This is a genomic window from Actinoplanes rectilineatus (genome assembly GCF_000962825.1).
Taxonomy (GTDB): domain Bacteria; phylum Actinomycetota; class Actinomycetes; order Mycobacteriales; family Micromonosporaceae; genus Actinoplanes; species Actinoplanes rectilineatus.
Genome location: NZ_JZKF01000039.1, coordinates 1 through 57,671 on the forward strand (window position 1 = coordinate 1; position 57,671 = coordinate 57,671).

Genomic DNA, 57,671 nt, shown 5'->3' on the forward strand with positions numbered 1-57,671 from the left:
GTCTTGGAGTGACAAACCTTGATACCGGAACTCCGCTTCTTACTCCCCGATCAACACACCCCTTGACCAGCCACACCAACGCCTAACTGAACGGCGTTGTGTCTAGCCACCGCTCTCGTTCGGTGTCCTGTAACACACCCTGATCCGGCTCCGTCTCGTGAAGGCACCAGTGCTGGTGGCGATGGCAGCGTGAGTGCCAGTGGTGGCGAGAGCGCCGAGCCCGGTGCCCGGTGGTCGGCAGCGGCGGTGACGGGGCCAGTGACAATCCGGGGGAGCGCTCTGCCTCCGCCGCCAGTGCGAGTGCCGGGTCCGGTCCGGTGCGGGTGCTGGTGCTGGTGCGTTCGATGGTGACGAGCTGCGGGTGGGGGCGGTGTCTGTTGGATGCGTTCGATCGTGATGGAGTCTCGGGGCGAGGGCGGGGTTTGATGCGTGTCGTGGGACGGAGGCGATGGTGACGGGAGTTCCAGACCGGGGCGGAAGCGCGCATGCCGAGCGGGCCCGCCTGCTCGCCGACGTGGGCCGTTTCGCGGAGGCCGCCGAGGTGACCCGGGCCGGTCTGGCCGAAGCCCCCACAGACCCGGTGCTGCTGGTCCTGCTGGCGGGCCTGTTCCGTCTCCAGGGGATGGCCGAACCGGCCCTGGCCGCGGCGGAACGAGCAATCGCGGTAGCCCCGCACCTGGCCGGCACCCACATCGAACGCGCCGAGTGCCTGCTCCTGTCAGAACGTCTCGATGAGGCCGTGTCCGAAGCCCGCGAGGCCGTCCGTCTCGAACCCTCCCTTCCTGACGCGCACCGTGCACTGGCCCGAGCCCTGGCCTTGCGCCGTGACTTCGACGAGGCCCGGACAGCGGCCGCCCGAGCCCTGTCCCTCGACCCGCATTCGGTCCCCGACCTGCTCACCCTCGCCGAGGTGGAACGCGCCGCCGGCCGTCGCGATGCCGCCGGCGCGGCCGCCCGGGCACTCCTCGCCGAGGATCCCGACAATCCCGGCGGCCGCTGGCTGGTAGCCCTCCTCGACGCCGAACGCCTCCATGTGGGCGCCGCCATGCGAGGCCTCCGCCACCTGGCCGCCGACCATCCCGCCCGCCTGGACGCCGCAGCCTTGACGTTCCCGATCCGCGGCCTACTGGCCGGCTTGCGGAGGGGCCTCCTGGTCGGCATCCCCCTGACGGCCCTGCTTGCACTCGCCGGTTTCTGGTGGTCACCGTCCACGTTGCTGTCCCGAGCCACCGCCGTAGTCGTGGCCGCCGTAATGCTCGGCTTCTCCGCCCGGGTCCTGATCCCGGCCCGCACCACCCCGTGGCGTTGCCTCCCGCTGCTGCCCCCGTCCCAGCGCCGAGCCGTCCTAACCGCGGTGGCGACAGCCCCGATCGCGGTGACTTTCCTCCTCGCCTACGCCCTCACCCCACACCCGTCATCCCTGGCGGCAGCAGCCGTAGCTCTTGCCCTGCTCTTGGCAACAGCTCGAGCCGATCGTCAGTAGCCGTGGTCCCGCCCCTGCTGCCGGCACCCGATTCGACAGCCGGTAGCCGCCCCTCGAGCGGCCGCCCTGCGGTATCCCCAACGTCCGTGTCCGGGAGCCGACGAAGCGTGGGCCCCCTTGAGCGCCAGGTCTTTAAGCGTCGGCCTCTCAAGCATGGGTGATGGGGTGAGCGTGGGCCTTTGAGCGGGACCTTTGAGCATGGGAGGTGGGTGGTTTCGGGGTGGTCAGGGTGTGGAGCGACTCCAGTGCATCGAGAAACCGTTGACGGCCCGCTCGGTGCGGATCTCCATCGCCGAACCCAGGATGGTCGCCCGGTCCACGACCAGGACCGTGTCGTCCAGGCCGTAGGTCACCCGCTCGGACACCAGCACCGCCTCGCCCGCCGGACGACGGAGCAGCGCCGCCTCAGGATCGGCGAGGACGGCGGGGCGGACCACTTCGGATGCCCGGCGCACGGCGGTGCCGGAGTCCTCGAGTGCCCAGTACAGCGACGTGTCGCTCAGGTCCGCCTCGGCGAGTGCGACTCCCTGGATCCAGGACAGCTGGTGAACCGCGGGGCGCCCCGCGACCAGCCGTAACCGTTCCAGGCGTAATGCCGGGCCGCCGCCGATGGCCTCGGCCCAGTCCGGTGGAGTGCCGGTGGTCTGGTCGAGGATCTCGGTGGTGACCGTGTGGCCCTGGGAGCGTAGGTCCTCGGCGAAACCGCGCAGCGTGTCCAGCCGGTATGCCGCCCGCGGAGGGTAGACGAAAGTCCCTCGCCCGGGCTGCTGGGACAGAAGTCCCGCGTCCTGCAACTGCCGCAACGCCTGCCGCAGTGTGGCCAGCGTGACGCCATATCGGGTGCTGAGCTCTTTCTGCGGAGGCAGCGCGGAACCCGGAGGCAGCTCGCCATCCTGGATCTTGCGGCTCAGGTCATCGGCGATCACCTGGTATTTCGGTGTGCGCGTGGGCAGCGTGCACCTCCTGGTCGGCCTGGTCGAGGGCGGCGCGTAGAGCGGCGACCTCGGTGCGGAGCTCGATGGGCGGAGCTCCGTCCAGAACCCTACGCATGAGGGCGGAGGCGACGACCACCCCGTCCCCGGCACGTGCCGCGGCGGCGGCTTGGGCCGGGGTGGAGATGCCGAAGCCGATCAGGACCGGTTTGTCGGTGATCGCCTTGATCCGAGCGGCGAGTGGAGCCGCGGACGAGGCCAGCCCGTCACGTTCGCCGGTGGTGCCGAGCAGGCTCACCGCGTACACAAAGTCCTCGCTGAGGGTGACGATCTCGGTGAGCCTGCCCGGCGGTGTGGTCGGGGCGGCGAGCAGAGTCAGCCGCACCCCCGCCTCGGCAGCGCGCCGGGCGACTTCGGTGGCCTCGTCGACGGGCAGGTCGGGAACGATCAGGCCGGTGACGCCAGCGGCCGCGAGTCGGCGGCAGAAGGCCTCGGCCCCGTCGTGGAACACCAGATTCGCGTAGGTCATCACGATCAGCGGCACCCGGATCCGGTCACGAACCGCGGCCAGGTCGTCGAGGACCGCCGTTACCGTGGCGCCTCGCCGCAGCGCCTGGTCGGAGGCGCGTTGGATGGTGGCCCCGTCGAGCATCGGGTCGGAGAAGGGCAGCCCGATCTCGATCGCGTCGGCGCCGGCCTCCTGATAGGCCAGCAGATAGTCGGTCCAGTCGTCGGTGACGCCACCGGTCATGTAAGGAACAAGCCGCTTCGCCGAGCCGGCCGCCGAAGAGCCGCGGTGTCCCGTCGTGCCGCTCGCAGCGGAGCCGCGGTGTCCCGTCGTGCCGCTCGGAGTGGAGCTGTGCGCTCCCGGCGTGGCGGCTGGAGTGAAGTCGTGCTGTCCTGCCGCGCTGGTCAGGGAGGAACCGGGTTGGCCTGCCCTGTGGGGCGGTGAGGAATTCTGCTGTGCCGTAACACTGCTGGAAGAGGGGCCGGGCTGGGTCGTGGCGTCGGCCGGAGCGGGGAGTTTCGTCGTGTTGGTCGTGTCGCCGGACGAGGAGAAGGGCTGGTCCGTGGGGCTCACCGAGGTCTTGGCAGGCTCAGTCGTCGGGGCGGTCATCGGATCCCTTTCGTGGAGTCTTCGGCGGTGAAGCCGGAGAGGAGACGGAACTCCCTGGTGAGCAGGCCGGAGGCAACCGATTCGTTGCCGAGGCGAGGAGGCGTTCCGCCCAGGAGCGGAGACCTCGAGGCGGCCGGGAATGTCCCGCCCACGGAGGACGGGGAGGCTGTCAACGACACAGCGTTTCCATGTCCTTGTCGCCTCGACCGGAGACCGTGAGCAGCACGGTGGAACCGGTGGGCAGCTCCGGGGTGCCGGCGGCGCGAAGGATCCAGGCCACCGCGTGGGCGGACTCGAGAGCGCAGATGATGCCCTCGGCGCGGGCCAGCCGCCGCAGGGCCGCGAGCGCCTCGTCGTCGGTGGCCGTCACGTATTCGGCGCGTCCGATGGCACCCCAGTGAGCGTGCTCGGGGCCGATGCCGGGGTAGTCGAGGCCGGCCGAGATCGAGGTGGCCTCGACGATCTGGCCCTCGGGGTCCTGCAGGAGCATCGAACGGTAGCCGTGGACGACGCCGGGACGGCCGTGCGTCATCGCCGCGCCGCCGGCCGCCTCCACCCCGACCAGCCGGGCCCGGGTGTCGCGGAATCCGGCGAAGGTGCCCGCCGCGTTGGAGCCGCCGCCCACGCAGGCGACCACCACGTCGGGAACGGCCGGGCTCTGCTCCCGGGCCTCCTCACCGATGCAGCTCTGCAGCTCACGGACCATCCAGGGGTACGGGTGAGGGCCGGTGACCGAGCCGAGGCAGAAGTGGGCCTCACCGACGGCGGCGACCCAGGCGCGCATCGCCTCGTTGGTCGCGTCCTTGAGGGTGCGGCTGCCCGCGGTCACCGGGACGACCTCGGCGCCGAGCAGCTCCATCCGGAAGACGTTGAGTCGCTGCCGGGCGATGTCGCGCTCGCCCATGTAGACGGTCGCCCGCAGGCCGAGCAGCGCGGCCGCGGTGGCCGTGGCGACGCCGTGCTGGCCGGCACCGGTCTCGGCGATCAGCCGGGTGCGGCCCATCCGCTGGGCCAGCAGGGCTTGCCCCAGCACGTTGTTGATTTTGTGCGAGCCGGTGTGGGCCAGATCCTCCCGCTTGAGCAGCAGGGTGATGCCCAGCTCTGCGGAGAGGGTGGTGGCCGGGGTCAACGCCGTGGGCCGGCCGGCATAGGTGGAGCGCAGCTCGTCGAGGCGGCCGCGGAAGGCCGGATCGGCCCAGGCGTCGCGGAACGCCTCCGCCAACTCGGCGCAGGCCGGGACGAGGGACTCGGGGACGAACCGTCCGCCGAAGTCGCCGAACCGGCCGGTGGACGTCGGGGGAAGGACCGCGGTCATGAGCACCTCCGAAAGTTATAGAACTCTGCCGCGCTCAGTGTTGCACACCGGCGCGGCAGAGTTCTATAACTATTCGCGTGAGCACTCAGGCAATCGCGTCACCCTCAGGCGACGGCGTACAACGCCTCCGGCGTGACGGCGCCGGCGAAGACCCGGCCGTCGTCGGTGATCAGCGCGCTGAAGAGCGAGCCGCGCAGCAGGCGGCCGCTGCCCCAGGTGCCGCTGACCTTCTCGAGCGTGTCGACCAGCGGTGCGGCCTCCTCGCTCTTCTCAGCCTCGGCCACCGAGTCCTTCGGCAGCGAGGCGGTGAGGATCGAGGTCCAGCCCTTGCCGATGACCTTCGGCCCGTCGCCCGCGGTCTCCGGCTTGCCCGACGGCTCGCCCTTGTTCTCCGCGTGCTTCTCGGCCGCGCTGCCGGAGGCCTTCTCCTCGGCCACGTCACCGGCGGCCTTCTCGTCGATCGTGGCGCCCGGCGGCGGGTTGAACGTGAACTGTTCGGCGTCCGGGACGCCGAAGCTGATCTGCTCGAACGCGACACGGACGGCCGGCTTCACCGTGTTCTTCGCATACACGTCGACGCGCAGCGGGATGTGCTGTTCGGCGTCGACCGCCAGCCGGACCTGGCCGACCAGCGAGTCGGTGTCCCGCGGGCTGAGCACCAGCTCATAGGCGTCCCGGCCGGCCACCTTCGCCGCGCCGGTCGTCGTGACCGCGGTGGTGGAGTCGATGGCTGCCAGGGCCGCGTCGGCCGCCTCCTGCGGCGTCGACGGCAGGCTGCTCGGCAGAGACTCCGGCCGGGCGTGCTCGCCGGCCTTGGCGGACGAGCCGTCGAGGGTCACGTGCGTGGCCTTGTTGGCGCCGCTGTTCCACACCCAGACGTCCGAACCGTTGCGGATCACATCGGTCTCGCCGTCGGTGCCGAGCAGCGCCAGCCGGACCTTCTCATCTCCGGCGTACCACACGCGGGCGGTGTTGCTGCCCGCGATGAGGCTGGCCGGGTTCCCGCCGGAGACTGTGCCGCCCGCCTTGCCGAGCAGTCCGGCGATGCCCGGCAAGCCGAGGTCGGAGTTCTGCACCACGGTGCCGGAGAGCCCCTTCACGTCGGCGCTCTGCAGATCGACCAGCAGCTGTGCCGCGGTGCGGTCCGGCAGGGCCGGGTCCGCATTGGCGACGATCGTCCCGGCCGCCGCTCCTCCGCCGATGACCGCAATCGCCGCGGCCGATGGTACGAGCCAGCGCAGTGCCGGCCTGGACATGAACACGGACACGTCGTCCACCTCCCCTTGTCTGTCGCCAATCGTGCTCCGCCGTGCCTGTGACCGCGCTGAGAAAGTCCCTTAAGGGAGGCCCTGTCCGGGGCGGTCATATAGCGTGATAGTCGACATAACGGACGTTGATCGGGGGATCACATGTCAGACAGCCCCACCTACGAGGGGCGCCTACTGCCCCGGCCCGACGAGGAGATCGTCGACCAGGGACTCGCGTTCGACCTGGGAACCATCGCCCGCCGGCGGCAGGTGCTGTGCGCATTCGGACTGGGTGCCGTGGCTCTCGGTCTCGGCGCCTGCAGCGACAGCGACAAGACGACGACCACCGAGGCGACGTCCGAGGCCACCAGCGCCGAGATCCCCGACGAGACCGCCGGGCCGTACCCGGGGGACGGCTCCAACGGGCCGAACGTGCTGACCGAGAGCGGCGTGGTGCGCAGCGACATCCGTTCCAGCTTCGGCGATGCGAGTGCCACGGCGGAGGGCGTGCCGATGACGCTCACCCTCACGATCAAGGACTTGACGAAGTCCGGAGCGGCCTTCGCGGGGGTGGCCGTCTACGTCTGGCACTGCAACCGTGCCGGGGAGTACTCGTTGTACTCGACCGGGATCACCGAGGAGAACTACCTGCGTGGCGTGCAGGTCGCCGACGACTCCGGCAAGGTCACCTTCACCAGTGTCTTCCCGGCTTGTTACGCCGGGCGGTGGCCACACATCCACTTCGAGGTCTACCCCGACCAGGCGAGCATCACGGCGTCCTCGAACGCGATCGCCACCTCCCAGGTCGCGCTGCCCAAGGAGACGTGCGACGTCGTCTACGCCACGACCGGCTACGAGGCGTCGGTGACGAACCTGGCCGGCGTCTCTCTGGACACCGACAACGTCTTCGGCGAGGACTCCGCCGCACTGCAGTTGGCCACGGTGACAGGCGACACCACCGCCGGGTACGCGGTGTCGCTCGACGTCAGCGTCGACACGACGACCACCCCCACCGGCGGTCAGCTCAGCGGCGACGGAGCTCCGTCCGGCGCTCCCATGGGCTCCGGCGGTCCGATGGGCTCCGGCGGCCCAGGCGGCGGTGCGCCCCCGAGCGGCCCCCGCCCCAGCGGCGACATGCCAGGCGGCACACCACCGACCAGCTGACGACCGCAGCGGCGGGTGGCGGCACCCGTATCCCGATCCCCGTGGAGCCCGTATCCCGATCCCCGTGGAGAAGGGCGATCACCGCCGGTGGGGCCAGATGCGCCGACTTCCCGGGCAGGGCCGACTCACGAGGCTGCGGACGGGGGCGCTGTGAGGTGGCTGAGAGGCGTTCACGTACGGATGCCTCGGCATGCCAAGGTGTGGGGGTGCGGGTGCTGGTGGTGGAGGATGAAGCGCGGCTGGCTGCTGCTCTGCGGCGGGGACTGCAGGCGGAAGGCTTCGCGGTCGACGTTGCGGGGGACGGCCAGGACGGGCTGGAGATGGCTCGGCACGGTGGCTACGACGCGATGATTCTCGACGTGATGTTGCCGCGGCTGTCCGGGTACCGGGTGGTGCGTCAGCTCCGGGCGGAACGTCACTGGCTGCCGGTGCTGATGCTCTCCGCCAAAGACGGCGAGTATGACCAGGCTGACGGACTCGACTGTGGGGCGGACGACTACCTCACCAAGCCGTTCTCCTACATCGTGCTGCTCGCCCGGCTGCGGGCGCTGCTGCGGCGCGGCGCACGGGAACGTCCGGCCATCCTCACGTACGCGGATATCGAATTGGATCCGGCGGAACGCCGTGTGCTTGTCGCCGGCGACGAGGTGACGTTGACGGCCCGCGAGTTCGCGCTGCTGGAATACCTTATGCGGCGGCCCGGGCAGGTGGTTTCCAAGACCGAATTGCTGGATCACGTCTGGGATGCCGCGCTGGAGACCGCGCCGAACGCCGTCGAGGTCTACGTCGGGTACCTCCGTCGCAAGATCGGCCGGGATCGGCTGGAGACCGTGCGAGGCGCCGGCTACCGGCTGGCCACGCCCGGACCGGCCGAAAGCGCCGGAACCGCCGGAACCGCCGGGGCTGCCGGGCCGGCCGGAACCGCCGGAACCGCCGGGGCTGCCGGGCCGGCCGGAACTGCCGGAACCGCCGGGCCGGCCGCCTAGTGCGGCGGCCCCGGGAGCTGAGCCTCCGCGCCCGGCTGCTGCTGGTGGCGGCGGCCGGCCTGACCATGGGGCTCGCGGCGGGCGGCATCCTGCTCGTCGTGGTGCTCGGGTATGCGCAGACCCGCTCGGTGCACTCCGAGTCGATGGACACCGCTCAGGGCGTCGCCCGGCTGATCGAGCAGGAAGCACTCCCCAATCCGATCCCGGTCACGCCCGGCGTGCAGGTCCAGGTGATCGACTCCCAGGACCGGGTCACCGCCGTCTCCACCACCGCCGACCGGCTCGTCCCCATCCTGTACGCGGAGGAACTCCGCGATCTGCCCGACGGGCGGAGCGTCGTGATCCCCGGGAACCGGATCGGCTTCGACGGGCAGGCCCGGGTCGTCAAGGTGACCGCCGGACCGCCCACCGACCCGCTGCGGATCCTGGTGGCCCGGTCCACCAACGAGATCACGCAGAGTGTGCACCTGCTGCGAATCACGCTGCTCATCCTGTTCCCCCTGCTGGTCGCGTTGCTCGCCGCCGGCCTGTGGCGGGCGCTCGGTGCGGCCCTGCGACCGGTCGACGCGCTCCGGGCCGGCGCCGAGGAGATCACCGGCGGGACACGGGAGGGGCGGCTGCCGGTACCCGACTCGCGGGACGAGATCTTCCGGCTGGCGGTGACGCTGAACGGCATGCTGCACCGGCTGGACGCGGCCAGGGCCCGGCAGCGGGCGTTCGTCGCCGATGCCGCGCACGAACTGCGCAGCCCGCTCACCAACATGCGCACCGAGCTGGAGGTGGCGCAGCGCCTGCCCGACGACACCGACTGGCCGGGGCTGGCCGACGACCTGCTCGCCGACGTGCAGCGGTTGTCCCGGCTGGTAGACGATCTCCTGCTGCTGGCCCGCCAGGACGAAAACGCCCGCCAGGACGAAAACGCCCGCCAGGACGAGAACACCAGACCTGACGGGAACGGCAGGGACGGGAACGGACGGCCGGCCGGCCGCCGCTTCGAGCAGATCGATCTCGGTCAGCTGGTGGGGGAGACCGCACAGCGGTACCCGGACGTCACCTACCGCGACCCGGATGCGCCCATGCCACTGCTCGCCGAACCGGACGCGCTGGCCCGGGTGGTGGCGAACCTGCTCGACAACGCCGTCCGCCACCGCCGCTCCCAGGTCGTCGCGAGCGTCGCCGAGGACGGTCCGCACCTGCTGATCACGGTCACCGACGACGGGCCGGGCATTCCGGAAGCAGACCGCGAACGGGTGTTCCAGCGGTTCACCCGGCTCGACGACGCCCGGGCCCGCGACGCCGGCGGCTCCGGCCTCGGTCTGGCGATCGTGCATGAACTGGTCCGCAAACACGGCGGCACGGTCACCCTCGGCGACGCCCAGCCAGGGTTGAAAGCAGTGGTACGCCTCCCGCGCTAGACACCTATCGCAGTCAGGGTCTGCCTCTGTGGTGATTTCGGGCGCTCAGCACGCCCGTATTCACCACGCCGCCAGGGGTGTGTTGATTTGGGGCGTCCAGTGCGCCTGTATTCACCACGCCGCCAGGGGTGTGGTGATTTGGGGCGTCCAGCGCGCCTGTAATCACCACACCGCCACGGGTGTGGTGACTTCGGGCGTCCAGCGCGGCTGAAGTCACCACGCGGACGGGCTTCGCCCTGACCACGGAACGTGTTTAGCTGCCGTACCGTTTCTCCGCCCGGGCACGCGCCTTGGCCGCCTCGACCTCGCGGTCCCGGGGCGGCGCCGTGGTCACCAGGTTCGCCAGCAGTTCCGTGGTGGCCGCCGCGACCGCCGCGACCGCCGCGTCGAAAGCCGCCTGGTTCGCCTGCGACGGACGCGTGCTCCCCGCGATCTTCCGGACGTACTGCAGGGCCGCGGCCTGAACCTCGTCCTCGGTCGCGGGCGGCTCGAAGTTGTGCAGCTGGTGGATGCTCCGGCACACGGCGTTTCTCCTCGGCGAGGTGCGGGTCGACGCGCAGTAATCTATGCCATACTCGCCGTTCCGGCCGACTGCTCAGCTCGACCGGGCGTCTGCCGTTGGTGACGGGGTGGGCATGGGACTGCGGGCGGCGCTGCTGATCGGCATCGTGATCGCCGCCGTCGTGCAGGTGCTGCACACGATCGTCCCGCCCGCGGCCGGCTACGCCCTCTCCGACGTGCTCATCGCGCTCGCCAGCGCGTACGCCGCCTTCTTCTTCCGCCGCAAGGCGCGGCATCGCTGGATCGTGCGCCGGGTGCGCGTGGCCCTCGGTATCGGCGCGGTGGCTTGCGGCCTCTGGTCGGTCTCCAACGTGCTGCTGCTCGTGTCGGTGGCCGGTGTGCCGCTCGCCGCGGTCCCCGGGCAGCTCCTGTCGACCATGGCGGCCCTGCTCGTCCCGGTTGCGATCGTGCTGGCCGGACCGCGTCCCGAGGGCCTCGCCATGGTCCGCCAGGTGATCGACGTGGCGGCGGTCTCCGGCGCGATCTTCGTGTTGGCCTGGGAACTGGTGCTGGCCGGTGCGGACGGCGCGCTGATCGCCGCGCAGCAGGTCGTGGTGATGGGGGTGCTGGTGGTGGCCGCCGCGGTCGCCCTGGTCACGCTCTCCACCGCGAAGGCCGGGCTGGGCGCCACCGTTCAGCAGGTGCTCGCCGCCGCCGCACTGTTGCAGGCCGCGACCCTGCTCGGCGGTATCCGCAACGACGTCGCCGACGACCCGTGGTGGTCGCACGGGGTCGGCGCCGGTTACGTGCTGTGCGCCTGGATGATGGCCGTCTCCAGCCGGCTGGCGGTGTCCCGGCCGGGCGAGGAGATGGTGGGGCGGCTGGTGTTCGGCGGCTGGGCGCTCCTGCCGTACCTGCCGGTGGTGATCGCCGTGGTCTTCGCCGGCTATCGGGAGGCCCGCGACGGGCGGCTCACCGTGGTGCTGGTCTGGATGCTGCTGGCCAGTTTCTCCCTGGTGCTGATCCGGCAGTTCCTCACCCTGGTCACGGTCGGCCGGCTGGCGTCGGAACTGGCCGAGCAGAAGGCCGCCCTCGCCCACCAGGCGCACCACGACGGGCTGACGGGCCTGCTCAACCGGGCCGCCTTCGACGCCCTGGCGGTCACCGCCCTGTCCGGGAACGACGTGTGCATCCTGCTCCTGGACCTGGACGGCTTCAAACCGGTCAACGACACCTACGGGCATGCCGCCGGCGACGAGGTGCTGATCGCGGTCGCCCGGCGCCTCTCCGCGGAACTGCGCACCGGCGACCTGGTGAGCCGTATCGGCGGCGACGAGTTCGCGATCCTGCTGACCGATGCCGATCAGCGCGGCGATGAGGTGGCGATGCGTCTGCTGCGGCGTATCGCCGAGCCGATCCCGGTGCCGGGCGGTCACGTGACGGTGGGCGGCAGCATCGGCTTGGCGCAGGCCCGGCCGGGCGTCCCGGTCACTCTCACCGCGCTTCTCAAACAGGCAGATGCCGCGATGTACGCCGCGAAAGCCGCCGGAAAGGGCCGGGTCGGCCGCTACGAACCCCACGGCCCTACCGCCTGGCTGGAATCCGCCTGACGATCCGCCGGTGGTCCGCGACCTGCCATGCACGTCACCCGAGATCGTGTCGGTGACGGGGGCCTGTTCGCGGGGGACCGCGGGCGGTGCGCCTGCCGTGGTCGGCCGATGGGCGATCACGCCCGCCCGGGAACGGGGCGGTCAGCTCTCCCGGATGGTGAGGGGGTCGGCGGTCAGTTCGTCGCTGTGGACGTACACCAGGTCGATGGTGGTGTCGGTGAACCAGAGGACCGGCAGGGTGAGCGGGGGCGGCTGGTCCGGGGTGAAGACGACCGGGATCAGGCCGAACAGCTTGCCGGTGAAGCGGGAGGTGTAGAACTCGACGTTGCCGTCGATGGTCAGCTCGCTGCTGGTGATCAGGGTGGTGCCGCCGCCCGGTTCGGCGATCTCCAGGCTGAACGGGGTGTTGACGGCGCGGTCCATGGTGAACTTCAGCGACCGGATGCTGCCGTCCTCGGTGGGGACGTCGACGACGCCGTCGTAGGACGAGTCGTACATGGTCAAGGAATCGGTCTTCATCAGGCCGGGCTCGGCGCCGGCTCGGGGCGGGGTGTCGCCGTCGGCCAGCAGGCCCTCCTGGCGGGCGCCCAGACAGGGGATCTCCTCAGGTGAGGCCGAGGCCGATGTGGAGGCCGGCGCCGATGCCGGAGGGGAGGAGGCCGCGGACCCGGTGACCGAGGTGGCGGGCGTGGCGGCTGAGGTGCCGGGGGAGGACGGCCTCTCCGAGGCGGGGGTGACGTCCGGGGAGGCGGAGGCGGAGGCGGACGCGGACGCGGACGCGGATGTGGAGATGGACGCTTCCGGTGAGGGCGTCTCCTCGTCGCCGATGCCGAGCAGGTCGCCGACGCCGTCGAGGACGTCTCCGATTCCGTCGAGGATCGGATTCTCCCCGTCGGGCGCAGCCGAGACGGTTGGAGAGGTCGATGCGGGGACAGAGGTGGACGCCGAGGCCGGCGGCGGGGAAGCGGAGGCGGTCGGGGACGCCGGGGCGGGCCGGGAGGGGGAGGCCGACGACGACGGGGTGGACGTGCGGGAGGGCAGTCCCTCCGGGCACTCGGCGGCTCCGGCGGGCCGGTCGCCCGCGACCAGCACGGTCGTCGCCACCACGACCGGGGCGATCAGTACCAGCGCGGTCCGTCGCCAGTGTCCCTGCCCCGGGCCGGGGTCGGGGCCGGGAATCACCGGCGGCGCGGCGGCCGGCCGGATCTCGGCGGTCTTCTCGCCGGGGGAGGGATCAGGGCCGGGGGAGAACAGGTTCGGTTCCAGGATCGCCGGGCCGGGGTCGCCGGGTTCGGGGGCGGCCGGTGGCGGCGGTACGGCCGGCGTGATCCGGGCCGGCCCCCACGCGATGGCGAGTGCCCCGCCGACGATCCCGAGCAGCATCCCGGCGATCCAGCCGCCCAGGTTGAGGCCGATGAACGAGTACAGCGCGGTCAGCACCCCCACGATGCCGTAGAAGTGCCGCTGGGCCGGGGACAGCCAGGTCAGCGCCCCGCAGACCAGCATGATCGACGGCAGCAGGTAGGACAGGAAGCCTTGCGGCCCGATGTGGACGTCCATGTTCGCCACCGACATGTTGGCGCTGAGGAACATCTCCAGCCCGGATGTCAGCAGGAGCAGACCGCCCCAGAACGGCCGGCCGCGCCGCCATCGCGCGAACCGGTGCCAGTATTCAGCCACTAGTCCTCCAGCAGCAACGGGGGAACGGACCGGGTCAGTCCGCGAAGCACTCGTGCGAGCCGCCGATGTGGAGCTTGAGGGTCATGCCGTTCAGCGTGAACGTCGAGGCCGAGGTGTAGTACGCCTGCTGCCGCAGGTTCGTGATGGTGACCGTGCCGGCCTGCTGGCCGAACGAGCCGGCCGCCCCGTGCGTCTCGGAGCCGTCTCCGGTGAGGGTGGACGCGTCCAGGCCGATCTGGATGTCCTCGAACACCGCGTCGCCGCCCAGGTCGGACATGCCGATCAGCAGGTCGTCGGCTTCGACCGGGTGGGCCGGGTCGCCGCCGGCCTCGATCCGCAGGGTGAGCGGGCCGGCCGCCACCGACTGGCAGAGGTTGGTCAGGGTGGCGTGCCGGATGCCGGACATGGCGGCCGGGATCTCGCCGTCCTCGTAGTCCGGGTCGTCGGTGTCGAGGGTGCTGCCGTACTGGGTGAAGCCTTCGCCGACGAGGCTGTCGGCGGAGAGTTTGAACTGGGCGCCGGAGACCGTGAAGTTCGCGGCCAGCGCGCCTTCGGCCAGGGCGAGGACGAGGCCGCCGGCGACGACCGCGGGCAGGCCCACCGCCACCGCGAACCGGCGCCAGTCGGTGCGCCCGCCGAGCTGCTGATCCTGCACGCGAAGCCTCCCGGGGAGAGCGGCCGCAGCGACGGGTGTCGATGGCGCGACCGTAATGTGCGGGAAATGTTGCCGCTACCGACCGGCGGGAACAAGGGTCTGGGCTACCTGCCGGTAACCCGGATCACATTGATCAACTTGACTCTCCGTGATGCGGCTCCACGCCTTGATCCGGCAATTCCGGCAAAAGCGCCAGTTATCCGTTACCCGTGGTACGCAAGGCCTGGATTGTTGCGGATAGGTAACAAAAGTCGGCGGCTCTTCCGCGCGTGCCTTAGGTCACCCGGCGCTCCTGCCGAAGTGAGGTGCATGAACGCCCCCGAGGAGCGCCGCTGATGAGCGTGCAGCGCCGGCTCAACGTGGGGTTCGCCGCGCTGTTCCTGCTGTGGGTGACCTTCCTGGTGGTGCAGTTCGCGGTCGGCGGCCGGGTCCGGTCCGGCCACGAGTCACGGATGGAACGGATCGAGGTGGCCCGGCTGGCCAACGACGAGATCCTGCAACGGATGACCGACGCCGAGACCAGCGTGCGCGGCTTCCAGCTGACCGGCGAGAACCTGTTCCTGGAGCCGTACCCACCGGCGCGGGAGGCGGTCTTCGCGGCGCTCAACACGGCGGCCGGCCACACCCGGGACGCGACCGTGCGGCAGAAGCTCGTCGAGGAGAACCTGGCAGCCCGGGCCTGGTTCACCGAGTACGCCGGTCCGATCGTGGCGGCCGGCGTGACGAACACCGACGAGGCCCTGATCTCCGGGGGCAAACAGCTCTTCGACACGCTGCGCCTGGTCAACAGGGAGTCCGCCGCCGCGATCGAGGCCGAGTACCAGGCCGAGGCGAAGTCCGGCCGGGAGGCCACCGAACTGGTGGACCTGATCGCCGCGGTACTGGTCGGGGTGATCCTGGTGGTCGGCTGTCTGGTGGTCCGGACCGCCCGGCGGCAGCTCCTGGTTCCCCTCGCCAACCTGGGTGACACCATCCGCAGCCTGGCGGCCGGCGACCGTTCGGCGCGGGCCACGCCGGCCGGCGGGCGGGAGATGCGGTCGGTGACCGACGCCCTCAACGACCTGGCCGCCCAGACCGAGACCCTGCTCGCCGCCGAGCAGGCCCGCGCCGCCCGCGCCGGGTTGCGGCAGGCGGTCGGCGTGGAGTTGCAGGAGAAGAGTTCCGAGCGCAGCAGCCGCGATCCGGCGGTGACCGGGCGCCGCATCGCCCAGCTGGTCGGCTCGGCGGTCGGCGCCGACGCGGTCTACTGCCGGTTCGCCCACCCGTCCGGCGCCATGGTCGCGGTCCACTGGCCGGGCCGGGCCGGCGGCCTGTCCGCGCCGGTGGAGGACGACCTGCTCGCCGGGCCGCCGGGCCGCGCCGGGGTGCGTGCCGACGGCGGTTTCGGCGTGGCGATGGCCGGGCCCTCGGAGCCCGGCTTCCTGCATGTCTACCGGGTCGGGCCGGTGGACTGGACGGAGTCCGAGCAGCGGCTGCTCACCGCGGTGGCCCAGGAGATCGAGCGGGTGCTCCGGCAGGTGGCCTTCCAGCAGGACCAGGCCCGCCTGATCAGCGAGCTGCGCCTGCTCGACCAGCGCAAGGACGTCTTCATCCAGACCGTCACCCACGAGTTGCGGACACCGCTGACCAGCATCCTCGGGTACACCGAGATGATCAGCGAGGAGGACTTCGCCGGGCTGTCGCCGCTGCAGCGCCGGGCACTGAGCGCGATCATGCGCAACGCCCACCGGCTGCACGACACCATCGGCGACCTGGTGCTGCTGGACCGCCCGGACTCCGGCGCCGTCGGCGAGCCGGAACCGCTGGACCTGGTCGCGATCGCCACCGCCGTCCACCACGAACTGGGCAACGCGGCCCGGTCCAAGGACCTGACGGTGACGTTCTCGGCGGCCGAGGCGGACCAGGCGTGGGTGCTGGGCGACCGGGTCCAGCTGCAGCGGGCACTACGCAAGCTGCTCGACAACGCCATCAAGTTCACCCCGGGCGGCGGCAGCGTGTCCCTGCTGCTGACCGCCGACGACCGGACCGTGACGATCACCGTCACCGACACCGGGATCGGGATCCCGGCCGAGGACGTGCCGGGCCTGTTCACCCCGTTCCACCGGGCCGGCAACGCGATGGACCAGGCGGTGCAGGGCCCGGGGCTGGGCCTGGCGATCGTCCGGGACATCATCCGCGACCACAGCGGCACCATCGCGGTGCAGTCGGTGGTGGGCAGGGGGAGCACCTTCACGCTGACGTTCCCGGTCGCCCCCGGACCGTTGACGAGCGAGGAGCGGGAAGCCGCGGCGTCGGTGCCGGCCTGACGGGACTCAGAGCCGCACGACGTCGAGACCGTCCAGATCGGCCTCGCGGTGGGTGATCAGCAGGACCGACCGGTGCCCGGCCGCGGCCAGCAAATCCCGGGTCAGCTCCCCGGCCGTCTCGTCGTCGAGGTGCTCGGTCGGTTCGTCCAGGATCAGCACCCGCGCGTCGCCGAGCAGGATCCGGGCCAGGGCCAGCCGGCGCCGCTGCCCTCCGGAGAGGGCCATCCCGTGTTCGCCGACCAGGGTGTCCAGCCCGTCCGGCAGGGTCCGCACCCAGTCCAGCAGCCGGGCCGAGGCGAGCGCCTGCTCCAGCGCGGCGCCGGTCGCGTCCGGGCGGGCGATCCGCAGGTTGTCGCCGATCGTGGTGTCGAACAGGTACGCGTCCTCGGGCAGGTAGCCGACGACCTCCCGGACCCGTTCCGGCACGATCGACCGCAGATCCGTGCCGTCGAGGGTGACCCGCCCGGCGCGCGGATCGAGGAACCGGACCAGCAGGGCGGCCACCGTGCTCTTGCCGGACCCGCTCGGCCCGACCAGCGCCACCCGGCCCCCGGGCGGCAGCGTGAGCGAGACGCCACTGACCGCGGTCCGTCCCGGCACCCATCCCGCGGTCACGTTCTCCACCCGGATTTCGGGAATGTCCGAAAAAACAGGAGTCGCCGGCGAAGAGCCGAGGGAGGAGAGCGGCGAGGGCGCGTCCCACAACTCCGCCAACCGGCGCATCGAAGCACGCGCCGAGACGTAGGTCTGCGCCGCCATCGGCAGCGGCCCGGCGATCTCGAAGACCGCCATCGGCGTGAGCACCACCAGCGCCAGCAGTTCCCCGGGCAGGGCGCCGGAGCGGACCGCCACGGCACCCGCGGCCAGCCCGACCAGCACGCACACGCCGGTGCTCAGCACGGTCACCGCGGCGGACAGCCCGGCCACGTTCGCCGACCGGCGGCTCGCCTGCGTCATCCGGGCGTCCACGTCGTCGAGCCGGGACAGACGGGACTGCTGTGCCCCGTACACCGAGAAATCCGCAAGCCCGTGCAGCAGATCGACCACACCGGTGGTGAGCTCACCGCGCAGCGGAGCGAGTCGTCCGTCGGCACGCCGCGCCGCGGCACGTTGCAGCAGCGGCACCCCGATCGCGACCACCAGCAGCGCGACCGCGAGGGTGAGGCCCGCGACCGGGACCAGCGCGCCCACCACCAGCACCGCGGCCAGGCCGACCACGGCGGCCACCGCGTAGGGCAGTGCCACCCGGGTGACCAGGTCGAGGACCGCGTCCACGTCGGCGGCCAGCCGTTGCGCCAGGTCCGCGCGCCGGAAGTCGGCCAGGCCGGCCGGCGCCAGGCGCTCCAGCCGGGTGAACAGCCGGGCCCGCACGTCGCCGAGGATCCGGAACGCGGCGTCGTGCCCGATCAGCCGTTCCAGGTAACGCAGCACGCCGCGGCTCAGACCGAACGCGCGGACCGCGACGATCGCCACCATCAGGTGCAGCACCGGCGGGTGCAGCGCGGCCCGGGAGATCAGCCAGGCGGAGACCGCGGTCAGGGCGACGGCGGCACCGGCCGCTCCCGCTCCGGCCAGCACGGCGAGAGCCAGGCGACCCGCCGCCGGCTTGATCAGGGGGTACGCGCGGAGCACGGTCATCTCAGGCACCTGCGGGAGTCAGCGAGCCGGCGAGACGGAGCTCCCGGTCGGCGAGGGCGATCAGTTCCGGACGGTGGGCCGCGATCAGTACCGTCCGCCCGTGGGCCAGGCGGCGGATCGCGTCCATCACCTCGGCGGCGGTGGTGGTGTCCAGGTTGGCCGTCGGCTCGTCGAGCAGCACGATCGGCGCGTCCTTCAGGAACGCCCGCGCCAGGGCGATGCGCTGTCGTTGTCCCGCGGACAGGCCCGAACCGGCGTCACCGAGCAGGGTGTCGTAGCCGTCGGGGAGTGCGGCGATGAAGGTGTCGGCACCGGCCAGCCGGGCGGCCTCGACGACCGCGTCGTGGTCCGCGCCGGTCAACGCGATGTTCTCGCGCACGGTCCCGGCGATCAGATGCGGTCGTTGCGGCACCCAGGCGATCTTCGACCGCCACGCGGTGGGAGCGATCGTTTCCCGATCGACGCCTCCGACGGTGATCGTGCCGGAGGCCGGTGAGACGAAGCCCAGCAGCGCGGCGAGCGCTGTCGACTTGCCGCACCCGGACGGCCCGGTCAGCGCCACGATCTCCCCGGGCTCGATCGTCGCGGACAACCGGAGCGCGGGTTCGGCCCGGCCGGGGAACCGGACTTCCACCTGGTCGAACACGAGGGCACCGTCGCGGGGAGCCGCACCGCCCTCGGCGGGCAGCGGCGTCTCGAGGATCGCGAAGACCTCCTCCACCGCGGCCAGGCCCTCGGCGCTGGCGTGGTAGTTCGCGCCCACCTCGCGCAGCGGCCGGTACGCCTCCGGCGCCAGGATCAGCACCGTCAGCGCGGTCGCCAGGTCCAGTTCGCCGTGCACCAGCCGCAGGCCGATGCCGACCGCGACCAGCGCCACCGACAGGGTGGCCAGCAGTTCCAGGACCAGCGACGACAGGAACGCGGTACGCAGCGTCCGCATGGTCTGCTGCCGCTGCTCGCCGCTGATCCGCCGGATGATCCCGGCCTGCGCCCCGGCCCGGCCGAACAGTTTGAGGGTGGGCAGCCCGGCGACCACGTCGAGGAAGTGGTGCGACAGCCGGGCCAGCAGCCGGAACTGCCGTTTGGTGGCCGCCTCGGTGTGCATGCCGACCAGTGCCATGAAGACCGGGATCAACGGCAGCGTCACCGCGATGGTGAGGGTGGCGATCAGGTCGGCGGGCAGCAGCCGGGCCAGCAGCAGGCCCGGCACCAGCACGGACAGGACCAGCTGCGGCAGGTAGCGGGCGAAGTACGCGTCCAGCGCGTCCAGCCCGTGGCCGGCCAGGGTGGCGATCTCCCCGGCCGGCGTGCGGTGGTACGGCCCGAGGCCGGCCACGTGCGCCAGCAGACGCCGGCGCAGTTCGCTCTTGACCGCCGCGGCGGAGCGGGTCGCCGCCACCTCCTGCAGCCAGGCCACCACCGAGCGGGCGGCGACCACGGCGATCAGCGGGAGCAGCTGCGGCACCCCGGCGCCGTGCAGGAACACACCGGTGATCGCGTCGGCCAGCAGGAAGGCGAGGGTGATCAGCAGCGCCGCGTGCACGGCGCCGAGGGCGACGGTGGCCACCAGGTACGCCCGCGTCGCACGGGCGTACCTCAACAGCCTCGGGTCGAGGGGTTTCACGCCGGGATGTCGCTCAGCTTCAGGCGCTTGCGGAACACCCAGTACGTCCAGCTCTGGTAGATCAGCACGAGCGGGGTGAAGCAGACCGCCACCCAGGTCATCACCGTCAGCGTGTACGGCGTCGACGAGGCGTTCGTGGTGGTCAGACTGTTGGCCGCGTCCAGCGTGGACGGCATCACGTTCGGGAACAGCGTCACGAACAGCGCGGCGGTGGCGAGCACGATGGTCGCGGCGGTCGCGGTGAAGGCCCAGCCCTCCCGGCGTACCCGGGTCAGCACGACCGCGGCGACCAGGGCGAGCGCCGCCGGCACCGAGACCGCGATGCCCCAGACGTCACCGCTCGCGATGCCGGTCCAGATCAGGAACGCGGCGGCGACCGGGACGGCGGCCACGGCCAGCTTGGCGGCCAGCGCGCCGGCCTGCTCGCGCATCGGTCCGTCGGTCTTGAGCGCCAGGAACACCGCGCCGTGCAGGGTGAACAGCGCGAGGGTGGTCAGGCCGCCGAGCAGCGCGTACGGGTTCAGCAGGTTGAAGAACCCGCCGACGTACTCGTGGTTCGCGTCCAGCGGCACCCCGCGCACGATGTTGCCGAACGCGACACCCCAGAGGATCGCCGGGATCAGGCTGCTCCAGAAGATCGCGGTGTCCCAGCGTTTCCTCCAGACGGCACCGTCACGTTTGCCGCGGTACTCGAACGCGACACCGCGCACGATCAGCGCGACCAGGATGAGCAGCAGCGGCAGGAAGAACCCGGAGAACAGGGTGGCGTACCACTCGGGGAACGCGGCGAACGTGGCGCCACCGGCCACGATCAGCCACACCTCGTTGCCGTCCCAGACCGGTCCGATGGTGTTGATGGCCAGGCGGCGGCTGCGGTCGTCCCTGCCGAGGACGGGCAGCAGGATGCCGACGCCGAAGTCGAAGCCCTCGAGCAGGAAGTACCCGGCCCAGAGGACGCCGATCAGCAGGAACCAGAAAGTGGTGAGATCCATGTCGTCGATTCCTCAGTACGCGAACGCGAGCGGCTTGTCGGCTTCGTCGGACTCCGGCGTGATCTCCGGTGCGCCCGCCTTGGCGTACTTCAGGAACAGCCCGACCTCGATGGCGGCGAGCACCCCGTAGACCAGGGTCAGCACGATCAGGCCGGTCGCGGCCTCACCGGTGGAGACCGACGGGGACACCGAGTCCTCGGTCTTGAGCAGTCCGAACACCGACCAGGGCTGACGGCCCATCTCGGTGAAGATCCAGCCGAACGAGTTGGCCAGCAGCGGCATCGCCACCGTGGTCAGCGCGCCGATCCAGAGCAGACGGCTCTGCGGCAGGCGGCCGCCGCGGGTGAACCAGAGGCAGGCCAGCGCGACCACCATGGCCAGACCGCCGAACCCGATCATCAGGCGGAACGACCAGTAGGTGACCGGCACGACCGGTGTGTAGTCGCCCTCGCCGTACGTCTGCTGGTATTCGCGCTGCACGTCGTTGATGCCCTCGACCTCGCCGTCCGGCGAGCCGGTCGCCATGAACGACAGCAGCGACGGGATCCGCACGCTGTACAGCTCCTCGGAGCCGTCCAGCGAACCGATGGTGAACAGCGAGAACGACGCGCTCTCGGTGCTGTCGTAGAGCGCCTCGGCCGCGGCCATCTTCATCGGCTGCTGCTCGGTCATCACCCGGGCCTGGATGTCACCGGTGATCATCACGAGCACCCCGGAGACCAGGACCACCCAGGCGCCGATCTTCAGGGACGGGCGGAACACCTCGTCCTGGTTGCGGCGCCGGATGTGCCAGGCGCTGACGGTGAGCATCACCGCACCGGCGGTCAGGAAGCAGGCGGTGACGGTGTGCGGGAAGGTGACCAGGGTCGTCGAGTTGGTGAGGACCGCGCCGATGCTGGTCAGCTCCGCGCGGCCGTCGCCCATCGTCCAGCCGACCGGGTGCTGCATCCACGAGTTCGCGGCCAGGATGAAGTACGCCGACAGCAGGGTGCCGGTCGCGGCGGTCCAGATCGTGGCCAGGTGGACCTTCTTCGGGAGCTTGTCCCAGCCGAAGATCCAGAGTCCCAGGAAGGTCGACTCCAGGAAGAAGGCCAGAAGACCCTCGATGGCGAGCGGCGCACCGAAGATGTCGCCGACGAACCGCGAGTAGTCCGACCAGTTCATGCCGAACTGGAACTCCTGCACGATGCCGGTGACCACCCCGATGGCGAAGTTGATCAGGAAGAGTTTGCCCCAGAACTTCGTCGCCCGCAGGTACTTCTCCCGGCCGGTGCGCACCCAGGCGGTCTGGATGCCGGCCACCAGGAAGGAGAGCCCGATCGTGATGGGGACGAAGATGTAGTGGTACACGGTGATGATGCCGAATTGCCACCGTGACAGATCGAGCGCGTCCACGGACGTCCTTTCGATGTGAGTCTCCCCTGACCCTGCTCGCCGCGTCGCACGCCGATCAGGGGCGAAGGTCCCGAAAAACGTCCGCGGGCGGGGCCGAAGGTCCCGAGGGGGACCCGGACCCCCGGTGACCGCGGCCCCTGGACACATCGGGGAAACGGTTTGCCAAGATCCGAAACACGGGTCACGTAGCGTACGAACGTGGATCTGCACACCGTCACCGAAGTGATCAGTCCCGCCGCGCCCGGCTCGTGGCGCCCCGGCGACGCCTGGCTGGGTGGCGGGACCGCGCTGTTCAGCGAGCCACGACCGGACGTGCGGCGCCTGCTCGACCTGCCGTCGGCCGGGTGGCCGTCGCTGCGGGTCCACGACGACGGCGCCGTCGAGATCGCCGCCACCTGCACCATCGCCGACCTCGCCGAACGCCTCGCCCGGCACGGGATCGTCCGGCAGTGCTGCCACGCGTTCCTGGCCTCCTTCAAGATCTGGAACGTGGCGACCGTCGGCGGGAACCTCTGCGCCGCCCTGCCGGCCGGGCCGATGATCTCGCTGACCGTGGCGCTCGACGCGACACTGCTGCTGCTCGGGCCGGACGGCACCCAGCGGGTGGTGCCGGCGGCGGACTTCGTGACGGGGCAGGGCACGACCCTGCTGCGCGACGGGGAACTCCTGCGGTCGATCCGTCTGCCGGGGGAGGCGCTGGGCTCACGGACGGCGTACCGCAGAGGATCCCTGCACCGGCACGGACGCAGCGCGGTGCTGGTGATCGGCCGGGCGGAGCCCGCCGGGGGCCTGAGCCTGACGATCACCGCGGCCACGCACCGGCCGCACGTGCTGCGATTCCCGTCATCCCCCTCGGCAACCGATCTCGCGGAGGCGCTGGCGGTGCTGTCGCTGGCGGACTACGTCGACGACGTGCACGGGCGGCCACTGTGGCGACAACATTTGACCAGGCACTATGCGGAACAGATCAGAGCGGAGCTGGTCGAGTGAGCATGGAGATCAACGGCGAGACGCATTCCGGGGAACCCCGGCCGGGGCAATGCCTGCGCACCTACCTGCGGGAACAGGGCTGCTTCGGGGTCAAGAAGGGCTGCGACAGCGGGGACTGCGGGGCGTGCACCGTGCACGTCGACGGGAGACCCGTGCACAGCTGCGTCTATCCGGCCTTCCGCGCCCAGGGGCGCAGCGTGACGACGATCGAGGGGCTCGCCGGGGACGACGGACTGCACCCGGTGCAGCAGAGTTTCCTGGACGCGCAGGGATTCCAGTGCGGCTTCTGCACCGCCGGAATGATCATGACAACCGCGGCGCTGACCCCGGAGCAGCGCGAGGACCTGCCGCGGTCCCTCAAGGGAAATCTCTGCCGTTGTACGGGATACCGTGCTGTCACCGACGCCGTCAGAGGCGGTCCGGAGTCCTGTGCCCCCGCCTGCCCTGCTCCCGGCACCGGCCGTGCGGTCGGGTCTAGCCTGGGCGCGCCGGCCGGCCCTGCGGTGGTGACCGGGACGGCGCGGTACACCTTCGACATCGACGTGCCGGGCGTGCTGCATCTGAAAGTGCTGCGGTCGCCGCACGCGCACGCGCGGATCGTGGCGATCGATGCGTCGGCGGCGCTGGCGGTGCCGGGGGTGGAGGCGGTGTTCACGCACGCCGACGTGCCGGATGTGCTGTTCTCGACGGCGCAGCACGAGACCGAGTCGGAGGATCCCTACGACACCCGGATCCTGGACGATGTCGTGCGGTTCATCGGGCAGCGGGTCGCGGCGGTGGTCGCCTCGTCGGAGGCGGCCGCGGAGGAGGGCTGTCGGCGTCTCGTCGTGACATATTCGCTGTTGGCGGCTGTCGTCGACCCGTCGTCGGCGGTCACCTCGCCGCCGATCCACGGCGACAAGTCCGAATCCGACGGTATTTCCCGGGCTTCTTCCAATGTCGTCGGGGAATTGCATGCTTCCATCGGCGATGTCTCCGCTGGGTTCTCCGCGGCGGACTTCGTTTACGGGGCGACATTCCGGACGCCGCGGGTGCAGCATGCCAGCCTCGAGACGCACGGCTCGGTCGGATGGCTCGACGACGACGGCCGGCTCGTCATCCGCTCCAGCACCCAGACACCGTTCCTGACCCGGCGGCTGCTCGCCCGCCTCTACGACCTGCCCACCGACCGGGTCCGGGTGATGGCCGGCCGGGTCGGCGGCGGATTCGGCGGCAAACAGGAGATGCTCACCGAGGACCTGGTCGCGCTCGCCGTGCTGCGCCTGGGCCGCCCGGTCCGCTGGGAGTACACCCGCACCGAACAGTTCACCGGCGCCACCACCCGCCACCCGTTCGTCGTGACCGCCACCGCCGGCGCCCGCCGCGACGGCACCCTGACCGCTCTGCAACTGGACGTGCTGGTGGACACCGGCGCGTACGGCAACCACGGCAGGTCGGTGATGTTCCACGGCTGCCACGAGACACTCGCCGTCTACCGGTGCGCGAACATGCGCACCGACGCGATGACGGTCTACACCAACACGGTGCCGGCCGGCGCGTTCCGCGGGTACGGCCTCGGCCAGGTCACCTTCGCCGTCGAACAGGTCCTCGACGAGGTGGCCCGCGGCATCGGCATGGACCCGGTCACGTTCCGCGAACGCAACGTGGTCCGCCCCGGCGACGACCTGACCGCCCCCGGCGAGCACGTCGACGACCTGGGCATCGCCAGTTACGGCCTGGACCAGTGCCTGGACCGGATCCGCGCGGCCGGCCTCACACAGGACGACGCCCCGGACGGGTGGCTGGTCGGCGAGGGCATGGCGATCGCGATGATCGCGGCCGGCCCGCCCGGCGGCCACTTCGCCGACGCGACGATCCGCACCCTGCCGGACGGCCGGTACGAACTGTCGGTCGGCACCGCCGAATTCGGCAACGGCAGCACCACCGTGCACGCCCAGATCGCCGCCGACGAACTGGGCACCACCCCCGACCGGATCGTGATCCGCCAGTCCGACACCGACGTGGTCGCCCACGACACCGGCGCGTTCGCCTCGACCGGTGTCGTCGTCGCCGGCCGTGCCGTGCTGCGGGCCGCCCGCTCGCTGAAACAGTCGCCGGAGACCGGCGTCGGCCGGGGGCACTTCGACGGGACACCCCGGTCGGTGGCGTTCAACGCCCAGTGGTTCCGGGTGGCGATCGACCCGGACACCGGCGAACTGCGGATCCTGCGCAGCGTGCACAGCGCCGACGCGGGCACGGTGATGAACCCGGGACAACTGCGCGGTCAGATCGAGGGTGGCGTGGCGCAGGCACTCGGCGCGACCCTGTCCGAACACGTGGACATCGACGCGGACGGCCGGGTGACGACCACGACGTTCCGCCAGTACCACCTGCCCACCGTGGCGGACACCCCGTTCACCGAGGTCCACTTCGCCGACACGACCGACGCGATCGGCCCGCTCGGCGCCAAGTCGATGAGCGAGAGCCCGTTCAACCCGGTCTCCCCGGCGCTGGGCAACGCGATCAGAGACGCCACGGGGGTACGCATGACCGAACTCCCCTACACCGCCGACCGCATCTGGCAGGCCCTGCAGGACTGATCAGCCGGCTACGGCACTACCCGCACGTCGATCCGGACGTCGTCGTCCTTCTCGATCACGAAGACGCTGTCGACACCCCGGCGCCAGCCCGCCGGCAGCAGCAGGTACCGGTCGTTCGCGGCGATCAGCACCCGGAGCCCGGCGTAGCGGAACCCGTACTTGTTCTCCGTGCCGCCCGGTGTCGTCACGGTGACCCCGGTACCGGCCACGGCCAGGCGGTCAGCGCTGTAGAGGACGACTTCCGGCTGCCGCGCGAGCCGGTCCGCCATGGCGGCGGCCATCCGGCGGCCGACGTCGGCGGCGTAGAGCGCGTCGGCCCAAAGCAGACCCACGAAGCCCAGCATGAGCACCACGAACGTCCACACCCGGGCCTCCCCGGTACCCGGTCCGCGACGGGCGTCGCTGCCGGGATGCGGCGACATCTTGCGCGCCACGACGAGCAGAGCGGCGGCAGCCGGCAGGGTGAGGGGCAGGAGGATGCCGAGCGGGCGCCCGATGCTGTCCTGCGCGACGATCCCGGCCGCCGCGACCGCTAGCAGCAGCGCGGCAACGCCGCGGAGGGCGACGACGGCGATCCGGCGTCCACGACGGCCGCGCGGGGTGTCCGGGATCCGGCCCGGCAGCCAGATCTGCAGAGTGGCGAGTCCCAGGATCAGCAGGCCGGCCCCGATCGCCGGCGGGATGGCGGCGTTGACACTGCGGAGCAGGTAGTCCGGTGCGGCGAAACCGAGAAGCCCGGTGTCCACCCCGAAATAGGCCAGGGTCGCCCGGGTCCGGACCCAGCCGAAATAGTAGAGCAGGGTGCCGAGGACGGCGGCCGTCGAAGCGACGAACTGCAGCGCCTCCCAGGAGAGCGAGAACGGTCCCTCCCCCTCCGGTCCGGCGGTGTCACGCGAAGGAGGCCGGGACCCGCGGCCGCGGCTCATTCCGTCACGACTGGCTCGGGCAGTTCCTCCGCCTCCTCGGGGATCTCCTCCGGGACCTCTTCGGGGATCTCGTCGGGGCCTTCCGCCGGGTTCTCATCCGGCGGAGCCGTCTCCGGCAGGGGTTCATCCGACGGGTCGATGTCCACGGGCTGTTCGGGCAACAGGGTGCTGTCCGGTTCCGGGACCATCTCGGTGCCCACGGCATCCTCGGCATACCTCGTCCGGGACTCGTCCCGCCGGGTCCGGTCGTCGGCTTCGGGCTGGATGCCGGTGCCGATCGGCCCCACCGGCAGCACCAGGTCACCGCCCCAGGCCGGGGCCGTGGAGGCGGCCGTCGAGGCGGGCGGAACCGCCTCCGGTGCGGCGGCTGTCCGGCCGCAGCCGGCCGGCATCAGGGAGAACGGGATCATGGCGGCCGCGACGGCCAGCCGGCGTCTGCGCTTCATCATCGATCTCGCCTGTCCCCTCGGACCGAGCCGGATGCCGGCCGGCGGCGACAAAGCTGCCGGGGCACTGACCAGAACGCCCGGGATCGTCGCGGAGATACGCCCGGAACGGTGTCAATTCCCCGGAGGGGCCGGAAAGGGACTACGTTGCGAAGATCATCTCCGGGGCGTGACCGGCCTCGTCGGGATGTCGGCGATCTTCGCGGTGTTGCCGCGGGTGGCGCTCGTTTTCGAGCCGTGTTGGACGGCCTGTCCCTCCCAGCCGTCGTCTGCGGTTGTTGTGGATCGCTGGGTGTGTCGTGTTGGACGGCTGGGGTGGGTGGGCCGTCGTTCGGGGTTGTTGTGGATCGCTGGGTGAGCCGTGGGGGACGGCTGGAGCGGGTCGGCCGTCGTCCAGGGTCGTTCTGTGGAGATCGGCAGGCGGGTGGGCGTAGTCGATCAATCGCCCGCCGGCATGGTGCTGTCTTCGGGTGTCCGGGGCCTCGGCAACGCGGCGGGTGATTGATCAACAGCGTGCCATGGGTGACGAGCCGGCCCGGGAACTATCGGTCAGCCGGCGTTCGTGGCCGGCGTGCGGAGTCGGACTGTGGCTGCCCGCGCGGAGCCGGACTGTGGCCGGCGCGTATCGGAAGGGTTGCAGGCGACACCGGTCCTGGGCTGGATGGCGCCGTGATCCCGATCGACTATTGTGGACGGCCATGGACGACGTGAAGCCCCGAAGCGCTTCGATCGACACGACCGTGCCGCATCCCGCCCGGCGATACAACTACTGGCTCGGTGGCAAGGACAACTTCGCGGTGGACCGGGAGTCCGGCGCCGAGTTCGAGAAGCTGCTGCCCGGTCTGCGTGACGGCGTGCAGGCCAACCGGGCGGTGCTGCGCCGGGCCGTGCGGTTCCTCGCCGAGGAGCGGGGCATCCGCCAGTTCCTGGACATCGGCACCGGACTGCCCACCGTGGACAACACGCACGAGGTCGCGCAGCGGGTCGCCCCGGAGAGCCGGATCGTCTACGTCGACAACGACCCGCTGGTGCTCACCCACGCGCGGGCGTTGCTGACCAGCACGGAGCAGGGCCGGACCGCCTACATCGAGGCGGATCTGCGCGACCCCGCGGCGATCCTGAACAGTGACGCGGTCAAGGAGACGCTCGACCTGACCCAGCCGGTCGGCCTGATCCTGGTGGCGGTGCTGCACTTCATCCCGTACCCGGGGGCCGCCAAGAAGCTGGTGCGCCAGCTGCTGGACGCGCTGCCCAGCGGCAGCTACCTGGTGGTGACGCACGGGACCGCGGACTTCCTGCCGCCGGAGATCGCCGCCGCGCACGAGAAGATGTACGAGGAGGGCCGCTCGGACATCTGGCCGCGCCGCAAGGCCGAGGTCGAGGACCTGTTCGAGGGTCTGGAACTGGTCGAGCCGGGCGTCGTGCCGAACACCCTGTGGCGTCCCGAGGAGGGCGACCCGGAGCTGGACCTGCAGGTCGTGGCCGGCTGGACGGGCACCGCCCGCAAACCCTGACTCACCGCGCGTCACGGAACCGTCCGGGGCTCACGCCGAGGATCCGTTTGAAGTGCCGCACCAGGTGCGGCTGGTCGTAGAAGCCGCTGCCGGCCGCCACCGCCCGCAGCGGCTCGCCGGCCAGGATGCGCCGGCGGGCCAGGTCGACGCGGCGGGAGATCAGGTACTGGTGCGGGGACATGCCGAACTCGCGCCGGAACGAGCGGACCAGATGCGCCGGGTCGAAGTGCAGGGTGGCGGCGGCGACACGGAGCGGCAGGCCGTCGACGATGTGTTCCTCGAGCAGGTCACGCAGGCCGTGTGCGGCCGCGCGGAGGGCCGGCACGGGTGCGGCCGGATCACCCAGGCGTGCGCGCAGCCGTTCCAGGGCGAGGGCGAGAGGTGCGTCCGCCGCCGGCGCCTCCTCCGGGGTACGCGCCAGCTGATGCACCGTGGAGATGAGGCGGTGCAGGCGCTGGTCGGCCAGTGCCGGGGTGTCGACGGCCGCCCCGATCAGCCGTTCCGGCAGCAGAGCGGGTTCCAGGTAGAGCACGCGTTTGCGGAAACCGCCCGGCTTGGCGGCGGTGCCGTTGTGCGGGATCCGCGGCGGCAGCACCGTGATCAGGTCGCCGTACGCCCCGCGTTCGTGCCGGTCCAGGTCGTAGCGGACGGCGCCGTCGTCGACGAGCAGAACCGTCCAGGTGTCGTGGGCGTGCATCGGGTAGGCGTGGTCGCCGAACCGGGCGTGCAGCACCTCGGCGACCCCGTCGAGCGGTGGTCGCCATGCGCGGAGCAGGGGTCCGTCCGGCACGTCAACATCGTACAAGACCTGGCGGGGCGTCCCGGCCTTTGATGGGGGCATGACCGAACCACTGGGTTTTCCGGCACCACTGCGTTTCGCGACCAAGATCGCTGTTCTGCTCCGCGACGACCTGCCGGTGTGGCAGCGCCTCAACGTCACCGCTTTCCTGGTCAGCGGCATCGCGACGGCGGTGCCCGAGGTGCTGGGCGAGCCGTACCTCGACGCCGGCGAGGTGTCCTACCTGCCGATGTTCCGCCAGCCGGTGCTGGTCTTCGCCGGTGGCAAGGAGACGTTGACCGGGGCGCACGGGCGGGCGCTGAGCCGGGGAGTGTCGCTGTCGGTCTTCACCTCGGACCTGTTCGGCACCGGTCACGACGCGGCGAACCGGGCCGCCGTCCGGGCCGTCCCGACCGCTGACCTGGACCTGGTGGGTCTCGCCGTCTACGGCCCGCGGGTGGCGGTCGACAAGATCATGAAGGGTGCCGCCATGCATCCGTGAGCGCTCGGGGACGGTGCTTCGACGCGTACCCGAAAAGAGCGGAAGAGGCGTTCGGAGCGCAACCACTCTGCTTTGCCGCACATGTGCCGATAGGAAGGGTGTGGCGTGGATCTCGGATAGGACGGTGTCCCGGCCCCAGGTGGGGTCAGGGCGGCGATCCGTGCCTGATTCGTGGTCAGCGGGTGAGCCAGCGCAGCGGGTCGGCGACGATGGTGCGGACCACCGAGAGCGCGGCGCCCAGAGCCGGTGCCTCGGCGCCGTAGGTGGAGACGGTGACCTCGGGGCTGGCCCAGCCGGCACCGAGGAAATGCGCCGCCACCTCGCGTTCCACCTCGGGGGCCAGCCACGGTGCGAGCTGGCGGTAGATGCCGCCGAGGACCAGGCGGCCGACGTCGAGCAGGTTGAGACAGCCGGCCAGGACACCGCCGAGGACCGCGCCGGCCTCGGCGAGCGCGGCGAGGGTGGCCGGATCCCCGGCCTGGGCACGCTCGGTGATCAGGTCGGCGGTCGGCCGGACGCCGAACGTGGTGCCGGCCCCGTCGGTGATGCCGGCGGCGCGCAGGATCGCCTCGTGACCGGCGTAGCGCTCCAGGCAGCCGCGCCGGCCGCAGGGGCAGGGCGGGCCGTTGCGGTCGACGGTCAGGTGGCCGATCTCGCCGCTCCAGCCGTGCGACCCGCGGTAGAGCTCGCCGTCGAGCACGATGCCCGCGCCCACGCCGATCTGCCCGCTCACGTAGAGATAGCTGCCGCCGGCCCGCAGCAGGCCCGCCTCGGAGAGTGCGGCGAAGTTCGCCTCGTTGTCGAGTGCGGCCCGTTCGCCGTGCGCGCCGGCCGGCAGCAGGTCGGAGACGTCCAGGTCACGCCAGCCCAGGTTGGGGGCGAGGGTGACGGTGGCGCCGGCCCGGTCGACGATGCCCGGCACCGCGACGGCGCTGCCGACCAGGTCGAGACCGTCGGCCTCGGCGGCCTGCCGGGCGCCCCGGGCCAGCCGGTCGACCCGGTCCAGGATCTCGCGCGTGCCGTGTCCGCGCTGGTCCTCGGCGACCACGTGTTTGTAGCGGACCTTGCCGGTGAGATCCACCACGCAGACGGCGGTGTAGTCCACGTTGACGTCGATGCCCAGACCGGCCGGGCCGTCCGGGCGCAGGGCCAGCGCGGTGCCCGGCCGGCCGGCGCGGGTGCGGGCGGTGGAGCCGACCTCGCGGACCAGTCCGCCGCCGATCAGTTCATCGATGAGGCTGCTCGCCGTCGACCTGTTGAGGCCGGTCCCGGCCGCGATGCCGGCCCGGGAGATCTCGCCGGACTGCTCGGCGACGCAGCGCAGAGCGAGCGCCAGATGGGTGGCCCGGGGATTGACGGCCGGTGTCGTGCGGCGCTTCGCCCGGACCGTGGCGGCGCTGGGCATCCGGACTCCTCTCGCGCGTCGTGTCGTCACGATAGCGGTCCGTACATGATCACCCCTCGGCGCATTAGTCCGAGTGGGCAACAAATAGTATGGCGCGGACCTCATTACGGGCTGTTGAGGGATGGGCCGAAGGCCCCTCCTTTTCATGCCCAATTTCTGCAGGTGCACGGGCTGTGACGGGGCCTACAGTGAGAGACGCTGCTCACGAAGAGTGTTACACAGCCGTTACGGCGCAGCGCGTGCATCGGGCAGGCAAGAGCGTATGTTGTGACCGGCAACAAATAGACCCCGGTTGGCGTCCTGCCGCCGGAATTTTCAGTACTCAGAAAGGAGACGTCTAGGTGTCCAAGAACTTCCGGGTTCTCGCGGCTGTCACCCTGGCCGCCACTCTGGCCGCGGCGTCGGGCTGCAGCAGCAGCCGTTCCAGCGACGAGTCCTCGGACTCGGGCAGCAACCTGATCGGCATCGCGATGCCGACCAAGAGCCTCGAGCGGTGGAACAACGACGGTACGTACCTCGATGGTCTGCTGAAGAAGGCGGGCTACGAGACGTCTCTGCAGTACGCCGACAACAAGGTCGACCAGCAGATCACCCAGCTGCAGAACATGATCAACCAGAACCCCAAGGTTCTGGTCGTGGCGTCGATCGACGGCACCGCGCTGAGCACCGTCCTCGAGACGGCCGCCAAGGCGAACGTCAAGGTCATCGCGTACGACCGTCTCATCAACGAGACGCCGAACGTCGACTACTACGCGACCTTCGACAACTACCAGGTCGGCAAGCTCCAGGGTGAGTTCATCAAGGAGAAGCTGGCCCTCGACACCGCGGCGGGCCCGTTCAACATCGAGCCCTTCGCCGGCTCGTCGGACGACAACAACGCCAAGTTCTTCTTCTCCGGCGCGTGGGACGTGCTCAAGCCGTACGTGGACAGCAAGAAGCTGGTCATCCCGTCCGGCAAGAAGCTCGCCAGCAACGACGACTGGAAGAACGTCTCCGTCGACGGCTGGAGCTCCCAGAAGGCTCAGGCCGAGATGGACAACCGCCTGAACTCGTACTACACCGGCGGCAAGAAGCTCGACGCCGTCCTCTCCCCGAACGACTCGCTCGCGCTGGGCATCGAGCAGTCGCTCGAGTCGAAGGGCTACAAGCCGGGCACCAACTGGCCGATCATCACCGGCCAGGACGCTGACCAGGCGAACGTCAAGAACATCCTCGCCGACAAGCAGTCGATGACGGTCTGGAAGGACACCCGCACCCTGGGTGACCAGGTCGCCAAGATGGTCGACCAGATCGTCAAGGGCGAGACCGTCGAGACCAACGACACCACCACCTACAACAACGGCAACAAGGTCGTTCCGGCCTACCTGCTGCCGCCGGTGGTCGTGACCAAGGACGACGTGAAGACCAAGCTCGTCGACTCCGGCTTCTACACGGCTGACAAGCTCGGCCTGTAAGCAGTCGCCGGCTCAACGCTGGGCAACACCGGGTTCCCACCGACTTCCGGTGGTGGGAACCCGGTCAGTCCCGGTTCTCGACCCCCCTACAGCAAGCGAGTTGTGATGGCCAACGACACCACCCCGATCCTGGAAATGCGGGGCATCACCAAGACCTTCCCGGGCGTCAAGGCGCTGCAGGACGTCACGCTGAGCGTGGCCCGCGGGGAGGTCCACGCCATTTGCGGCGAGAACGGCGCGGGCAAGTCGACGCTGATGAAGGTGCTCAGCGGCGTGTACCCGTACGGCACCTACGACGGCGACATCGTCTTCGAGGGCGAGACCAGCCGATTCAAGACGACGCGCGACTCCGAGGACGTCGGCATCGTGATCATCCACCAGGAACTGGCGCTCAGCCCGTACCTGTCGATCGCGGAGAACATCTTCCTCGGCAACGAGCGCGCCAAGGGCGGCGTGATCAACTGGGCGCAGACCAACAAGCAGGCTGCCGAGTTGCTGGCCCGCGTCGGTCTCTCCGAGGCGCCCGATACCAAGATCATGGACATCGGTGTCGGCAAGCAGCAGCTCGTCGAGATCGCCAAGGCCCTGTCCAAGAAGGTGAAGCTGCTCATCCTCGACGAGCCCACCGCGGCTCTCAACGACGAGGACAGTGCGCACCTGCTGGAGCTGATCCGTCAGCTCAAGGCCGAAGGCATCACCTCCATCATCATCTCGCACAAGCTCAACGAGATCGCCGCGATCGCCGACAGCACGACGATCATCCGCGACGGCCAGAGCATCGAGACCATGGAGATGCACGGGGCCGAACCCGTCAGCGAGGACCGCATCATCCGCGCGATGGTCGGCCGCGACCTGGCCACCCGGTACCCGGACCACACCCCCACCATCGGTGAGGAGGTGCTGCGCATCGAGAACTGGACCGTGCACCACCCCAACGACCCCAGCCGGGTCGTCGTCGACCAGGCCAACGTGACCGTCCGGGCGGGCGAGATCGTCGGCATCGCCGGACTGATGGGCGCCGGGCGTACCGAACTCGCGATGAGCGTGTTCGGGCGCAGCTGGGGCACGAACATCTCCGGCAAGGTGTTCCTCCACGGCAAAGAGGTCAACCTCAAGACCGTGGACGCGGCGATCGACGCCGGCATCGCGTACGCGACCGAGGACCGCAAGCACTACGGCCTCAACCTGATCGACGACATCAAGCGCAACACCTCCGCCGCGAAGCTGAAGCGGATCGCGAAGCTCGGCGTCGTCGACGCCAACCGCGAGATCACGATGGCGGAGCAGTTCCGCAAGGACATGAAGACCAAGGCCTCCAGCGTCGACATGGTGGTCGGGAAACTGTCCGGCGGCAACCAGCAGAAGGTCGTCCTCAGCAAGTGGCTCTTCGCCGAGCCCGAGGTGCTGATCCTCGACGAGCCGTCCCGCGGCATCGACGTCGGCGCCAAGTACGAGATCTACGAGATCATCAACAAGCTCGCCGACTCCGGCAAGGCCGTTCTGGTGATCTCGTCCGAGCTGCCCGAGCTGCTCGGCATCTGCGACCGGATCTACGCGATGAGCCAGGGGCGCATCACCGGACAGATCGACAAGGCCGAGGCCACGCAGGAGGGCCTCATGCGGTACATGACCCAGGAGAAGAGCGGAGCAACGCGGTGAGCGCGTCCAAGTCGGAACCCAGCAAGAACAAGAGTGAATCGCTGGGCGCGTACCTCGGCGGAAACCTGAAGCAGTACGCCATGATCGCGGCGCTCGTGGTCATCGTGCTCTTCTTCCAGTTCCAGACCGACGGCCTGATGCTGCTGCCGAACAACGTCGCGTCGCTGATCCAGCAGAACGCGTACGTGTTCATCCTGACCATCGGCATGGTCATGATCATCGTGGCCGGCCACATCGACCTGTCGGTCGGTTCGGTCGTCGCCTTCATCGGCGGCATCAGCGCCCTGATGATCATGCAGTGGGACGTACCGTGGCCCGCCGCGGTACTGCTGTCGATCGTGCTCGGCGGCATCGTCGGTGCCTGGCAGGGCTTCTGGGTCGCGTACGTCGGCATCCCCGCCTTCATCGTCACCCTCGGCGGCATGCTGCTCTTCCGCGGCCTCGCCATCTACTTCGTCGGCACCACCGTCGGCGGCCTGCCGTCCGGCTTCAACTCGCTGGCCATCGGCGCCGTGCCCAACTGGCTCGGCTTCATCGGCAACCTCGACGCCGTCACCGTGGTCATCGGCGTCGTCGCGGCCCTCGGCCTGCTGATCGGCCAGTTCCGCACCCGCCGCGAACTGGTCAAGAACGAACTGCGGATGGAGCCCTTCGCGGCCTTCATCGGCCGCATCGTGGTGGGCATCGCCGCCATCGCGTACGTGACCTACCTGCTCGCGAGCAGCGCGGACGGCATGCCGATCGTCCTGATCATCGTGGGTGTGCTGGTCCTGCTCTACTCGTTCATCATGGGCAACACGATCTTCGGCCGGCACGTCTACGCGATGGGCGGCAACCTGTCCGCCGCGATGCTGAGCGGCGTGAAGACCAAGCGGGTCAACTTCATGCTCTTCGTGAACATGGGCCTGCTCGCCGGTGTGGCGGCCGTGGTGACGACGGCCCGCGCGGGTTCCGCCGTCGCGGCCGCCGGCCAGAACTACGAGCTGGACGCCATCGCGGCCGCCTTCATCGGCGGCACGGCCGTCAACGGCGGCGTCGGCAAGGTCACCGGCGCCATCGTGGGTGCGCTCATCATGGGCGTGCTCAACATGGGCCTGTCGATCATGAACGTGAGCCCGGAGTGGCAGCAGGTCATCAAGGGCCTGGTGCTGATCATCGCGGTCGCGTTCGACATCCTGAACAAGCGCCGCGGAAAGTAAGCGGGTCTCGTTCCGGAGCTTCACGCTTTCGAGCGTGCGGGTTTGGTGAGCAGCGCCGATCGGCTTGGCCGGTCGGCGCTGCTTCGTATCCGCGGTCGTATCCGCGGTCGTTCCCGTTCCCGTTGCCGTCGCGGGTCACAGCGTGCCATCGTCGCTGTCGCTGTCGCTGTCGCTGTCGCTGTCGCTGTCGCTGTCGGTTTGCGGGTTGCCTTGGACCCGTCAAATGCACCGTCCCGCCCGCTGAGCGCGTCCTCTTCGCCCGTTGAGGTGGGACAGCTCAGGCGGGCCCGGCTCTCAGCTGAAGGTCCAGCGCTGGTTGGGAGTACTCAAGCAGAGGGTGACGATGACACCCTTGCCGGTGCGAGTGCCGGCATAAGGGTCGGTGAGGCAGAGACCGCTGGCGACGTTGGTCAGGACGCCGTCGGTGTTCATCTGCCACTGGGCGTTCGTGCCGGCGCCGTCGCAGGAGGTCAGGCGGACGGTGGTGTCGACGGACACGGCAGCGCACCAGTCCTGCACCTCGAGCGTGCGGTCGGCGTTCAGCCGCCACTGCTGCGGGCTGGAGTCGTTGCAGGTGTCGACGTGGACCTCGCGCCGGTCAGCGGCCCGCCCGCCGCGCAGGTCGAGGCAGACCTTGTTGCCGCTGACCAGTGAGCCCTCGCCGGAGGGCACCACGGTGGGAGCCACCCCGGCCGGTGCCGTCGTGGCCGACGAGGTCGCGGCGGCAGGCCCGGAACTCGGTGTGCTGCCCGACGACGGGGCACCGGTGGTTGGCGCGGCCGTGCCGGTGGTGCGGGAACCGGAACCGGACGTGGAACCGCCGTTCTGTGTGGAGGTGCCACCGTTTCCGAGTACCTCGCTCTCTTCCTGGCCGAGAGCATCCTCTGTTGCGGCGGCAGCGGCCGCTGATGCTGCGGCGGGGCCGGTGACCACGGGCAGCGAAGACCCGGGCATCGCCGACGAGGTCGTCGGCTGCAGAACCGGCCGCAGCATCGCATAGCCACCGACGGCCACCGCGACGGCCACCCCGGCACCGATCAACAGCAGGGGCCGATGCCTCCGCGCGCTCGCCACCGGTTCCTCGGCCGTTCCACGAGCCGCCACGGCGGGCAGCACCTGCGTAGGGATCTCCCGGTTCGGATCGTCCTGCCAGGTGGCGGGTACGCCGTCGCGCGCTCCGTCGGAACCGGCGCCCTCCTTCAGGACGAACGGCCTGACCAGCAACGGATCCCGGTCGCGAGCGACGTCGTCGCCCGGCGCGCCGTCCACTGAACCCACGGACTAGCCACCCCTCGGTCAGCCGATACGGTGCCCCAACTTACCGGTCCGTCTCCACGCGCGTGGGGCGGCTCCTCCCTTACATGATCATTGCTCCAGCCCGTTCCTCTCCGCGTTCACACCTTCTCTTCTGCGTCATCATTTCTTCCCCTAGGCGGCCTTCCCCTGGGCGGCGAGTCCCGTGGGGAAGGCCGAGTGCCTTCTTCTCGCTTGTCGCTTCGATTACGGCTGTTACGCCTTGTCGGCGACATCCTGGTCCTGGGCGGCCATCACCGCTTCCAGAAAGGCTTCCGTCCCGGCGTCTCCGAGGTGTCGGTCTTCTCGGCCCCACCCGCGAACTCGTCCAGAACGCGGATCGCCGTCGCCCAGCGTTCCTCCAACGACGTATCGCCGCGCAGCAGGACGGCCAACTCCCGCAGGGATTTGACCTCTTCCTCGGGTGCCTGCGCGATCAGAACGTCCAACCGGCTGGCCAGGTCCTCCAGAAGATCCTTGCGATCGAGCACTGGCTCACCAGCCGCGTTGCGCAGCCGGTCCGCCTCCACCGTGGCCAGACTCCGGAGCTCCGGGATCGACGTTGCGGAACCTGCCGACGCGACCTTGCCGAGGCGGGCACGTCCGATCGGCCCGGCGAAGCCGCGGGACACTCCGGCCGGCGGTCCGGTCATCGGGCCTGGTCGCGGCATCCCCGACCGAGATGCCCCAGATCCAGGCGATCCGGCACGGGGAGGGGCGAAGCTCGGCCGCCCGGGCGCCGGTGCACCTGCAGGCGGCGCAGCACTGGGAGCAGTCGGAGAAGACGGCGGCGCGGTGGGCGGTGTGCCCGGACCGGGCGACGGGGTGGCTGGAGCAGGCGGCGGTGCACCCGGCGCGGGCGGCGCAGGCGGGAACGGCGAGGGCGGCGGCGGACCCGCGAAGGCCGCCGTATCAGCTGCCACGAACGGCGAGGCGGTCCCCGCGAAATACACCGGCGGCGCGGCCGGCACGGGCTGTTCCCAACCGGACGGCGACTCGACAGGCTGGGTGACCCGGCGGTTCTTGCCACCCTCGTTCACCACCCGCTGGTCGACGGCGACGTAGGCGGTGAACCGGCACAACACCCCGAACCGCAGCGAGGTGCCGACGATCTCCTCCTCCCGGAACAGTTCCCCGGAGGCATACGCGTCCTCGAGATGACGCAGCCATGCTCGCGCCCAGAGAGCGGTCACCGCGGACTCGTCGCGTCGCTGGAGCGTCACTGTGGTCCGGAACTCCTGGTCGTCCCGGGTCCGGCCGGTCACCGTGAGCGTTCCCTCCGGGGTCCCGGCGTAGCGACCCGTCACCACCAGGGGAACTCCGGGGTAGAGACCGGGAAGTCGGGCCGGACTGATGTCGGAGAGGGAGAGATCGTCCCCGTCGGCGGTGATGGCGAGCCCGGTGACGACCGGGGCGCCGATCCGCCGGTGGATGTGTTCCATCGCCTCGTCCAGCCGGTCCTCGCTTTCCACCAGCTCGGCCCGTCCCGCGCCGAGCGTGGCGAGCCGGCCGAGGAACCCGGCGTTGACCGCGCGGTCGATGCCGATGGTGTGCACCCTGGTGGAGCCGATCAGCGACGAGACCTCGTGGACGATCTGGTCCTCGTTGCCGACCTGGCCGTCGGTGACCAGGACGAGCACCCGGTCCCGGCCGGTGCTGTCGGCGAGCAGGCCGAGACCGGTGGTCAGCGGGGCGAGAATCTCGGTGCCGCCGCGCGCGTCGGCCCTGGCCAGGTGCTCGACGGCGCGGAACCGGTTGCGGTCGGTCGCGGCATGCAGCCCGGCGCCCAGGTCGGCCGGGTGGTCGACCTGGTGGTCGAAGGTGAGCACGGCGAACCGGTCTCCGGCGGTCAGCGTGTCGATCACCCGGGCGGCTGCGCGGCGAGCGGCGACCATCTTCCAGCCGCCCATGCTGCCGGACCGGTCCAGCAGGAGCACCACGTCTTTCTGCCGGGGCGCAACCGTGGGGTCGGGCGGCAGGACGGTCAGCTGGAAGGTGCCGGCCTGCTCGCCGCCGGCCTGCTCGCCGACCGGCGGGGTGCTGTCGCTGGAGGCAGTGCCGGCAGCGGTCGGGTCGGCGGCGGGGCCGCTGTCGGGGACTGCGATCGCGGACTCGCCGCCCGGGGCGTAGGCCAGGCGCAGGACGAAGTCGCGGTCGGCCCGGTCGCCGGACGCGATCCGCAGGACACCGCCCTCGTCGGTGACGGTGTGCAGGCTCGACCGCACGTCGCCGAGCTCGAGGCCGGCCGGGTCGATGGTCACCCCGACGGAGAGCCGCAGCGGATGGGGGAACCCGGGCAGCAGCACCGGCGGCGAGATGCGGGAGGCGTCCGGGACCGCGTCGGTGTCAGGGTGCTGGCCGTCGCCGGCCGAGGGCCCGGACAGCGGAACCCCGGGAAGATAGCGGGGGGCGACGACCAACGGGAACCGGAAGGTCGCCGCGCCGTCCTCGTAGGGAAGAGGTCCCACCAGCTGCAGCCGGACGGTCACCCGCTCACCGGGCATGATGTTGCCGACCCGCATGGTGAAGACGTCGGGCCGTTCCTCCTCGGCGATCGACGCGCGCTGGCCGGAGGCTATCGCCTGGGCGTACTCCTCCCGGGCGGCACCGCGTTCCTGCAGTGCGGCGGTGATGGTCCGGTCGTCGGCGGTCATGCTCATGCCGGTGACCGCGGCCCGGTCCGGCAGGGGGAAGACGTAGGTGGCCTCGAGTGCGGTGTCGTGCGCGTTGACGAACTCGGTGGTCAGCGCGGTGCGCACGAGCAGGCCGCTGATTGCGGCGCGGACGTCGAGCCGGTCGAGCGGCAGGTTGCCGCGTTCGGTGCGCAGCGTGCCGATCCCGGCGTCGGGCAGATCGGGCAGACGTTCCAGCTCGGCCGGACCCATCGGGTTGACGGAAATGATCATTCATTTCTCCCATCGGTGAGCCCGCGGGACGCGAGCAGGTCGAGCAGAGGACGGGCGGCCACGGCGAGAGCGTCGCGGTCCAGGCCGTCCACGGGGTGGGGGACCAAAAGGATCACGCCCTCGCCCAGCGGGATGCCGGTGAGCAGGGGCGCGTCACTGTTGCCGTGGTGGAGACCGGCCGGGTCGAGCGCCATCGGGGCCGAGGGACGCGCGAACGTGACGGGCGGCACGGGCACCCGTGGGGGGTTCTTCCAGAAATCGGGCCGGGCCGGTGGGGAGGCCGGGGGGACGTCAGCGTCCAGAAGATCGTCCGGAACCCGGGCGGCGTCCGCCAGGGCCGTGTCGGTGGCGCCCGCCAGCTCCGCCTGGATCTCGGCGAGCGTGCGCCCCGCGGCCTGGCGCCGCTTGATGGCGACGAGCTGCAGGAGATGACGGGTGCCGTAGAGCGCGGTGCGCCCCCGCATGCCGAGCGGCCGGTCGACCAGGCCCGTCGTCGTGTACCACCGGATCGCACGGCGGTCGGGCAGGTCCCGGACGCGTCCGTTGGGCGCACCGGGGTATTCCGCGGTGAGGGCCGCGTGAACCCGCTCGACCAACTGCTCCATCGTCCACATGCCGTCGATATTGACACTGTAACCGTGACACTGTCAATATCGGCGGAGGCGGCGAGGAGGGGTGGCGTGAGCGGCAGGCGTGATCTACGGCAGAGCGGTGCCGTCGACCTTCAGGGTGTATGGCGCGTATTGCTGGACCGTGCCCGTCGGTTCGTCGAAGGCGACCACCGCCACCACCTTGGTGAATGCGCGGAGCTTGTCGGCCTCCGCCAGCGGCACGATCGTCGCCTCGCCGCGGGCGAGCCCGACCAGGGTCACGTGCCAGGCGTGCACCGGGGCCGGGCGGATCTGCGTCATCGACCGCCAGCCGTCCAGCGTGCCGGCCGGCACCGCGGTGCCACCGATGGTGATGTTCTTGATGTGCCAGCCGCCGAGGTTGACCGCCGCGTCACTGACATACCGGAAACCCACAAAGACCTGCTTCCCGGCGTACGCGGAAAGGTCGTAGGTCAGATCGGCGTCCACGGCGGTGCCGGTGATCGCCGCACCCAGCGGCCCTTTGACGGTCCGGTTCCCGGTCGCCGGGCGGTAGGTGCGCCCACCGTCCGACGACACCGTCAGATAGCCGTAATCGAACTTCTCCTCCATGGCGAACGACGCGGTGACCCGCAGCACCGGGTCGCCGGCCGGCACGTCGACCGCCCGGACCGCCGTCGCGTCTGTTTTCGGGGCGTTCCCGGAGAAGAGCGTCCCGCCGTCGAGGGTCCAGCTCAGCGGGCTCGCCGGCAGTGTCGCGGCGCCCTGGAACTCCACGGTGCCGAACCCTTTCGGCAGGCGGACGTAATCCGCGCCGTTGGGCGGCGCCCCCGGTTTTCCGGTGGACTCCGGGTTGCCGAGGTTCACCGCCGACCGCAGGCTCGGCACGACGACCCGCCCGGCCGGGACACCCGTGATCGACCCGTCCGGGTCGCCGGCCGGCTTGTCCACCAGGGTCATGAGCTGGAAATCGTGCAGGACGTCATACCACGAGGTGCCCTCGGGCAGCACCGCCGCGACCGCGTCCATGCCCCGATGTTCCCTGTCGTTGTGCAGCGCGGAGAGGACCTTCGTGCCGAACCGGTCCCGCAGATAGGCCATGAGCTGATAGGTGATGCCGTAATCGGCCAGGATCGCGTCCGGGCCGCCTTCGGACCACAGGTTCAGCGAGTTCGACGGGCCACCGCAGTCGCGCGGATTCGGGTTGGCGCCGGTCTTGACGCTGCCGAAGCCCTGATAGCAGGTGATGTGGTTGTCGAATCCCCGGTGATAGACGCCGAGACTCGCGTCGACGTACCCCGTGAGGGTCTGGGCGTAATCGGAGAGTCCCTCGTCGACCCAGGTCTCCTCTTGCGGGTCGGTGTAATAGCTGAGCAGGTGGTGCCATTCGTGGGCGAACGTCGACTCGTACATCCGGGGGCGGGCCGGCCGGCTGACGCAGAGATCGTCGTCCGGCTCGTTGCGGGGATCCGCGCCCATCCGGTGCGGCCAGTCGAACGCGTCGATGGTCATGACGTTGCGGTCGAAGAGTTCGTTGAGCTGCTCCGAGAAGAACCCCGACACGTAGGTGGGGCGCTCCGGGAAGCTGAAGTAGTTGTCGTCGCGGATGTTGTCGACGAGCGTCACGGTCCGGCCGCCGTCGCCGCTGAAGTCGCCGTCCACGCCCGGGTTCGTCCCCGACCGATCGGGCGGCGTGCTGAAGACCGTCGTCTCCTTGGGATAGATCGTCTGGTCGAACTCTCTGACCAGCGTCGCCAGCTGCGCGTCGGTGACGGTGACCGTGGTGTCCGGGCGGCAGTCACCCTTGGGGAAGGCCACATCGGCGGCCACCCACACCTCGATGTGCTCGCCCACCGCCCGCAGGGTGTAGTCCTTGCGGTAGATGTCGTTCTTGACCGCGTTGAGTCCGGCCCAGCTGCGCACCGTTCCCAGCGGCGGGGTCTTGGCGGCCGCCCGGCGCCCGGCGGGCTGCGGGCCGCGGTAGGCGGGCGCCGGCAGGGGGATCCCGTCCAGCGTGAGCCGGGCCGGTGTCAGCTCCCGGGTATCGGCCGTGGGTGGTGCAGGCGGGGGAGCGGCGGCGATGCCAGTCGTATCGGCCGTTGCGGGTGCCGCGGCCGGGGGCTGTGGTGGTGGCGCGGCAGGAGCCGGTGCGGCGAGGAAGGGAACGGTTACGGCAACAGCCGCGAAGCTCGCAAAAAGGATGCGCGTCACGTCTCGCGAGGCTACCCAAAGTCGCGAGCCCGTGACGCCAACACCCGTTGTTGTGGATCAGGAAACCTCCTGGCGGAGCACCCTCACGACACCGGCGACCAGCGGAATCACCACCCAGACGGTGGCCGAGACCGCCAGCCGGGACCACTCGCCACCGGTCATGTCCGGGTTCGTCAGGGCCTGCGAGGTGAAGTTCAGATCCAGCCACTCGGAAGCGGTGCTCAGGCTCTTCACCACGCTGCCCAGGACGGACCACACCGTCGGCAGCGCGAAGAACACGACGATCGCCAGCGGCGTGCTCAGCAGCAGCGTGCCGAACCCGATTCCCATCAGCACGAAAACGGCCTGGAGCAGCAGGCTCTGCCCGATCAGCGACGGCTCCAGCCGCCACGACGCGGCACCACCGAGCGGACCGGCGATCACGGTCGCCACCGCGGCCAAGATCGCGGCCAGAGCCGTCGCCGCGACCGAGATCAGCACGCCGGCGACCACCTTGGCGCCCAGGACCCGGCCGCGGGCCGGCACCAGGGTGAAGGTGCCCAGCACGGTGCGCTGCGACCACTCGCTCGTCACCGACAGGATGCCGAGCACCGGCAGGAGCACCGCCGACGGCACCTGGCCGAACAGGAAGAACGCCGGGAAACTCTGTTCGGACTCGTCGGCCCACCCCAACTGCAGCACCGACGTGCCCGCGGTAGCCAGGACGATCACGATCAGCAGCCACAGCCCGGCCCGGGTGTCCGCCAGCTTGCGCAGCTCGACCACGGTGAGCCGGCCCAGCGGCACCGGGCGGGAGACAGCGGGGGACAGGGCGCTCATCGGGAGACCTCCTCGAGCTCGGACTTCGCGGTCAGCCGCAGGAACATCTCCTCCAGGCCGCCCGACCCCGCCGCTCGCAGCTCGAGCAGCACCACACCGGACTCGGCGGCCGCCTGCCCGATGCTCTGCGGGCCGGCCGGCACCAGCACGCCGCCGTCGGCGCAGCGGGAACCGGTCACGCCCATCCGGTCGAGCAGCGCGTCGAGAGCGACCGGATCGGCGGCACGGACCAAAGTGCCGGCGGCGCCGAGCAACTGCGCCTTGTCGCCCTGCATCAGAACCCTGCCGCCACCGATCATGACGAGCCGGTCCGCCACCACCTCCACCTCCCGCAACAGATGCGAGGAGAGCAGCACCGTCCCACCCCGGTCGGCGAACCCCCGCAGCAGCCCGCGCATCCAGTGGATGCCCTCCGGGTCCAGGCCGTTGGCCGGTTCATCCAGGATCAGCACGGCAGGATCGCCGATCATCGCGTACGCAAGACCGAGGCGTTGCCGCATGCCCAGTGAGTACGCGCGAACCCGCCGCCGCGCGGCGGCTCCCTCCAGACCGACCTGCCGGAGCCGCTCGGGCACCCGGGCGGTGTCGAGCCCCATGGTGACCGCCGCGAGTGCCAGAGTCTCCCGTCCGGTCCGCCCGGCGTGCTGGGCGGACGCGTCGAGCAGCACGCCGATCTGCCGGCCGGGGTTGCCGAGCCGGCGATACTCCACGCCGCTGACCGTCGCGGTGCCGGAGGTCGGCGTGGCCAGACCACAGATCATCCGCATGGTGGTCGACTTCCCGGCGCCGTTGGGCCCGAGGAACCCGGTCACCGTGCCGGGTTCGCAGGTGAAGCTCACGTCGTCGACGGCGAGATGCCGCCCGTACCTCTTGGTGAGATGTTCGACCTCAATCATGCGATCAGCGTGCTGCTGCCGGACCGGTCCGCGCGTCGGCCGGTGGTCGATGCCGGATAACCAAGGTCGGGGTCAGGACCCCTACTTTGGTCGGTATCGGGGCGCGAGCGCGGGCTCGTACAGTCGCGATGTGGAAATGGCGGAGCACCGGTGGCTGATACCGTCCTCGCTGGTCGCGGACCCGGACGGTCCCGCACCGGTGCGGCGGTCCACCCGTGACTGGGTGGTCGACGGCCTCTGCGTCGCTGTCGCCGTCGGTTTCGCGGTGATCCTCACCCTGAACCTGATCAACGATCCGTCGAACGGCGTCCCGCGATGGTGGGACACACCCCGCTGGCTGAGCATCGCGGACGGCGCCGCCGGTGTCGTCGCCGGGCTCTCACTCTGGTGGCGCCGCCGGTTCCTCGCCGCGGTGGCCGGATACCACCTGGTCCTCTCCCTGTTCACGTTGGCCGGCGCGGTCTCCATCCTCGTCGTGATCCTGACCGTCGGCGTGCACCGGCGGTTCGCCGTACTCGCGGGCTACCTGGCAGCCATCGTGGCCAGCAACTTCGTCTTCGCGGGTCTCCGCCACGAGAACGGGCAGACCTACTGGGAGACCGTCGGCTGGGGCACCGCCTTCGTGATCATCGTGGCGCTCTGGGGCATGGTGCTGCGGACCCGGCGTCAGCTCATCGTCTCCTGGCGGGAACGCGCCGAGCGGGCCGAGTCCGAGCAGCGTCTGCGGGTCGCGCAGGCCCAGGTGCTGGAACGCACGCGGATCGCCCGGGAGATGCACGACGTGCTCGCCCACCGGATCTCGCTGATCAGCCTGCACGCCGGGGCGATCGAGTTCCGGCCGGACGCGCCACCCGACGAGATCGCCGGAGCGGCCGCCGTCGTCCGGGCGAGTGCGCACCAGGCGCTGCAGGACCTGCGGGCGGTGATCGGCGTGCTGCGAACCGGGGCGCAGAGTGACGACGTACCGGAACGCCCGCAGCCCACGCTCAGCGCGCTGCCGGCGCTGGTGGACGAGACCCGGTCCTCCGGCAGCCGGGTGCGACTTGCCGTCTCGGCGGCCCTCGACGAGGTGCCGGCGACGACCGGGCTCACGGCGTATCGGATCGTGCAGGAAGGTCTCACCAACGCGCGCAAGCACGCGCCCGGCACCGCGGTGGGTGTCGCCGTCGACGGCGATCCCGGCGACGGTCTGACGATCGAGATCCGTAACCCGATGCCGGCGACCGCTCCCGCACGGCCCATCCCGGGCACCGGCGTGGGCCTGGTCGGGCTGGCCGAGCGGGCCGGGTTGGCGGGCGGCCGGATCACCCACGGCCCGGCGGACGGCGACTTCGTCCTCACCGCCTGGCTGCCGTGGACGGTGCCATGACGTGGACCGGTGCCCATGTTCACGGCCGTGTCCTCAGCATCGGAATCACGTCCATGGTCGCGTCATCAGCGGTGGTGGCGGCGTCATGAGTAGTAGCAGTGCGGGCGTTGATGGCAGGGCGAGTATCGGCGGATTGAGCGACAGCGAGGGCGATGGCGAGGGTGATGGCGGCGTGGGCGACAGTGGGGGCGGTGGTGACGGCGTGGACGGCGAGGGCGGCGCGGACGACCGGGATCCGAGCGTGGTCCGGGTGCTGATCGTGGACGACGATCCGCTGGTCCGGGCCGGGCTGGCGATGATCCTGGCCGGTGACCGGACGATCCGGGTGGTGGGGCAGGCGGCCGACGGGGCAGAGGTGCCCGCCGCCGTGGCCGTGCAGCGGCCGGACGTCGTGCTGATGGACATCCGGATGCCTGGGGTCGACGGGCTCGCCGCCACCGAGGCGCTGCGACGGCGGCCCGGTGCGCCCGAGGTGCTGGTGCTGACCACGTTCGACGCCGACGAGTTCGTGTTGCGGGCGTTGCGGGCCGGGGCGAGCGGATTCCTGCTCAAGGACACGCCGCCGGGGCAGATCGTGGAAGCGGTGCTGCGGGTCGCCCGGGGTGAGGCGATGCTGTCGCCGAGCGTGACCCGTCAGTTGATCGCGCACGTCGCGGTCGTGGCGCCGCCGCCGCGGGACCGGGCCGCGGAACTGCTCGGGCGGCTCAGCGCGAGAGAACGGGAGGTGGCGCTGGCGATTGCCCGGGGCCGGACCAACGCCGAGATCTCGGCGGAGCTCTTCATGTCGGTGGCGACCGTCAAGGCGCACGTGTCGCGGGTGCTGGCCAAGATCGATCTGAACAACCGGGTCCAGGTGGCGCTTCTGGTACACGACGCGGGGCTGGTATGAACCGCCGAGGGCCGAGATCATCGGAGCGGATCCCGGCGGCGAACGGCCCGAATCCGGCAGGAGCGGCTATTCGAAGAGCGAGTGGTCGCGACCGCCCTCGGCCCGTGCACGGGCCCGGCGGCGGAGCTGGATCACCACGATGTCGACGGCCGCCACCACGGCCCAGCCGACCAGCAGCCACCCCGGGAGGGTCCAGCCCGCGCGGAGCAGCAGCACGGCCAGGACCGCGCAGACCACCAGACCGAACGAGGCCAGGGCGAGCCTGAGGTTCAGCGGGCTGTAGGGCTCTTCGACCGTGCCCCGGCGGCCTTGTGGTTGCGGACCGATCGGCATGTGCCGAAGCCTACCCACCGTCGGCGTGGCGATACCGGTCCGCGTACCCGCGTGTACCCGCGTACCCGGATCGGGCGTGTGCCGGATACCGGCGCGGCCTCGTCCGACCGGTTGATCGGGATCGGCGGAGTGGATCAGATTCGTCATGATCGAAAAGTTTCTATATCAATAGTTCGTTGTGGACGCGATGATGGGGGACGGTCATCCCATCGAAGGAGGCGACATGTCCCAGCCGGGCGCCACCTCGCAGCAGGACGCGGTCACCGAGCGGCGGCTCGGCACATGGCCGATCTTCATCATCGCGGTGTCCGCCATGACGCCGCTCACCGTGGTCGCCGGGGCTCTGCCGCTCGGCTACGGCCAGGTGGGCGAGAAGGGGCTGCCGGTCGCGTACATGCTGGTGGCCGCGGTTCTCGGCGTCTTCGCCGTCGGGCTCGCGGCGATGGCCCGGCACGTTCCCAACCGGGGTGCCTTCTATGCGTATGCGGCTGCGGGACTCACCCGGCCCGCGGGTGTGGGCACCGCCTTCGTGGCGCTGCTCGCGTACAACGCCATGCAGATCGGGCTCTACGGTGCCTTCGGCGTCGCCGCCCACAACGCGGCGGCCATTTTCGGACTCGACGTCTCCTGGGTGGTGTGGGCGTTCCTCGGCTGGGCGGTCATCGCCGGGCTGGGCCGGCTGCAGATCGACCTCAACGCCCGGATCCTGACCGTCCTGGTCTGCGCCGAGGTGCTGATCGTCCTGATCTTCGACTCGGTCATGCTCGGCAACCCGGCCGGTGACACCGTCTCGTTCGACACGCTCAACCCGGCGTTGATCGCCAGCGCCGGTGGCATCTCGCTGCTGGTCGCCGCGGTCGCCGGCATGGTCGGCTTCGAAGCGCCGCTGGTCTACGCGGCGGAGGCCCGCGACCCGCGCCGCACCGTGGCCCGCGCGATGGGGCTCACCCTGCTCGTCGCGGCCTTCCTGTACGGCGGCACGGCCTGGGCGATGTCGGTCGTCGCCGGGCCGGACCAGATCGTCGCGGTCGCCGCCGACCACCTCGACGACCTGTTCTTCTTCCTGCCCGAGCCGTACCTGTCCACGGTGGTCGTCGACCTCGGCCGGATCTTCTTCGCAACCAGTCTCTTCGCCGCGATGCTTGCCTTCCACCACACCGTCGCCCGGTACGCGCTGACCGTCGCCCGCGAGGGAGTCCTGCCCGAGGCGCTGGCCCGCACCCGCGACGATGTCCCGGTCAACGCGTCCCTCGCCCAGTCCGGCCTCACCGTCGCCGTGCTGGCGATCTTCGCTCTGGCGGGGTGGAACCCGACGACCGACCTGTTCTTCTTCGGCACGGTCTCCGGCGGCCTGGGCGTCCTGGCCCTGATGACGATCGCCTCGATCGCCGTGCTCCGCTTCTTCCGGCGCGGCGACCACGGCGAGACCCGCTGGCGCCGATCGGTCGCCCCGTGGATCGCCACGGTCTTCCTGACGCTCATCCTGTTGCTGACGGTCGCGTTCTTCGGTGACCTGCTGGGCAACGACAACACCTTCCAGGTCGTGTCGGCGCCGTTGTCGTTCCTGCTGGCCTACCTGGGTGGCGTCTACTGGGGTCGCAAACTGCGCAAGACCAGCCCCGAGGTGTACGCCGCCATCGGCACCGGCCTACCGCCGGGCGCGCCCACTCCGGCCGCCGCACCGGTGACCGCCGCCGACGGCAGCAGCGACTCCAACACCGGCGTCGTCACCGGCACCAGCACCGGCACCAGCACCGACGCTGACGCTGACGCCGACTCCAGCGTGGATGCCGCCACTGATTCCAGCGCCGTCGCCGAGCCCGGTGCTGTCGCGGAGCCCGGCACTGTCGCTGAACCCGCCACTGGTGACGGGCCGAGCGTCGGTGCTGCCACCCGTTCCGGTGTCGGTACCGACGCAGACACGAGGCCGAGCGTCAGCAGCGGTTCGGGATCGGACGGCCAGATCTCCGGCGCGGCTACCGGGATCAACGGCGGCAACGGCAGCGTCGGCGGACCCAACCCTCCCGGACCGTCGATCGCGGATACGGGTACCGAGACGACGAACAGCGGATCGGGGTCCGGCCCTGCGGAGACCGGCGTCGGCCCGGCGGCAGCCCGGAACGGTTCGACGCCACCGGCCGCGACCACCAGCTTCCCGACACCGGCGGCAACGGAGTCGACACCGCTTCCTCCCGCGGATGCGACACCGGCGGCAACGGAGTCGACACCGGGAGCCGACCCGCACACGGAAGCCATTGCCGAAGACCGCGGAGCCTCCGCCGGGCAAGGCTCTTCCGCCGGAGAGGCGGACGCGGGTGCCGGCCCGGCCGCTGGAACAGTGTCGCCTTCGGGCGTCAGCGAAGGCGCAGGGGCGGAGGCCCCATCGGGCGCTGTCGTCGGTGCGGGGAAGGACGACACGGCGTCGGGTGCTGACGAGGGTGCCGGGGGAGGAACTGTCGCAGGGGATACGGAAAATGCCGGCGAGGATGTCGCCGACACGCCTCAGCATCCGAGCCCCCGCAAGCGCGCCCCGTCTCCCCGTCCCCGTAGCCCCCGTCCTCGAGTGCCGCGTTCTCGTCCCGCCCTCGAGGACACTGACAGCACCACGAATACCGGCAGCACCACGAATACCGGCAGCACCACCGATGCCGGGGACCAGGGTGTCGTGTCCTCCACCGAGGCTGACGCAGCGGCGGCAGTCGACAAGCCCCGGCCCCGGACACCCCGTCAACGGTCGCCCCGGCGGCCGCGGCCGGTCGCCCCGGACAACGCTGATTCGTCGGAATCCCCGGAGGACACCGTCTGAGTGCCACCGCATCGGCCCTGCCGCTCGCAGCAAACCAGCCGAGGCTGCGAGCGGCATCGCACCCCTTCGCGTCCGACGAGGTCCGTGCATGATGTGGGCTCGGGTGGGCTCGACGACAGCCGACTGGAGCGCTCATTCCGCGATCACGGAATCGGTCGCTCGGTATGACACGCGGTGGAGTGGCGTGGCCCGTGCCGAGGGCAGGCTGAACACCGTGCCGTCCCAGCGACGTGCCCAGCCGTCCGACTCCAGCCACACGCCGGGCCGGGCGGATTCGTTCGCCCGGCTTCCCCGTGAACGCCGGCGGGCGGGGCAGAAGTGGACGCCGAAAACTGTCGTACCCCTGTTCTAATCTCTCGCCCATGGTTACCGCGGCATACAGCTACCTCGGTTCGTCGACTCTGGACGACGGGCTCACCTTGCAGACCTCCGGCGGCCCGGCGGCGCATCCCCGGTTCTTCACCGGATTCCTGACCGACCCCGGTGCCGCGGCCACCGGCCTGCTGAGCGTGGCCGAGGTCGCCCGCACGCGATACTTCCGGCCGGTCAGCCCGGCCAGCCTCGACCCCGTGGTGACCGCCGGCTCCGACCGGCTGCGATTCGAGTCGTTCTCCGGCTGCTGCGGCGTCTATGCCCGGATGGACGTGCTGCCCGCCGGACTCGACGGTGACATCGTTGCGCACGGCACCACCAATGTGGACGTCAACGCGCCCCTGCAGCGGGCCCTGTCGCGGGTCGGGCGCACCGATCCGCTGCAGGTCGCCGTCGGCCCCGACGATCTGACCGTGACGACGTTCGACGGCGAGGTGGTCGAGCGCAAGGTGCCGTTGCCGTCCCGGTGGCTGCGCGGTTTCGCCGAGGCGCAGGTGCTCACCTCCCGCTTCGACCCGCGGGCGAGGATCGGTGTCACCGAGGCCCGGGCGCTGCTCAACCGTCTTGCGGCGGCGGACCGGTCGGTGCTGTGGGCGGTTCCCGCCGGCCGCACACTGCGCTTCACCTCCCGCCCTGCGCCGGGCGCGGTCTGCCTGCCGGGCGCCGGGCGTCTCGTCGCTTTGAGGCCCTTCTTGCGGTACGCGGTGAGCCTCACCGTCTACGGCCCGCCCGTCGCGGCCGGCAGCGGACCGGTGGCCAGCACCTGGGAGTTGAGCACGCCGTCGCTGCGCCTGTCGCTGATCCTGTCTCCGGAGCCGTACCGCGGCTTCTCCGGCGAGGGGGCGGTGCTGGAGTCGCTGTCCAGCGACGAGGCGGCCGACGACGCCGACCTGATCAGCGCACTGCTCTCCTGGGATCCGACGATCGACGTCGACGCGCTGGCCGCCTCGTCCGGTCTCGGCGCGCAGCGGGTCCGTGACGCGCTGACCCAGCTGGGCACGGCCGGCCGGGTCGGCTTCGACGTCGCCGAGGGGGGCTACTTCCACCGCACCCTGCCCTACGCGGCCGACGCGGTGGAAAAGATGAACCCTCGACTGGCCGGGGCCCGGTCACTGGCCGCCGCCGGTGCGGTCACGGCCGGCGCGGGGGTGTCGGTGGTGGTCAGCGGCGACGAGACCTACCACGTGCGGCACGCCGACAGTGTCTTCTCCTGCACCTGCCCGTGGTGGGCGAGACACCGTGGCGGCCGTGGCCCGTGCAAGCATGCGCTCGCAGTCCGGATCGTCTTGGCCGAAGCCGAAGCCGAAGCCGAAGCCGAAGCCGAAGCCGAAGCCGAAGCCGACAACGATGCCGGCGCCGACGTTGCTGCTGGTGGTGCGGGCGCCGGTACTGGTCTTGCCCATGGTGCGGGTGCGGCTGGTGGCGCTCATGCCGGTACGGTCACCGGCACCGCTTTCACGGAGACCACGGAGGCCTGCGCATGAGCATCACCTGGGAGGAGATCGACCGGCTCTCCCGGGCCGGCAAGTTCGGGGTTCTCCAGCGCCGGCTGCTCGCCGCGACCGCGGAGGAGCGCCGGGCGCAGGCGGCCGCGATCGAGGCGGGGATCACCGCGCTGGCGCCCGATGACGGGTGGCGCTCCGACCACCATCCCGCTCCCGGCTACGCGATGGCGATCATCGGGTGCCTGCCGTCGGCTGCTCGTGCGGCGGCATTGCTCCGGCGGCGTCAGTTGGATTCGTGGACCTGGTCGCGTACCCCGGAAAGATATTTGGAAATCGCCCGGACCCGTGACCAGGCCTGGATCGGCGATCTCGGTGCGCGGCTCGCCCAGCGGATCCCGGCCCGCAGTCCGCACGCCTCCGAATGGTCCGTGGCGAGTGCGTTCCTGCACGCCGGTGGGGCCACCCCGACCATCACCGAGGGTGCGGTGCGGAGTTGGCTGTTCGACCTGACCCGGCCGCATTGGCGGAACCGGCCGGTTCCGCCGCTGAGCATGCGGATGCGCGACGAGCCGTTCCTCGATCTGCTGATTCCGGCCCTGTTCACGGTCGACGGGCTGGGGATGAACCTGGCCGCCGTCCAGTGGAACGAGGAGACGAAGGAGTGGGACGGCGCGCCCCGCATCGTCACGGTGATCGCGCACCTGGTCGGTGAAGGCCGGCTGGAACGCAAGACCGTGCTGGCCGCCACCGTGGACCGTCTCGTCCGCAGTGACCGGGCCACCGCGCTGCGCCCGTTCGCGGTGTTGCACGACGTGCTCGCCCCTACCGAGGACGAGCTGTCCACGCACGCGCTCGACTATGCCCGGATGATGGCCGACGGCAACGGCGCGGTCGCCGCCCTCGGTCAGCGGTCCCTGCGCGCGGTCGACGACAGCGGGCGCCTCGACCTGGAAACCCTGCTCGACGCCAGTGCCCCGGTGCTGCTCCGTCCCGAGAAGACCCTGGTCAGAACCCAGCTGACCTGGCTGGACAAGGTTTGCCGGCGGATGCCGGAGCGGGCCGGCGAGATCCTCGAGACGATCGCTGTCGCCTTCGGTCACTCGTCACTCGCCCTGCAGGAACGCGCCCTGACAGTGATCGCCAAAAGGATCGGCGACCTGGACCCGGCAACCGTGGCCCGTCTCGCCGACGCCGCCGGGGCCCTCACCGGCGACATGCCGGCCCGGGCTGCCGCGGTGTTCGGCGCTGCTACAGAGTTTGGTGCTGCCACGCCGCTTGGTGCTGCCGTGTCGCTTGGTGGTGCCACGGCGTCTGGCGGTGTCACGGCGCTCGGTGCTGCGACGAGGCTTGGCAGTGCCACGGTGCCCGGAGCCGTTGCACCCGAGGTCGCAGACCGGGTCGAGGTGCGCACCGGCGGTACCGATCGCACCGGCGGTACCGATCGCAGCGACGTCGACTGGCTCACCATGCCCTCTGTCGACTCGGGTGCGCCACCTGTGGTGCCGGGACTTGTGCCTGGCGATGCGGGCGGGCCGTCGGTGGTCTCGGGCCTGGGATCGGGCGTTGCGGAGCTGCTGTCCGTGCCGCCTGTCGCCGCCATGCCTGCGCCGATCGATGACGCGGCCGAGCTTGCTGAGGCGGTCGCGAGTCTTGTTCACGACTCCACGGCCGTCGGGTGGGAGCGCGTGCTCGCCGGGCTCGTCGCGCTGCACGCCGCCGGGGAGCGGGAGGCGATCGCGGTCGCGCTGCCGCCGGTTCTCGACCGGTATCCGCGCATGTTCATCAAGAACAACTGGAACATTGGTTCGGCGGGCGTCTACCTGGCCGCGGCGATCCGCACCGCGGCGGGCGAACCCCGCGACGAGGCGAACCATCAGTGGACGGTCGCCACGGTCCGGACGGCCTGGCAGGAGGGCCGGCGTGGCGGGGCCGACTCGCCGATCGGGATTCGTCCGTCGGACGTGCTGGCGCTGCGGGTCGCGGAGATCGCCGTGCACCTCGGTGGGCCGGTCACGCCGACGCTCGTCGCTACCCCCACTCACGTGAACGGCAGCCTCGACGCCGCCGTTCTGCTCGACCGTCTGCGGCGGGCTGAGGCCGAGGGATGGCAGCCGTGGGCGTTCGACCTGGAACAGGCTTTGCTCCGGGTGCCGCATACCGCAGCTCCTGAGGTCGTCGCGCGGGCAGAGCGTCTCACCACGCCGGCTGGGCGGCAGTTCGCCCAGTGGCTCGTGTCCGGAGGGCTGCCCGACCCGGTCAGTGAACGGTTCGTCCAGGAGGGTGAGAGGAACCTGCGGGGCGAGTACACCTGGAGTGCGCCGGTCCGTCGCCGGGTCGTGGCGTCGTTGCGGCCGGCTCGGGACGGCGGTCTGCGGCTGGAACGACAGTTGCTCACCCGAGAGCCGGGGCGGCATCCGTCGTATACGCCGGGTGACTTCGACGGGGTCGCGGACGTGCTGGCCATGGTGCTGCCGCACCACCGTGAGGCGGCCGTCGCCTGGGCACTGGGGGACCTGGCCGCCCTCGCCGACCAGGACCAGCGGGGCAGCGGGCAGCTGTTGCCGATCCTCGCCGAGTGTTCCGGGCCGTTCGGGCCTGCTATGTCGGTGGCGCTGGCCTACGTGTTCGCCGCTAAGCAGGAGGCGGACCGGGCCGCGGGCGTCGACATGTTCCTGGCGCTGGCGGCCGGGGAGCCGACGTTCTCCGCTTCCTCGGTCGGTGTCGACCTCGCTGATCTGGCCGCGGACAGCACGATCAAGCTGAGCCGGGCTATTCCGGTGCTCACCGACCTGCACCGCGCGGGAGCTTCTGCGGCGTTGTGGGAGCTGTTGGTCGCGGCCCTGCCACCGTTGATGCGGACGAAACTGCGGGCCGTGCCGGATCTGCTCGAACTGGCTACCCAGGTGGCGGCGGAATCGGGGATCACGGGCGGGATCGAGGGACTCGAGGAGGTCGCGCGGCGACCAGGCAGCTCTCGGCTGGTCACCGAGGCAAAGCGGCTGCTGGCGATCCTCACCGGGCGTGGACGAGAGAGTCAGGTGCGGTGAGGGCGTGGCTCGCTGGCCGGACGAGACGCCCAGCCCGCCTCACCGGCCCAGCCTGCCTCGCCGGCCGCCTCCGGGCCTGCCCGCCGACCCGGACTGCCCCACTGGCAGGGCTGGCCTCCACCGGCCCAGCCTGCCCCTCCGGCCCGGGACGAGCGGTTCGGGCCGGCAGGGCGGGGGCGACTTCGGCGGTACGGGAGGACGTGCAGACACGGCCGGTCCGCGTGGCTCGTAGGAGGAACACCGGGGTGGTGTTCGGCGAGGCGCTGGACGAGAGGGCGGCGACAGGGCGGGTCAGCCGGCCTGGGTGAGGATGTCGTTGACGATTTTCTGGACCACGGCCTTGGTGGCGGGCTGGCTGTAGACGCCTACTGCGATCTGGTACTTCGGGGTTCCGGTGGAGGGGAAGAAGTGGCTCATGTCCAGGATGTAGCGGCCCTTGGCGTCCTTGGCCTTCTCCACGTACGAGGTGGTGGCGTCGAGCGACTTCGACGTGGCGCCGTCGTCGAACCAGAGCGCGCTCATCTCCTTGCGGGTGGCCGCCGTGCACGGCGAAGTGCACGGGCGCAGCATGATCTGGAGGCGCTTACCGCGGTCCGGTTCCGGGGCGCTCGCGTCGAACGGGTTGCCCTCGTCGACACAGACCCACGCCTTGGCGTCCTCGATGTCGATTTTGCCGGCCAGGCATCCCCAGCCGGACGGGGTACGGAACGCGAACGGGTAGCCGCTGAGCGCCATCGTGTAGGTCTTGTCGCTGGAGCTGTACGACGGACCGCTCAGGGTGCGGGCGGTCGCCGAACGCAGCGTCGGCTTCGCCTCCGAACCGGAGGTGGCTGATCCGCTCGAACCGGACGAGGTGGACCCGTTCGGGCCGGACGTGGCGGTCGGGTCGCCGGACGGTGCGGAGTACGTGGGGACGGTCGGCAGGGCCGGCGCCGAATAGGCGGGGAACGTGGGCAGCGTGGACGTCGTCTGTGAACTGCTGGACAGGCCGATGGCGCCGAGGCCGCACATGCACAGGATGAGAAGGAGCGGGATCACCATGAGGGCGATGTAGGCGGCCAATCCCCGGTATTTCTGCGGGGCGGGGCCGATCGAGCCGTCGAGCCAGACGATCAGCGGTACGCGGTACTCGACTTCGACGATCTGGCCCGGGTACACCGGGACGAACAGTTCGGCGGTGCCGATCCGGGACGGCAGCAGGTACGGCACGTGCACGTGCAGGTGGTGCTGACCGGGCGGGACCGGGATGACGGTGCGGCCCCACGCGCCGGGCACCCGGTGGCCGTTGACCGCCAGGAACGGACGGAACAAGGCCAGGAGGAACGCGGGCCACGGGTACTTGGTGGTCACGGCGATGGCTGTGACGTCAGAACCACCGGATACGGGACCCGCGGGCGGCGGGAAACCGGGCGCCGGCGCGCCGAAGGACGGTTGCCCGTCGAACGGCGGTTGCTGCGGCGTGGGTGCGACGAACGGCTGTTGCCCGTCGAACGGTGGTTGCTGCGGTGCGGGTGCGTCGAACGGCGGCGGTCCGTCGAACATTGGTTGCTGCGGTGCGCCCCACGAGGGCTGCTGTGGGGTTGGCGCCCCGAACGACGGCTGTTGCGGAGTGGATGCCGCGTATGGCTGCTGCGGTGCCCCGGACGGCGGCTGCGGAAGCGCGGGTGTTCCGAACGACGGTTGCGGTGCCCCGGACGGCGGCTGCGGAAGCGCGGGTGTTCCGAACGGCGGCTGCTGCGGGGTGGGTGCGCTGAACGTCGGCGGCCGCGGTGTGCCGGCCGGCCCGGAGGTGGGGTCCGGCGGTACCGGGTGGGACGGCCCGGCCGGGGCGCCCCAGGCCGGTGGCCGGGGTGTGGCGGTGGGGACGCCGAACGTCGGTGGGGCGGGCAGCGGCGGCAGCGGGCCGGGGGTGCCGAACACCGGAGGTTCGGGGAGGGGGAATTCGGACGAGGGAACCCCGGAGGACGGTTTCTCCGGCGCGGGCTCGGACTGGCCCGGGGTGCCGGGCGTCGAGCCCCACGGTGGCTGGTTCTGGTCGGGCATGGAGTTCCTTCCCCGTCGGCGAATCCGGGGAAGTGTACGTATCAGCAGCTCACGGGGGTTCCTCAGGTTCGCCGGGAGGGCTGTTTCCTCCCGGGTCACCGTCGCTCGTCCGCTAAGTCAGGAAAAGATCCATAAAACATTAAAACAAGGAAATATCCGAGCGCACAGCAACGACTCAAGCTGACCAAAACACCGAACAACACAAAACACGAAATATCCGGATAAATATGTGAAGCGCCGCCCGTCTGGGGAGCCAAGCGGCGCTCACAGTGTGCGTTGTCTAACAACGCGACGATCAGACGGCTACACCCCTCACTTGCCGATCTTCACGTTGAACACCGGGTTCGCGGCCAGCTTCTTGAACGCCGCCAGACTTCCCGGCGTGCTGTCGATGCTGATGTCGCGGTCGCCCTGGTCGTCCTTCTTCGTCTCGAAGTGCACGATCGCCTTGATCGCCGGCCGCTTCGCCAGCTCCGGCAGCACGCTGTTGTACATCGCCGACTTGTCGGTGTCCTGCCCGACCCGGTGGTATCCGCCCCACTCCGCCACCATGAACGGCTTGCCCGGTGCCTTCTTCACCGCCCAGTTGTAGAACCCGTCCGGCGCGTTCTTGCCCTTGCGGTCCAGCAGGTCCCCGAAGTCGCCGTAGTGGTACTGACCTTTCTGCACCGAGACGTACGAGTCCAGGCCGATCCAGTCGACGATGTCGTTGCCCGGGTACAGGTCGTTCCACCAGGACTGGTTGATCCAGCGCTCGTTGCCCATGTACGCCATCACGTTCACCGCGTTCGTCACGCCCTGCTTACGGAGCCGTTCGATGGTGTGCCGGTACATGCCGCGGAAGTCCTTGGCGTCCATGCCCTTGCCGGGCGTCTTGGAGACGTCGTTCTCCGGCTCGTGGTTCAGGACGATGAAGAACTTCTTCCCGTACGCCTTGAAGCGCGCCGCCGCCGCGTCGATCCGCTTGTCCAGCTTGCCGGAGGCCACGTCCGCCCAGGTCTCGTCGCCGACCGCCACCTTCCAGTTCAGCATCAGGACGCGCGGGTTCGACAGGTCGTCGGTCATCGCCATCTCGGCTTTGGTGGGGAACTTCTCGTCACCCTTGTGGTACTGGTGGAAGATCGCCGCGGTCTTGCCGCT

Annotated in this window: 42 protein-coding genes (1 of these 42 running past the window's edge); 18 read left to right on the forward strand and 24 right to left on the reverse strand. The window is 70.7% G+C overall.

Features of this window, described 5'->3' with window-relative positions:
• Positions 1–451 precede the first annotated feature (451 nt).
• The gene (locus WH85_RS50720; RefSeq protein ID WP_169792488.1) at positions 452–1,483 is read left to right on the forward strand and encodes a tetratricopeptide repeat protein; all 1,032 of its coding nucleotides are present in this window, start codon (positions 452–454) and stop codon (positions 1,481–1,483) included.
• 224 nt (positions 1,484–1,707) lie between these two features.
• Here WH85_RS50720 and WH85_RS26420 read toward each other — a convergent pair whose 3' ends face one another.
• From WH85_RS26420 to WH85_RS26435, 4 genes are all read right to left on the reverse strand, one after another.
• The gene (locus WH85_RS26420; protein WP_245674103.1) at positions 1,708–2,409 is read right to left on the reverse strand and encodes a GntR family transcriptional regulator; all 702 of its coding nucleotides are present in this window, start codon (positions 2,407–2,409) and stop codon (positions 1,708–1,710) included.
• Positions 2,396–3,532: a tryptophan synthase subunit alpha gene (gene trpA, locus WH85_RS26425; protein ID WP_083449275.1), complete on the reverse strand. Its 1,137-nt coding sequence runs from the start codon at positions 3,530–3,532 to the stop codon at positions 2,396–2,398. Before trpA ends, WH85_RS26420 begins: the two co-directional genes overlap by 14 nt.
• Positions 3,533–3,701: 169 nt before the next feature.
• A complete protein-coding gene (trpB, locus tag WH85_RS26430; RefSeq protein WP_045744715.1) occupies positions 3,702–4,847 on the reverse strand; it encodes a tryptophan synthase subunit beta in 1,146 nt (381 codons plus the stop codon).
• A 104-nt stretch (positions 4,848–4,951) separates the two neighbouring features.
• Positions 4,952–6,115: a LolA family protein gene (locus tag WH85_RS26435; protein WP_211275445.1), complete on the reverse strand. Its 1,164-nt coding sequence runs from the start codon at positions 6,113–6,115 to the stop codon at positions 4,952–4,954.
• Positions 6,116–6,256: 141 nt separating this feature from the next.
• Between WH85_RS26435 and WH85_RS26440 the strand changes: the two genes are divergently transcribed.
• From WH85_RS26440 to WH85_RS26450, 3 genes are all read left to right on the forward strand, one after another.
• Entirely contained in the window at positions 6,257–7,258 is a 1,002-nt protein-coding gene (locus WH85_RS26440) for a dioxygenase family protein (protein WP_045744716.1), read from the forward strand.
• A gap of 206 nt (positions 7,259–7,464) precedes the next feature.
• Positions 7,465–8,244: a response regulator transcription factor gene (locus tag WH85_RS26445; protein WP_245674104.1), complete on the forward strand. Its 780-nt coding sequence runs from the start codon at positions 7,465–7,467 to the stop codon at positions 8,242–8,244.
• 38 nt (positions 8,245–8,282) lie between these two features.
• Positions 8,283–9,659 (forward strand): sensor histidine kinase, encoded by a 1,377-nt coding sequence (locus WH85_RS26450; RefSeq protein WP_425394666.1) that lies wholly within the window; start codon positions 8,283–8,285, stop codon positions 9,657–9,659.
• A 253-nt stretch (positions 9,660–9,912) separates the two neighbouring features.
• On the opposite strand, the gene WH85_RS26455 is transcribed toward WH85_RS26450, so the two are convergent.
• On the reverse strand, positions 9,913–10,182 hold the full coding sequence (locus WH85_RS26455) for a DUF2277 domain-containing protein (RefSeq protein ID WP_045744718.1): 270 nt from the start codon (positions 10,180–10,182) through the stop codon (positions 9,913–9,915).
• A gap of 112 nt (positions 10,183–10,294) precedes the next feature.
• Between WH85_RS26455 and WH85_RS47415 the strand changes: the two genes are divergently transcribed.
• Positions 10,295–11,770: a GGDEF domain-containing protein gene (locus tag WH85_RS47415; RefSeq protein WP_052720802.1), complete on the forward strand. Its 1,476-nt coding sequence runs from the start codon at positions 10,295–10,297 to the stop codon at positions 11,768–11,770.
• Between the two features lie 141 nt (positions 11,771–11,911).
• On the opposite strand, the gene WH85_RS26465 is transcribed toward WH85_RS47415, so the two are convergent.
• Positions 11,912–13,450 (reverse strand): DUF6114 domain-containing protein, encoded by a 1,539-nt coding sequence (locus WH85_RS26465; RefSeq protein WP_045744719.1) that lies wholly within the window; start codon positions 13,448–13,450, stop codon positions 11,912–11,914.
• 34 nt (positions 13,451–13,484) lie between these two features.
• Positions 13,485–14,105 carry a DUF6230 family protein gene (locus WH85_RS26470; protein WP_045744720.1) on the reverse strand — a complete coding sequence of 207 codons (621 nt, stop codon included), beginning with the start codon at positions 14,103–14,105 and terminating at the stop codon, positions 13,485–13,487.
• Between the two features lie 335 nt (positions 14,106–14,440).
• On the opposite strand from WH85_RS26470, the gene WH85_RS26475 reads away from it, so the two are divergent.
• Complete coding sequence (locus WH85_RS26475; RefSeq protein WP_045744721.1) at positions 14,441–16,411, forward strand: ATP-binding protein; 1,971 nt, start codon at positions 14,441–14,443, stop codon at positions 16,409–16,411.
• A gap of 6 nt (positions 16,412–16,417) precedes the next feature.
• On the opposite strand, the gene cydC is transcribed toward WH85_RS26475, so the two are convergent.
• Genes cydC through WH85_RS26495 form a run of 4 tightly spaced genes read right to left on the reverse strand, consistent with a single transcriptional unit; the run spans position 16,418 to position 22,060 of the window.
• Positions 16,418–18,049: a thiol reductant ABC exporter subunit CydC gene (cydC, locus tag WH85_RS26480; RefSeq protein WP_045744722.1), complete on the reverse strand. Its 1,632-nt coding sequence runs from the start codon at positions 18,047–18,049 to the stop codon at positions 16,418–16,420.
• Position 18,050: 1 nt separating this feature from the next.
• Positions 18,051–19,673, reverse strand: a complete 1,623-nt coding sequence (gene cydD, locus WH85_RS26485) for a thiol reductant ABC exporter subunit CydD (protein WP_045744723.1) — start codon at positions 19,671–19,673, stop codon at positions 18,051–18,053.
• Positions 19,670–20,665, reverse strand: coding sequence for a cytochrome d ubiquinol oxidase subunit II (gene cydB / locus WH85_RS26490; protein WP_045744724.1), 996 nt, complete (start codon positions 20,663–20,665; stop codon positions 19,670–19,672). Before cydB ends, cydD begins: the two co-directional genes overlap by 4 nt.
• Positions 20,666–20,677: 12 nt before the next feature.
• Positions 20,678–22,060 carry a cytochrome ubiquinol oxidase subunit I gene (locus tag WH85_RS26495; RefSeq protein WP_045744725.1) on the reverse strand — a complete coding sequence of 461 codons (1,383 nt, stop codon included), beginning with the start codon at positions 22,058–22,060 and terminating at the stop codon, positions 20,678–20,680.
• Positions 22,061–22,258: 198 nt separating this feature from the next.
• Between WH85_RS26495 and WH85_RS26500 the strand changes: the two genes are divergently transcribed.
• Both WH85_RS26500 and WH85_RS26505 read left to right on the forward strand, forming a co-directional pair.
• Positions 22,259–23,050 (forward strand): FAD binding domain-containing protein, encoded by a 792-nt coding sequence (locus tag WH85_RS26500; RefSeq protein ID WP_045744726.1) that lies wholly within the window; start codon positions 22,259–22,261, stop codon positions 23,048–23,050.
• Positions 23,051–23,052: 2 nt separating this feature from the next.
• The gene (locus WH85_RS26505; protein WP_045744727.1) at positions 23,053–25,629 is read left to right on the forward strand and encodes a molybdopterin-dependent oxidoreductase; all 2,577 of its coding nucleotides are present in this window, start codon (positions 23,053–23,055) and stop codon (positions 25,627–25,629) included.
• 8 nt (positions 25,630–25,637) lie between these two features.
• Here the strand turns inward: WH85_RS26505 and WH85_RS26510 are convergent, their stop codons facing one another.
• Complete coding sequence (locus tag WH85_RS26510) at positions 25,638–26,555, reverse strand: hypothetical protein (protein ID WP_045744728.1); 918 nt, start codon at positions 26,553–26,555, stop codon at positions 25,638–25,640.
• Positions 26,552–27,004, reverse strand: a complete 453-nt coding sequence (locus tag WH85_RS26515; RefSeq protein WP_045744729.1) for a hypothetical protein — start codon at positions 27,002–27,004, stop codon at positions 26,552–26,554. Before WH85_RS26515 ends, WH85_RS26510 begins: the two co-directional genes overlap by 4 nt.
• A gap of 695 nt (positions 27,005–27,699) precedes the next feature.
• Between WH85_RS26515 and WH85_RS26520 the strand changes: the two genes are divergently transcribed.
• On the forward strand, positions 27,700–28,515 hold the full coding sequence (locus tag WH85_RS26520) for an SAM-dependent methyltransferase (protein WP_045744730.1): 816 nt from the start codon (positions 27,700–27,702) through the stop codon (positions 28,513–28,515).
• Between the two features lies 1 nt (position 28,516).
• Here the strand turns inward: WH85_RS26520 and WH85_RS26525 are convergent, their stop codons facing one another.
• Complete coding sequence (locus WH85_RS26525) at positions 28,517–29,356, reverse strand: AraC family transcriptional regulator (RefSeq protein WP_083449278.1); 840 nt, start codon at positions 29,354–29,356, stop codon at positions 28,517–28,519.
• On the opposite strand from WH85_RS26525, the gene WH85_RS26530 reads away from it, so the two are divergent.
• Positions 29,355–29,795 carry a DUF2000 domain-containing protein gene (locus WH85_RS26530; RefSeq protein ID WP_045744732.1) on the forward strand — a complete coding sequence of 147 codons (441 nt, stop codon included), beginning with the start codon at positions 29,355–29,357 and terminating at the stop codon, positions 29,793–29,795. The two genes, WH85_RS26525 and WH85_RS26530, sit on opposite strands and share 2 nt — an antisense overlap.
• Before the next feature lie 175 nt (positions 29,796–29,970).
• Here WH85_RS26530 and WH85_RS26535 read toward each other — a convergent pair whose 3' ends face one another.
• Entirely contained in the window at positions 29,971–31,200 is a 1,230-nt protein-coding gene (locus tag WH85_RS26535; protein ID WP_045744733.1) for an ROK family transcriptional regulator, read from the reverse strand.
• 341 nt (positions 31,201–31,541) lie between these two features.
• Between WH85_RS26535 and chvE the strand changes: the two genes are divergently transcribed.
• From chvE to mmsB, 3 genes are all read left to right on the forward strand, one after another.
• Positions 31,542–32,654, forward strand: coding sequence for a multiple monosaccharide ABC transporter substrate-binding protein (chvE, locus tag WH85_RS26540; protein ID WP_045744734.1), 1,113 nt, complete (start codon positions 31,542–31,544; stop codon positions 32,652–32,654).
• A gap of 105 nt (positions 32,655–32,759) precedes the next feature.
• Positions 32,760–34,313, forward strand: a complete 1,554-nt coding sequence (mmsA, locus tag WH85_RS26545) for a multiple monosaccharide ABC transporter ATP-binding protein (protein ID WP_045744735.1) — start codon at positions 32,760–32,762, stop codon at positions 34,311–34,313.
• Complete coding sequence (mmsB, locus tag WH85_RS26550) at positions 34,310–35,512, forward strand: multiple monosaccharide ABC transporter permease (RefSeq protein WP_045744736.1); 1,203 nt, start codon at positions 34,310–34,312, stop codon at positions 35,510–35,512. Before mmsA ends, mmsB begins: the two co-directional genes overlap by 4 nt.
• A 294-nt stretch (positions 35,513–35,806) precedes the next feature.
• Here mmsB and WH85_RS47420 read toward each other — a convergent pair whose 3' ends face one another.
• The 6 genes from WH85_RS47420 to WH85_RS26580 all read right to left on the reverse strand — a co-directional run bounded on the left by WH85_RS47420 (position 35,807) and on the right by WH85_RS26580 (position 44,227).
• Positions 35,807–36,790: an RICIN domain-containing protein gene (locus tag WH85_RS47420; protein WP_157411222.1), complete on the reverse strand. Its 984-nt coding sequence runs from the start codon at positions 36,788–36,790 to the stop codon at positions 35,807–35,809.
• A gap of 269 nt (positions 36,791–37,059) precedes the next feature.
• Entirely contained in the window at positions 37,060–39,711 is a 2,652-nt protein-coding gene (locus WH85_RS26560; RefSeq protein WP_045744737.1) for a VIT domain-containing protein, read from the reverse strand.
• Positions 39,708–40,325, reverse strand: a complete 618-nt coding sequence (locus tag WH85_RS26565; protein WP_045744738.1) for a MerR family transcriptional regulator — start codon at positions 40,323–40,325, stop codon at positions 39,708–39,710. Before WH85_RS26565 ends, WH85_RS26560 begins: the two co-directional genes overlap by 4 nt.
• An 84-nt stretch (positions 40,326–40,409) precedes the next feature.
• Positions 40,410–42,512, reverse strand: coding sequence for a M6 family metallopeptidase (locus WH85_RS26570; protein ID WP_045744739.1), 2,103 nt, complete (start codon positions 42,510–42,512; stop codon positions 40,410–40,412).
• A gap of 57 nt (positions 42,513–42,569) precedes the next feature.
• The gene (locus WH85_RS26575) at positions 42,570–43,331 is read right to left on the reverse strand and encodes an ABC transporter permease (RefSeq protein ID WP_045744740.1); all 762 of its coding nucleotides are present in this window, start codon (positions 43,329–43,331) and stop codon (positions 42,570–42,572) included.
• The gene (locus WH85_RS26580) at positions 43,328–44,227 is read right to left on the reverse strand and encodes an ABC transporter ATP-binding protein (protein ID WP_045744741.1); all 900 of its coding nucleotides are present in this window, start codon (positions 44,225–44,227) and stop codon (positions 43,328–43,330) included. Before WH85_RS26580 ends, WH85_RS26575 begins: the two co-directional genes overlap by 4 nt.
• A gap of 136 nt (positions 44,228–44,363) precedes the next feature.
• Between WH85_RS26580 and WH85_RS26585 the strand changes: the two genes are divergently transcribed.
• Both WH85_RS26585 and WH85_RS26590 read left to right on the forward strand, forming a co-directional pair.
• Positions 44,364–45,596, forward strand: coding sequence for a sensor histidine kinase (locus tag WH85_RS26585; RefSeq protein WP_045744742.1), 1,233 nt, complete (start codon positions 44,364–44,366; stop codon positions 45,594–45,596).
• Between the two features lie 85 nt (positions 45,597–45,681).
• A complete protein-coding gene (locus tag WH85_RS26590; RefSeq protein WP_083449279.1) occupies positions 45,682–46,485 on the forward strand; it encodes a response regulator transcription factor in 804 nt (267 codons plus the stop codon).
• Positions 46,486–46,551: 66 nt separating this feature from the next.
• Here WH85_RS26590 and WH85_RS26595 read toward each other — a convergent pair whose 3' ends face one another.
• Positions 46,552–46,818, reverse strand: a complete 267-nt coding sequence (locus WH85_RS26595) for a hypothetical protein (protein WP_045744743.1) — start codon at positions 46,816–46,818, stop codon at positions 46,552–46,554.
• Between the two features lie 223 nt (positions 46,819–47,041).
• Here WH85_RS26595 and WH85_RS53165 point away from each other — a divergent pair, with 223 nt between their 5' ends.
• From WH85_RS53165 to WH85_RS47425, 3 genes are all read left to right on the forward strand, one after another.
• Positions 47,042–49,624 (forward strand): amino acid permease, encoded by a 2,583-nt coding sequence (locus WH85_RS53165; protein ID WP_245674106.1) that lies wholly within the window; start codon positions 47,042–47,044, stop codon positions 49,622–49,624.
• Positions 49,625–49,986: 362 nt separating this feature from the next.
• On the forward strand, positions 49,987–51,480 hold the full coding sequence (locus WH85_RS26605) for a DprA-like winged helix domain-containing protein (protein ID WP_083449280.1): 1,494 nt from the start codon (positions 49,987–49,989) through the stop codon (positions 51,478–51,480).
• A complete protein-coding gene (locus WH85_RS47425) occupies positions 51,477–54,488 on the forward strand; it encodes a DUF6493 family protein (protein ID WP_052720804.1) in 3,012 nt (1,003 codons plus the stop codon). Before WH85_RS26605 ends, WH85_RS47425 begins: the two co-directional genes overlap by 4 nt.
• A gap of 291 nt (positions 54,489–54,779) precedes the next feature.
• Here WH85_RS47425 and WH85_RS52380 read toward each other — a convergent pair whose 3' ends face one another.
• Together WH85_RS52380 and WH85_RS26620 are read right to left on the reverse strand one after the other, a co-directional pair.
• Complete coding sequence (locus WH85_RS52380; RefSeq protein WP_211275446.1) at positions 54,780–56,531, reverse strand: hypothetical protein; 1,752 nt, start codon at positions 56,529–56,531, stop codon at positions 54,780–54,782.
• Between the two features lie 312 nt (positions 56,532–56,843).
• Positions 56,844–57,671, reverse strand: the 3' portion of a protein-coding gene (locus tag WH85_RS26620; RefSeq protein WP_045744744.1) for a DNRLRE domain-containing protein. 753 nt of this gene lie beyond the right edge of the window; only the last 828 of its 1,581 coding nucleotides appear in the window; its start codon lies off the right edge, out of view; it ends in the stop codon at positions 56,844–56,846.

Excerpts from the sequence above, each read along its gene's own strand:
- trpA (WP_083449275.1), bottom strand. The coding sequence starts at position 3,532 with ATGACCGCCCCGACGACTGAGCCTGCCAAGACCTCGGTGAGCCCCACG.
- trpB (WP_045744715.1), bottom strand. The coding sequence starts at position 4,847 with ATGACCGCGGTCCTTCCCCCGACGTCCACCGGCCGGTTCGGCGACTTC.
- WH85_RS26440 (WP_045744716.1), top strand. The coding sequence starts at position 6,257 with ATGTCAGACAGCCCCACCTACGAGGGGCGCCTACTGCCCCGGCCCGAC.
- WH85_RS47415 (WP_052720802.1), top strand. The coding sequence starts at position 10,295 with ATGGGACTGCGGGCGGCGCTGCTGATCGGCATCGTGATCGCCGCCGTC.
- WH85_RS26475 (WP_045744721.1), top strand. The coding sequence starts at position 14,441 with ATGAGCGTGCAGCGCCGGCTCAACGTGGGGTTCGCCGCGCTGTTCCTG.
- cydC (WP_045744722.1), bottom strand. The coding sequence starts at position 18,049 with ATGACCGTGCTCCGCGCGTACCCCCTGATCAAGCCGGCGGCGGGTCGC.
- cydB (WP_045744724.1), bottom strand. The coding sequence starts at position 20,665 with ATGGATCTCACCACTTTCTGGTTCCTGCTGATCGGCGTCCTCTGGGCC.
- WH85_RS26505 (WP_045744727.1), top strand. The coding sequence starts at position 23,053 with ATGGAGATCAACGGCGAGACGCATTCCGGGGAACCCCGGCCGGGGCAA.
- WH85_RS26510 (WP_045744728.1), bottom strand. The coding sequence starts at position 26,555 with ATGAGCCGCGGCCGCGGGTCCCGGCCTCCTTCGCGTGACACCGCCGGA.
- WH85_RS26515 (WP_045744729.1), bottom strand. The coding sequence starts at position 27,004 with ATGATGAAGCGCAGACGCCGGCTGGCCGTCGCGGCCGCCATGATCCCG.
- WH85_RS26520 (WP_045744730.1), top strand. The coding sequence starts at position 27,700 with ATGGACGACGTGAAGCCCCGAAGCGCTTCGATCGACACGACCGTGCCG.
- WH85_RS26530 (WP_045744732.1), top strand. The coding sequence starts at position 29,355 with ATGACCGAACCACTGGGTTTTCCGGCACCACTGCGTTTCGCGACCAAG.
- WH85_RS26525 (WP_083449278.1), bottom strand. The coding sequence starts at position 29,356 with ATGCCCCCATCAAAGGCCGGGACGCCCCGCCAGGTCTTGTACGATGTT.
- WH85_RS26535 (WP_045744733.1), bottom strand. The coding sequence starts at position 31,200 with ATGCCCAGCGCCGCCACGGTCCGGGCGAAGCGCCGCACGACACCGGCC.
- mmsA (WP_045744735.1), top strand. The coding sequence starts at position 32,760 with ATGGCCAACGACACCACCCCGATCCTGGAAATGCGGGGCATCACCAAG.
- WH85_RS26560 (WP_045744737.1), bottom strand. The coding sequence starts at position 39,711 with ATGATCATTTCCGTCAACCCGATGGGTCCGGCCGAGCTGGAACGTCTG.
- WH85_RS26565 (WP_045744738.1), bottom strand. The coding sequence starts at position 40,325 with ATGTGGACGATGGAGCAGTTGGTCGAGCGGGTTCACGCGGCCCTCACC.
- WH85_RS26575 (WP_045744740.1), bottom strand. The coding sequence starts at position 43,331 with ATGAGCGCCCTGTCCCCCGCTGTCTCCCGCCCGGTGCCGCTGGGCCGG.
- WH85_RS26580 (WP_045744741.1), bottom strand. The coding sequence starts at position 44,227 with ATGATTGAGGTCGAACATCTCACCAAGAGGTACGGGCGGCATCTCGCC.
- WH85_RS26585 (WP_045744742.1), top strand. The coding sequence starts at position 44,364 with ATGGCGGAGCACCGGTGGCTGATACCGTCCTCGCTGGTCGCGGACCCG.
- WH85_RS26590 (WP_083449279.1), top strand. The coding sequence starts at position 45,682 with ATGAGTAGTAGCAGTGCGGGCGTTGATGGCAGGGCGAGTATCGGCGGA.
- WH85_RS26595 (WP_045744743.1), bottom strand. The coding sequence starts at position 46,818 with ATGCCGATCGGTCCGCAACCACAAGGCCGCCGGGGCACGGTCGAAGAG.
- WH85_RS53165 (WP_245674106.1), top strand. The coding sequence starts at position 47,042 with ATGTCCCAGCCGGGCGCCACCTCGCAGCAGGACGCGGTCACCGAGCGG.
- WH85_RS26605 (WP_083449280.1), top strand. The coding sequence starts at position 49,987 with ATGGTTACCGCGGCATACAGCTACCTCGGTTCGTCGACTCTGGACGAC.
- WH85_RS47425 (WP_052720804.1), top strand. The coding sequence starts at position 51,477 with ATGAGCATCACCTGGGAGGAGATCGACCGGCTCTCCCGGGCCGGCAAG.
- WH85_RS52380 (WP_211275446.1), bottom strand. The coding sequence starts at position 56,531 with ATGCCCGACCAGAACCAGCCACCGTGGGGCTCGACGCCCGGCACCCCG.